The sequence below is a fragment of the Nocardioides sp. 31GB23 genome, assembly GCF_040012395.1.
Taxonomy (GTDB): domain Bacteria; phylum Actinomycetota; class Actinomycetes; order Propionibacteriales; family Nocardioidaceae; genus Nocardioides; species Nocardioides salarius.
Map to the genome: position 1 here is coordinate 1 of NZ_JBDYKJ010000043.1, position 41,030 is coordinate 41,030.

40 protein-coding genes are annotated in these 41,030 nt (G+C 74.4%); 26 read left to right on the forward strand and 14 right to left on the reverse strand.

All coding sequences use genetic code 11. The features are described from left to right. The first annotated feature begins 87 nt into the window (after positions 1-87). The 4 genes from ABKW28_RS14385 to ABKW28_RS14400 all read left to right on the forward strand — a co-directional run bounded on the left by ABKW28_RS14385 (position 88) and on the right by ABKW28_RS14400 (position 3,084). Complete coding sequence (locus ABKW28_RS14385) at positions 88-783, forward strand: signal peptidase I (protein WP_348610771.1); 696 nt, start codon at positions 88-90, stop codon at positions 781-783. A 390-nt stretch (positions 784-1,173) separates the two neighbouring features. After that, the gene (locus ABKW28_RS14390; RefSeq protein WP_348610774.1) at positions 1,174-1,818 is read left to right on the forward strand and encodes a hypothetical protein; all 645 of its coding nucleotides are present in this window, start codon (positions 1,174-1,176) and stop codon (positions 1,816-1,818) included. Between the two features lie 151 nt (positions 1,819-1,969). Beyond that, positions 1,970-2,311, forward strand: a complete 342-nt coding sequence (locus ABKW28_RS14395) for an Hpt domain-containing protein (protein WP_348610777.1) — start codon at positions 1,970-1,972, stop codon at positions 2,309-2,311. Between the two features lie 119 nt (positions 2,312-2,430). Next, the gene (locus ABKW28_RS14400; protein WP_348610780.1) at positions 2,431-3,084 is read left to right on the forward strand and encodes a TasA family protein; all 654 of its coding nucleotides are present in this window, start codon (positions 2,431-2,433) and stop codon (positions 3,082-3,084) included. Between the two features lie 24 nt (positions 3,085-3,108). On the opposite strand, the gene ABKW28_RS14405 is transcribed toward ABKW28_RS14400, so the two are convergent. Then, the gene (locus ABKW28_RS14405) at positions 3,109-3,900 is read right to left on the reverse strand and encodes a response regulator transcription factor (RefSeq protein WP_348610783.1); all 792 of its coding nucleotides are present in this window, start codon (positions 3,898-3,900) and stop codon (positions 3,109-3,111) included. Positions 3,901-4,048: 148 nt separating this feature from the next. Between ABKW28_RS14405 and ABKW28_RS14410 the strand changes: the two genes are divergently transcribed. The 5 genes from ABKW28_RS14410 to ABKW28_RS14430 all read left to right on the forward strand — a co-directional run bounded on the left by ABKW28_RS14410 (position 4,049) and on the right by ABKW28_RS14430 (position 8,860). Next, positions 4,049-4,492: a hypothetical protein gene (locus ABKW28_RS14410; RefSeq protein ID WP_348610786.1), complete on the forward strand. Its 444-nt coding sequence runs from the start codon at positions 4,049-4,051 to the stop codon at positions 4,490-4,492. A 117-nt stretch (positions 4,493-4,609) separates the two neighbouring features. After that, complete coding sequence (locus tag ABKW28_RS14415; protein WP_348610789.1) at positions 4,610-6,457, forward strand: GAF domain-containing protein; 1,848 nt, start codon at positions 4,610-4,612, stop codon at positions 6,455-6,457. A 100-nt stretch (positions 6,458-6,557) separates the two neighbouring features. Next, the gene (locus ABKW28_RS14420; protein ID WP_348610792.1) at positions 6,558-7,328 is read left to right on the forward strand and encodes a 3-hydroxybutyrate dehydrogenase; all 771 of its coding nucleotides are present in this window, start codon (positions 6,558-6,560) and stop codon (positions 7,326-7,328) included. A 60-nt stretch (positions 7,329-7,388) separates the two neighbouring features. Then, entirely contained in the window at positions 7,389-8,213 is an 825-nt protein-coding gene (locus ABKW28_RS14425) for a CoA transferase subunit A (RefSeq protein ID WP_348610795.1), read from the forward strand. Next, the gene (locus tag ABKW28_RS14430) at positions 8,213-8,860 is read left to right on the forward strand and encodes a 3-oxoacid CoA-transferase subunit B (RefSeq protein ID WP_341231617.1); all 648 of its coding nucleotides are present in this window, start codon (positions 8,213-8,215) and stop codon (positions 8,858-8,860) included. Before ABKW28_RS14425 ends, ABKW28_RS14430 begins: the two co-directional genes overlap by 1 nt. On the opposite strand, the gene ABKW28_RS14435 is transcribed toward ABKW28_RS14430, so the two are convergent. Further along, positions 8,838-9,275 (reverse strand): SRPBCC family protein, encoded by a 438-nt coding sequence (locus ABKW28_RS14435; protein ID WP_193669231.1) that lies wholly within the window; start codon positions 9,273-9,275, stop codon positions 8,838-8,840. The two genes, ABKW28_RS14430 and ABKW28_RS14435, sit on opposite strands and share 23 nt — an antisense overlap. Positions 9,276-9,372: 97 nt before the next feature. Here ABKW28_RS14435 and ABKW28_RS14440 point away from each other — a divergent pair, with 97 nt between their 5' ends. From ABKW28_RS14440 to ABKW28_RS14450, 3 genes are read left to right on the forward strand one after another with little or no spacing between them, the layout of a single operon-like run. Beyond that, the gene (locus ABKW28_RS14440) at positions 9,373-11,739 is read left to right on the forward strand and encodes an excinuclease ABC subunit UvrA (RefSeq protein WP_348610873.1); all 2,367 of its coding nucleotides are present in this window, start codon (positions 9,373-9,375) and stop codon (positions 11,737-11,739) included. Between the two features lie 24 nt (positions 11,740-11,763). Further along, entirely contained in the window at positions 11,764-12,489 is a 726-nt protein-coding gene (locus ABKW28_RS14445; RefSeq protein WP_348610798.1) for a sulfite exporter TauE/SafE family protein, read from the forward strand. 37 nt (positions 12,490-12,526) lie between these two features. Then, positions 12,527-13,555: an arginine deiminase-related protein gene (locus ABKW28_RS14450; RefSeq protein WP_193669234.1), complete on the forward strand. Its 1,029-nt coding sequence runs from the start codon at positions 12,527-12,529 to the stop codon at positions 13,553-13,555. Position 13,556: 1 nt separating this feature from the next. Here ABKW28_RS14450 and ABKW28_RS14455 read toward each other — a convergent pair whose 3' ends face one another. Next, the gene (locus tag ABKW28_RS14455) at positions 13,557-14,627 is read right to left on the reverse strand and encodes an FAD-dependent oxidoreductase (protein ID WP_348610801.1); all 1,071 of its coding nucleotides are present in this window, start codon (positions 14,625-14,627) and stop codon (positions 13,557-13,559) included. A gap of 119 nt (positions 14,628-14,746) precedes the next feature. Between ABKW28_RS14455 and ABKW28_RS14460 the strand changes: the two genes are divergently transcribed. Further along, positions 14,747-15,238 (forward strand): cupin domain-containing protein, encoded by a 492-nt coding sequence (locus ABKW28_RS14460; RefSeq protein WP_348610804.1) that lies wholly within the window; start codon positions 14,747-14,749, stop codon positions 15,236-15,238. Positions 15,239-15,299: 61 nt separating this feature from the next. Here the strand turns inward: ABKW28_RS14460 and ABKW28_RS14465 are convergent, their stop codons facing one another. Beyond that, positions 15,300-17,570, reverse strand: coding sequence for a catalase (locus ABKW28_RS14465; protein WP_348610807.1), 2,271 nt, complete (start codon positions 17,568-17,570; stop codon positions 15,300-15,302). Between the two features lie 215 nt (positions 17,571-17,785). Here ABKW28_RS14465 and ABKW28_RS14470 point away from each other — a divergent pair, with 215 nt between their 5' ends. The 6 genes from ABKW28_RS14470 (at position 17,786) to ABKW28_RS14495 (ending at position 26,218) form a co-directional block, all read left to right on the forward strand. Next, entirely contained in the window at positions 17,786-19,273 is a 1,488-nt protein-coding gene (locus tag ABKW28_RS14470) for a DUF3375 domain-containing protein (protein WP_348610810.1), read from the forward strand. After that, complete coding sequence (locus tag ABKW28_RS14475) at positions 19,270-20,040, forward strand: DUF4194 domain-containing protein (protein ID WP_348610813.1); 771 nt, start codon at positions 19,270-19,272, stop codon at positions 20,038-20,040. The genes ABKW28_RS14470 and ABKW28_RS14475 overlap by 4 nt, the downstream gene beginning before the upstream one ends. After that, complete coding sequence (locus ABKW28_RS14480) at positions 20,040-23,507, forward strand: SbcC/MukB-like Walker B domain-containing protein (RefSeq protein WP_348610816.1); 3,468 nt, start codon at positions 20,040-20,042, stop codon at positions 23,505-23,507. Before ABKW28_RS14475 ends, ABKW28_RS14480 begins: the two co-directional genes overlap by 1 nt. 15 nt (positions 23,508-23,522) lie before the next feature. Next, positions 23,523-24,152, forward strand: a complete 630-nt coding sequence (locus tag ABKW28_RS14485) for a TetR/AcrR family transcriptional regulator (protein WP_348610819.1) — start codon at positions 23,523-23,525, stop codon at positions 24,150-24,152. A gap of 46 nt (positions 24,153-24,198) precedes the next feature. Then, complete coding sequence (locus ABKW28_RS14490; protein WP_348610822.1) at positions 24,199-25,197, forward strand: oxygenase MpaB family protein; 999 nt, start codon at positions 24,199-24,201, stop codon at positions 25,195-25,197. 64 nt (positions 25,198-25,261) lie between these two features. Continuing rightward, positions 25,262-26,218, forward strand: a complete 957-nt coding sequence (locus ABKW28_RS14495) for a hypothetical protein (protein WP_348610825.1) — start codon at positions 25,262-25,264, stop codon at positions 26,216-26,218. A gap of 9 nt (positions 26,219-26,227) precedes the next feature. Here the strand turns inward: ABKW28_RS14495 and ABKW28_RS14500 are convergent, their stop codons facing one another. Both ABKW28_RS14500 and ABKW28_RS14505 read right to left on the reverse strand, forming a co-directional pair. Further along, positions 26,228-27,460, reverse strand: coding sequence for an MFS transporter (locus ABKW28_RS14500; RefSeq protein WP_348610828.1), 1,233 nt, complete (start codon positions 27,458-27,460; stop codon positions 26,228-26,230). A gap of 130 nt (positions 27,461-27,590) precedes the next feature. Then, complete coding sequence (locus ABKW28_RS14505) at positions 27,591-28,445, reverse strand: universal stress protein (protein WP_348610831.1); 855 nt, start codon at positions 28,443-28,445, stop codon at positions 27,591-27,593. A gap of 168 nt (positions 28,446-28,613) precedes the next feature. Here ABKW28_RS14505 and ABKW28_RS14510 point away from each other — a divergent pair, with 168 nt between their 5' ends. The 5 genes from ABKW28_RS14510 to ABKW28_RS14530 all read left to right on the forward strand — a co-directional run bounded on the left by ABKW28_RS14510 (position 28,614) and on the right by ABKW28_RS14530 (position 31,566). Beyond that, complete coding sequence (locus ABKW28_RS14510; RefSeq protein WP_193669246.1) at positions 28,614-28,853, forward strand: hypothetical protein; 240 nt, start codon at positions 28,614-28,616, stop codon at positions 28,851-28,853. An 82-nt stretch (positions 28,854-28,935) separates the two neighbouring features. Next, positions 28,936-29,289 (forward strand): hypothetical protein, encoded by a 354-nt coding sequence (locus ABKW28_RS14515; RefSeq protein ID WP_193669247.1) that lies wholly within the window; start codon positions 28,936-28,938, stop codon positions 29,287-29,289. 77 nt (positions 29,290-29,366) lie between these two features. After that, the gene (locus ABKW28_RS14520; protein WP_193669249.1) at positions 29,367-29,639 is read left to right on the forward strand and encodes a Rho termination factor N-terminal domain-containing protein; all 273 of its coding nucleotides are present in this window, start codon (positions 29,367-29,369) and stop codon (positions 29,637-29,639) included. A 9-nt stretch (positions 29,640-29,648) separates the two neighbouring features. Beyond that, the gene (locus tag ABKW28_RS14525; protein ID WP_348610834.1) at positions 29,649-30,611 is read left to right on the forward strand and encodes a TIGR03557 family F420-dependent LLM class oxidoreductase; all 963 of its coding nucleotides are present in this window, start codon (positions 29,649-29,651) and stop codon (positions 30,609-30,611) included. A 139-nt stretch (positions 30,612-30,750) separates the two neighbouring features. Then, entirely contained in the window at positions 30,751-31,566 is an 816-nt protein-coding gene (locus tag ABKW28_RS14530; RefSeq protein ID WP_348610837.1) for a universal stress protein, read from the forward strand. On the opposite strand, the gene ABKW28_RS14535 is transcribed toward ABKW28_RS14530, so the two are convergent. The 3 genes from ABKW28_RS14535 to ABKW28_RS14545 all read right to left on the reverse strand — a co-directional run bounded on the left by ABKW28_RS14535 (position 31,535) and on the right by ABKW28_RS14545 (position 35,135). Beyond that, complete coding sequence (locus ABKW28_RS14535; RefSeq protein WP_348610840.1) at positions 31,535-31,765, reverse strand: DUF1918 domain-containing protein; 231 nt, start codon at positions 31,763-31,765, stop codon at positions 31,535-31,537. The genes ABKW28_RS14530 and ABKW28_RS14535 overlap by 32 nt on opposite strands. Positions 31,766-31,914: 149 nt before the next feature. Beyond that, entirely contained in the window at positions 31,915-34,488 is a 2,574-nt protein-coding gene (locus ABKW28_RS14540; protein ID WP_348610843.1) for a cation-transporting P-type ATPase, read from the reverse strand. 62 nt (positions 34,489-34,550) lie between these two features. Next, positions 34,551-35,135 (reverse strand): flavodoxin domain-containing protein, encoded by a 585-nt coding sequence (locus ABKW28_RS14545; protein ID WP_348610850.1) that lies wholly within the window; start codon positions 35,133-35,135, stop codon positions 34,551-34,553. 287 nt (positions 35,136-35,422) lie between these two features. On the opposite strand from ABKW28_RS14545, the gene ABKW28_RS14550 reads away from it, so the two are divergent. Beyond that, positions 35,423-36,805, forward strand: a complete 1,383-nt coding sequence (locus ABKW28_RS14550) for an MBL fold metallo-hydrolase (RefSeq protein ID WP_348610853.1) — start codon at positions 35,423-35,425, stop codon at positions 36,803-36,805. 37 nt (positions 36,806-36,842) lie between these two features. Here the strand turns inward: ABKW28_RS14550 and ABKW28_RS14555 are convergent, their stop codons facing one another. Continuing rightward, complete coding sequence (locus ABKW28_RS14555; protein ID WP_348610856.1) at positions 36,843-37,268, reverse strand: Hsp20/alpha crystallin family protein; 426 nt, start codon at positions 37,266-37,268, stop codon at positions 36,843-36,845. A gap of 157 nt (positions 37,269-37,425) precedes the next feature. On the opposite strand from ABKW28_RS14555, the gene ABKW28_RS14560 reads away from it, so the two are divergent. After that, positions 37,426-37,623, forward strand: a complete 198-nt coding sequence (locus ABKW28_RS14560) for a hypothetical protein (protein WP_348610859.1) — start codon at positions 37,426-37,428, stop codon at positions 37,621-37,623. On the opposite strand, the gene ABKW28_RS14565 is transcribed toward ABKW28_RS14560, so the two are convergent. The 4 genes from ABKW28_RS14565 to ABKW28_RS14580 all read right to left on the reverse strand — a co-directional run. Next, positions 37,601-38,269 (reverse strand): DUF6629 family protein, encoded by a 669-nt coding sequence (locus ABKW28_RS14565; RefSeq protein WP_348610862.1) that lies wholly within the window; start codon positions 38,267-38,269, stop codon positions 37,601-37,603. The genes ABKW28_RS14560 and ABKW28_RS14565 overlap by 23 nt on opposite strands. 12 nt (positions 38,270-38,281) lie before the next feature. After that, entirely contained in the window at positions 38,282-38,713 is a 432-nt protein-coding gene (locus ABKW28_RS14570; protein ID WP_348610865.1) for a hypothetical protein, read from the reverse strand. Positions 38,714-38,895: 182 nt separating this feature from the next. Then, positions 38,896-39,783, reverse strand: a complete 888-nt coding sequence (locus ABKW28_RS14575; protein ID WP_348610867.1) for a sucrase ferredoxin — start codon at positions 39,781-39,783, stop codon at positions 38,896-38,898. Next, positions 39,780-41,030: cupin domain-containing protein (locus ABKW28_RS14580; protein WP_348610870.1), on the reverse strand; the 1,251-nt coding region annotated here is incomplete at its 5' end. The genes ABKW28_RS14580 and ABKW28_RS14575, both read right to left, overlap by 4 nt.

Sequence of the window (41,030 nt, forward strand, 5' to 3'; positions counted from 1 at the left end):
CCCCCCCCCCCCCCCCCCCCCCCCCCCCCCCCCCCCCCCCCCCCCCCCCCCCCCCCCCCCCCCCCACCACCTCGCAGGAGCCGGATCATGAGCAGCCCCGCCGTTCCCCTGGTCGTCGGCCGTCACCGCGCCACCACCGTGCGCACCATGGCTCCGCGTCGCAGCACGACCCCGGTCACCACCGGTGGCACGTCGCCGGCCCCCGCGCCGCGGCGACCCGTCCGGCGAACGGTCCGGGTCCTGCGCAGCCTCGGCCGGGTCGTCACCTCGCTGCTGGTCGTGGCCGCGCTGGCCTTCTTCCTGTTCTTCGCCATCGGCCCGCACGTGCTGGGCTACCGCACCGCCACCATGCTCACCGGCTCGATGGAGCCCGGCATCATGGTCGGCGACGTGGTGGTGACCGCCGAGCGGCCGAAGGCCGACGTGGCCGTCGGCGACGTGATCACCTACGCCATCCCGATCGAGGACCACCGCGTCGAGACCCACCGGGTCACCGAGGTCATCCGCGGCGAGGACGGCTCGGTCGCCGTGCGCACCAAGGGCGACAACAACCCGAACGTCGACCCGTGGGTCGCGACCCTCGAGGGCGACACGGTCTGGGAGGTCCAGGCCGTCGTCCCGAAGGTCGGCTCCGTGATCCGCGCCCTGCGCACCCCGGTCCTCAACGACGTGATCCTGTACGGCGCCCTGGGTGCGGTGCTCCTCCTCGGCCTGGGCCGCATCTGGGCCGGCGAGGACACCGACGACAGCGACGACGACGACGCCGACGACGCCGAGGCCTGAGCCGCCGCTTCCCGCTCCCAGCTCCACCGCACCGCCCGGGTCCGACCAGGACCCGGGCGGTTGCTGCGTCTCCGGCCCCGGCTCGGCGAGACGGCTCCGCGAGCCGGCGCGAGTTCCTGCCGGGCCGGCGTGAGCTCCTGGAGCTGGCGGCGTACGCCGTGAAGTAGCGCCGGCTCGTGGGGAAGTAGCGCCGGCTCGCGGGGAACTGGCGCCGGCTCGCGGGGAAGTGGTGCCGGGTCGCGGGGAACTGGCGCCGGCTCGCGGTGGTCTTGCGGGTTGCTTGTGGGAACGGGGGGTCTTTGCGGGGTGGTGGCTTGAGGTGGGGGCGTCAGAGTTCTGTTCATCGCCCCCGGACCGGCACTCGCCGGCCTCTAGACAAGGACTCCCCTCATGGCCTCGAACACCTCCTCCTCGAAGACCGCTTCTCGCAAGTCCGTCACTCGTGTTGCTGCCTCGGTGGCGCTGGTTGCTGGTGCGACGGCGGTGGCGGGTCTGGGCACGTTCGGTTCGTTCACGTCCTCGACCGACGCCACCGAGGCGGTGGCGTCGGGGGAGACGAGGATCGAGCTGGCCGGTCAGGGCACGCAGGGCCTGGACATGGCCGCGGTCGGTCTGGTCCCCGGGGACACCGTGGAGCGTGCGGTGCAGCTGAGCCGTGCTGGTGTGACCGAGGGGTTCGGGTCGGTGGCGTTGACCACGACGTCGGCGGCCGCGGTGCCCTCGATCCTGACCAGCAACGCCAAGGACGGGCTGCAGATGTCCATCGACCAGTGCGCCACGGCGTGGGTCAAGGCGGCGGAGTCGAAGAAGATGACCTGTGCCGGTGAGGTGACCTCGATCCTGTCCTCGGTGCCGGTCATCGCGGCGAACCGTGACCTGGCGGCGGTGACCAAGACCCTCAACGCCGACTCGAAGGTCTCGAACCTGCGGATCACCCTGGCCCTGCCCCAGAGCGCGGGCAACGACTTCCAGCTCAAGAGCGACAGCGTGAAGTTCGTCTTCGACGCCACCCAGCGCGCCGCCGAGGCCCGCTGAGGCTGATCGCTCCGGCCCTCGCGCCGGAGACACGTGTGGCCGCCGCGGAGGGAGCAGCGGCCACACGGCACGATCCGACTCCTCCACCACAGCACCACACCACCACCCCACCCACCCGCCGGCCCGGCAGGGCGTCGAAGGAGCCACACCGATGCGCGTCCTCGACACCGCTGTGATCACCCAGCTGGGCACGGACCTCGGTGACCGCGCGTTCGTCGGCCGCTTCGTCGGCACCTACCTCCGGATGCTCCCGGGCCGGGTGGGGCGTGTCCTGACCGCCCTCGAGACCGAGGACCACGACGACCTGATGGACGCGGTGCTGAGCCTGCGCACCTCCGCGAGCACCGTCGGGGCCGTCGCGCTGGCGAGCCTGGCCCAGGACGTCGAGCAGCACGTGCGGGCCGGTGACACCGTCGGCGCCCGGCGCGCCGTACGCCGCCTCTCGAGCACGGCCCAGCAGACCTGCCAGGCGCTGGCCGGCGTCGCCTCCTGACGCGCCTTGCGCGTTCCTTGAGCGAACCCACCGCCTGAGCGTGGGCTTCCCTGCGCCCGGCTTGCGTCCGCGACGGCAGAGTTCCTCCTGTCACCCCCCTTCCACCTTGGAGCGCTCCCATGACCAGCCCCGGATCGCACCGTCGCCCGAGCCCCCGTCGCCGTGCCTCGCGCCCGCGCAGCGGCGCCGGGAGCCGGCTCGCGGCGTCGCTGGCCCTCGTCGCCGGCGCGGCGGCCGTGGCGGGCCTGGGCACCTACGGCTCGTTCACGTCGTCGACCTCGGCCGCGGAGTCGGTCTCGGCCGGTCGCATCGAGCTGGGCCTGGCGAACCAGAACCAGGGCTTCAACGTGCCGGCGACCGGCATGGTCCCCGGCGACTCCGCCCAGCGCGCCGTCCAGCTGACCCGCGCCGCCGGCAGCGAGACCTTCGGGTCGGTGACCCTGAGCACCTCCGGCGGAGGGCTGCTCGCCAACGACGCGAACGGTCTGAAGATGACCGTCGAGCAGTGCTCGGTGCCGTGGGCCAAGGTCGGCTCCACGATGACGCTGGCCTGCAACGGCACCACCAGCACGGTGCTCACCCAGCGCGCCGTGCCCATGACCGGTCAGGTGCTGCCGGCCTCGACGCTCAACGCCGTGAACGGCACGAGCGCCGCCGCCAACCTCCGGGTCACCCTGGCCCTGCCGCTGGAGGCGGGCAACAACCTGCAGGGCGCCTCCGGCACGATCACCTTCACCTTCGACGCCACGCAGCGCACCGGCGAGAACCGCTGAGCCGGGCCCCGCGACCGGTCCGGGTCAGGCGGGCAGCGTCTCCATGCGGTAGCCGACGCCGCGGACCGTGCGGATCAGGCGCACGCCCTGCTGGCCGGCCTCGATCTTGCGGCGCAGGTTGCCCACGTGCACCTCGACGAGGTGGGTGTCGGTGGCCCAGTCGGTGCCCCACACCGAGCGCAGCAGCGCCTCACGGGTCCAGACCCGCGCGGGCGTGCGCATCAGCTCGGTGAGCAGGTCGAACTCGGTGCGCGTCAGGGTCAGCTCGGTGTCACCGTGGAACGCGCGGCGCCCGTCGACGTCGACGCGCAGCGGGCCGTGCTCGAGCAGCTCGTGGTCGGGCAGCGTCTGCACCGGGGCAGGCGCCGGCTCGGCGACAGCCGCGTCCGGCCCGCCCGGGACGCCGACCGGTGCGGCCAGCCCCCGGGGCTCCACGCGCCGGGGACGCCGGAACAGCGCGTTGACCCGCGCCTTGAGCTCGCGCACCGAGAACGGCTTGGTCAGGAAGTCGTCGGCGCCGGTCTCGAGCCCGAGCAGCCGGTCGATCTCGTCGTCGCGCCCGGTGATCATCACGACGTAGGCGTCGGTCAGCTCGCGCAGGCGCCGGCAGGTCTCGATGCCGTCGATGCCGGGCAGGCCCAGGTCGAGGGTGATCAGGTCGGGCTCCTCGGCGCGCACCGCCTCGATCGCCTTGGGGCCGGTGTCGACGGCGGTCACCGCGAAGCCCTGCGTGCCGAGCGTGAACTCGATCAGCGACCGGATGTCCTCGTCGTCCTCGACGACCAGTGCGCGGCGCTCGGGAGCGTCCTGGGTCATGGGTCGATCCTCCTCGACGCCGAGACGTGGGGGCGGCTCGACGGGCTTGCGGAAACCTTGCGGTCAGGCTCACGGGGCCTTGCAAAGCTGACGACAGACTAGGGCCTGCGGGGGAGGACCCCGAGCACTATCCCTGAGGAGACCATCCATGCACGCCATCGACCGCGTCCGACGCGCCGGGACGGTGCTGCTCGTTGCCGTGTTCCTCCTGGTCGCGCCGCAGATCGCGTACGCCGGGTTCTCGACGCCGAAGGCCTCGGGCCTCGCGGTCGGGGCCGCCTCGCTGGTGGCGCCGAGCTCGGTGCAGGGCTCGACGTCGTGCTCGACGTTCTTGTTCTGGGAGCGGTTCGACGTCTCGGTCTCGTCCTTCACCGACCCCGGCCCGGCCGGCAGGGCCTACACCTACACCTACGTCCTGTCGCGCAACGGCAACGAGGTCGACCGCGCCACCGGCACCGCGAAGCGAGCGTCGCTGTCGACGGGCACGGTGGGCCGTGGCGGCAGCTACACGGTGAGCATCGAGTCGAAGCTGGCCGGTTGGGAGGCTCCCACCTTCGAGGTGGGCAGCCGGTGCACGGAGGGCAACCTGTAGCAGCACCGCCGACGCAGCCCGCGCCCGAGAGGCGGGCTGCGTGTGGAGACGGTCCCGAGGTCCAGCCCTCCTCTACCCCTCGAGGCGGCAGGCCCAAACCTCCGGCATGATGCGACGGTGGCCCGCACCCTGCTCGACCTGCTGTACGACGAGGCGCCGCGCGCCGACTTCGACCGGCTCGTCGAGGAGGCGGGGGACGACCCCGAGGCCCGCCGCTCGTACGACGTCGCCTTGCGGCTGCGCGAGCTGATCGCGCGCCAGCGCTCCCGCGAGGCCGAGCTCTCGGCGCTCTACGACACCGCCAGCGACCTGACCGCGATCCGCGACGTCAACGCGATCCTCAGCGCGATCGTGCGCCGCGCCCGCCAGCTGCTCAAGGCCGACATGACCTACCTCTCCCTCAACGACGAGGGCGAGGGGGCGTCGTACATGAAGGTCACCGACGGGGCGCTGTCGGCGGAGTTCCGCACGCTGCGCCTGCCGCTGGGCACCGGGCTGCTGGGGCTGGTGGCCCAGGCGGGGGCGCCCTACTTCACCTCCGACTACCAGCACGACGAGCGCTTCGTGCACCGCCGCTTCGTCGACGACGCCGTGGCCGGCGAGGGGATCCGCGCGATCCTGGGGGTGCCGCTGGTCGTCGAGGGGCGGGTGATCGGCGCCCTGCTGGCCACCCACCGCACCGTGCGTCCCTTCCCGCCCGAGGAGGTCTCGCTGCTGACCTCCTTCGCCGCGCACGCGAGCGTGGCGCTCGAGAACGCCCGCCTCTTCGCCGACCTCGACGAGGCCAACGCCCAGCTGCGCGCCCAGGCCGAGGCCGTCGAGGAGGCGGCCCGCGCCCACGACCAGCTGACCGGTCTGCTGCTGCACCGCAGCACCCTCGCCGAGGTGGTCGCGGTGCTGGGCGAGGTGCTGGGCGGCAGCCGGGTCGCGGTCCTCGACGCCGACGGCCACGTGCTGGCCGGCGACGCCGCGCCCGGTCCCGGTCCCGGGCGCGCCGCGCTCGACCAGGCGGTCGCCTCGGGGTACTCGGTGGAGCTCGACGACGGTTACCTCGCCCCCGCCCTGGCGGGCCAGGAGCACCTCGCGACGGTGCTGGTGCACGGTGGACCGCGCCTGGACCGCGCGGGGCGGCGCACGCTGGAGCGCGGCGCCATCGTCGCCGGCCTGGTGCTGCTCTTCGCCCGCTCGGTCGACGAGGCGGAGGAGCGGCTGGGGGGTGCGCTGCTCACCGACCTGATCGAGGGCAGCGAGGCCGACCCGGCCCGGCTGCGCCAGCGCGCGCGGAGCCAGCGGCTGCGCCTCGACGCGGGCTGCGTGGTCGCGGTCGCGGAGGTGCCCGCGGGGGAGCGGCACCGCGCGGTGCGCGCCGCGGCCCGCCTGGCCCGTGCCGCCGAGGGCCTCGCCGTCGAGCACCGGGGCCGGCCGGTGCTGCTGGTGCCGGCCCACGACGACGCGCAGGCCGTGGGGCAGCGGCTGCGCGCTGCGCTGGCCGAGGCGTGCGGCGAGCCGGTCACGCTCGGGGTCGCCTCCGGGCCCCGGCACCCCGTCGACGGTGCGCTCCCGGCGGCGTACGACGAGGCGCGCCGCTGCCTCGAGGCGCTGCTGGCGCTGGGCCGCGTGGGCGAGTGCGCCGACCCGGCGGCCCTGGGGGTGACCCGGCTGCTGCTCGGCACGAGCGGGCCCGGTGAGCTCGACGACTTCGTGGCGCGGGCGCTCGGGCCGGTCCTCGACCACGACCGGCGGCGCGGCACCGACCTGGTGACCACGCTGGAGGCGTGGTTCGCGGAGGGCGGCCGGTCGCGGGCCGCGGCCGAGCGCCTGCACGTGCACCCCAACACGGTGGCGCAGCGGCTCGACCGGGTCACCGAGCTGCTGGGGGCCCGGTGGCGCGAGCCCGACGCGGCGCTCGACCTGCAGCTGGCGCTGCGGGTGGCCCGGCTGCGCTCGCAGCAGCCCGCGGACTGACCCAGCCGACCGGGGGTGTGCCGACGGCACACTTCCCGGTCGCGACGATGGTGGCCGGACACATGGACCGGTGTGCGGTCGGCCTCCTACCGTGAGCGCCATGAGCTCTGTGACCGCCGCCACGTCCGCCTCCCTGGAGGGCCGTCGTGCCCTCGTCACCGGCGGAGCCGGGGGCATCGGCGCCGCCGTCGTCGAGGCCCTGGCCGCCCAGGGCGCCCACGTCGTGGTCGTCGACCGCGACGAGGACGCCGCCGCCAAGGTCGCCGCCCGGGTGGGCGGCAGCGCCGTCGGGGTCGACCTGACCGACCCCGAGGCCATCGAGGCCCTCGACCTCGACGTCGACGTGCTGGTCAACAACGCCGGTGTGCAGCACGTCGCGCCGGTGCACGAGCTCGACCCCGCCAAGTTCCAGCAGGTCCACGACCTGATGCTGCGCGCGCCGTTCCTGCTCGCCCGCCGCGCCCTGCCCGGCATGTACGAGCGTGGCTGGGGCCGGCTCGTGCACGTCTCCAGCGTGCACGGCCTGCGCGCCTCGGCCTACAAGTCGGCCTACGTCTCGGCCAAGCACGGTCTCGAGGGCCTCTCGAAGGTCCTCGCGGTCGAGGGCGCCGGCAAGGGGGTCACCTCCAACACCGTGTGCCCCGGCTACGTGCGCACCCCGCTCGTCGAGGGCCAGATCGCCGACCAGGCGCGGGTCCACGGCCTGCCCGAGGACCGCGTCGTCGACGAGGTGCTGCTCGCCCGCACCCCCGTCAAGCGGCTGGTCGAGCCCGAGGAGGTCGCCGGCCTGGTCGCCTGGCTGTGCGGTCCGCACTCGGCCTCGATCACCGGCACCTCGCACGTCATGGACGGCGGGTGGACCGCCACGTGAGCCGCCCCGCGCCCGTACCCTGGCCCCGCCCCTCCAACCAGACAGGTCGGTGAACAGCTGATGATCGACAAGACGATCGGGTCGGCCGCCGAGGCCGTCGCCGACATCGCCTCGGGCTCCACCCTCGTCGTGGGCGGCTTCGGCCTCTGCGGCATCCCCTCCGTGCTCATCCAGGCCGTGCTCGACTCGGGCGCCGACGACCTCGAGCTGGTCTCCAACAACGCGGGCGTCGACGACTGGGGCCTGGGGCTCCTGCTCGGCGCCGGGCGCGTGCGCCGGATGGTCGCGTCGTACGTCGGCGAGAACAAGGAGTTCGCCCGGCAGTACCTCTCCGGCGAGCTCGAGGTCGAGCTGACCCCGCAGGGCACGCTCGCCGAGCGGATGCGGGCCGGGGGCGCGGGCATCGGTGCCTTCTTCACCCGCACCGGCGTGGGCACCCAGGTCGCCGAGGGCGGCCTGCCGTGGCGCTACGCCGCCGACGGCAGCATCGCGATCGCCTCGCCGGTCAAGCAGACGCAGGTGCTGCCCACCCCCGACGGGCCGCAGGAGCACGTGCTCGAGCACGCCATCCACGCCGACGTCGGCCTGGTGCGGGCCTGGAAGGGCGACCGGCACGGCAACCTCGTCTACAAGGACGCCGCCCGCAACTTCAACCCGCCCGCCGCGATGTGCGGTCGGGTCACCATCGCCGAGGTCGAGCACCTCGTCGAGCCGGGCGAGATCGACCCCGCCGAGGTGCACACCCCCGGGGTCTTCGTGCAGCGGGTGGTCGAGCTGACCCCCGACCAGGCCGCTGACAAGCGTATAGAGAAGCGCACCACAGGGGGGGCTCCGCCCCCCGTGGACCCCCCGAGGTCAACAGATTCCGTGAGGGAGGCCCGCTGATGGGGTGGAGCAGGGACGACATGGCCGCACGCGCGGCCGCCGAGCTCGAGGACGGGTCCTACGTCAACCTCGGGATCGGGCTGCCGACCAAGGTGCCCGACCACGTGCCCGACGGCGTCGAGCTGGTGCTGCAGTCGGAGAACGGGATCCTCGGCGTGGGGCCCTACCCGGTCGCCGGCACCGAGGACCCCGACCTGATCAACGCCGGCAAGGAGACCGTGACGCTGCGCCGCGGGGCGTCGTACTTCGACTCCGCGACCTCGTTCGCGATGATCCGCGGCGGCAAGGTCGACGCCGCGATCCTGGGCGGCATGCAGGTGGCCGGCAACGGCGACCTGGCCAACTGGATGGTGCCCGGCGCCATGGTCAAGGGCATGGGCGGCGCGATGGACCTGGTCCACGGCGCCCGGCGCGTCATCGTGCTGATGGAGCACACCGCCCGCGACGGCTCGGCCAAGCTGGTGCGCGACTGCACGCTGCCGCTGACCGGCAAGGCCGTCGTGCACCGGGTGATCACCGACCTCGGCGTCCTCGACGTCACCGGCAGCGGGTTCCGGCTCGTCGAGCTCGCCCCCGGCGTCACCGAGGACGAGGTGCGCGAGCGCACCGACGCCGACCTGGAGGTCAGTGCCGACGTTCGGCGATGAACGCCAGGCGGCGCAGCGTCTCGGTGTTGCGCCAGGCCAGCGGCAGGTCGCGCAGCGGCTTGGGCACCAGCCTGCCCGGGCCGCTGGTCGCGTCCTCCTCGATGGTGACCCGCGTGCGGTCGGTCCCGACCGGCTCGAGGCTGATCGTCACGCCGGCCTCGCCGCCGGGCCAGGCCTTGGCCTGCACCTGCAGCAGCTCCTCGGGCCGGCACTGCAGGACCTCGGTCTCGTCGTCGACGAGGAGCGGCCAGCTGCCCACCGAGTGGTACAGCCTGGAGCCCACCACCGGCCAATGGTCGTCGACCTCGCGCATCCGCGAGGCGCCGACCACCCACAGCGGGTAGAGCCAGCCGTCGGCCAGCACCTTCCACACGGCGGTCGGCGTCGCGGAGATCTCCCTGGTGTTCGTGCTCATGGGCCCTACTGTGTCCTGCGTGGCACCAGTCGAAACCGACCACGGGGGTGACCCGGCGGCGCGCGGTCCCGGCCGGCACCCCGCCGACGGGCACGACCTGATCCGGGTCCAGGGGGCTCGGGTCAACAACCTGCGCGACGTCAGCGTCGAGCTGCCCAAGCGACGGCTGAGCGTCTTCACCGGCGTCTCGGGCTCGGGCAAGAGCTCGCTCGTCTTCGCCACCATCGCGGCGGAGTCCCAGCGCCTGATCAACGAGACCTACAGCGCCTTCGTGCAGGGCTTCATGCCCTCGCTGGCCCGCCCCGAGGTCGACGTCCTCGAGGGACTGACCACGGCGATCGTGGTCGACCAGGAGCGGCTGGGGGCCGACCCGCGCTCGACGGTCGGCACCGTCACCGACGCCCACGCGATGCTGCGCATCCTCTTCAGCCGGGTCGGCCGGCCGCACGTCGGCGCCCCGAGCGCGTTCTCCTTCAACACCCCCTCGGTCTCGGCCAGCGGCGGGTTGACCGTCGAGCGCGGCGAGGGCCGCACCCGCACCGAGAAGGTCACCTTCGAGCGGCTCGGCGGGATGTGCCCGCGCTGCGAGGGCCGCGGCCAGGTCAGCGACATCGACCTGAGCGCGCTCTACGACGACTCGCTCTCGCTCAACCAGGGCGCGCTGACGATCCCCGGCTACTCGATGGAGGGCTGGTACGGCCGGATCTTCCGCGGCTGCGGCTACTTCGACCCCGACAAGCCGATCAGGGACTTCACCAAGCGCGAGCTGCACGACCTGCTGCACCGCGAGCCCACGAAGATCAAGGTCGAGGGCATCAACCTGACCTACGCCGGGCTGATCCCGCAGATCAAGAAGTCGTTCCTGGCCAAGGACATCGATGCCGTGCAGCCGCACGTGCGCGCGTTCGTGGAGCGGGCGGTGACCTTCGGCACCTGCCCCGACTGCGACGGCACGCGGCTCACGGCCCTGGCGCGCTCGGCGAAGGTCGGCGGGCACGACATCGCCGAGCTGTGCAGCTGGCAGATCAGCGACCTGGCCGCGTGGGCGCGGGGGATCGAGGAGCCCGGGGTCGCCCCGCTGGTCGCGGGGCTGCGCCACCTGCTCGACTCCTTCACCGCCATCGGGCTGGGCTACCTGTCCCTCGAGCGGCCCTCGGGGAGCCTCTCGGGCGGGGAGGCGCAGCGCACCAAGATGATCCGCCACCTCGGCTCCTCGCTCACCGACGTCACCTACGTCTTCGACGAGCCCACCATCGGGCTGCACCCCCACGACATCGAGAAGATGAACGAGCTGCTGCTGCAGCTGCGCGACAAGGGCAACACCGTGCTGGTCGTCGAGCACAAGCCCGAGACGATCCTGCGCGCCGACCACGTCGTCGACCTCGGCCCGGGCGCGGGGTCGGGCGGGGGAGCGGTGGTCTACGAGGGCAGCGTCGAGGGCCTGCGCGCCAGCGGCACCCTCACCGGCCGCCACCTCGACGACCGGGCCCGGCTCAAGGACGCGGTGCGCACGCCCACGGGTGTGCTCGAGATCCGCGGCGCCGACACCCACAACCTGCGCGACGTCGACGTCGACGTGCCGATGGGGGTCCTGGCCGTGCTCACCGGCGTCGCCGGGTCGGGCAAGAGCTCGCTGGTCGACGGGTCGCTGCTGGCACTCGCGGGCGCCGACGGCGGGCCGGGCGTGGTCGCGGTCGACCAGAGCGCCATCCGCGGCTCGCGACGCAGCAACCCGGCCACCTACACCGGCCTGCTCGACCCGGTGCGCAAGGCCTTCGCCAAGGCCAACGGGGTCAAGCCCGGCCTCTTCAGCCCCAACTCCGACGGCGCCTGCCCGGTCTGCAACGGCGCCGGCGTGGTCTTCACCGACCTCGCGATGATGGCCGGTGTCGCCGCCCCCTGCGAGGAGTGCGGGGGCCGCCGCTTCCTGGCCTCGGTGCTCGAGCACCGGCTCGGCGGGCGCGACATCAGCGAGGTGCTGGCCATGTCGGTCGAGGAGGCCGAGCGCTTCCTCGGCGCGGGCGAGGCGCGTGTCCCGGCGGCGCACTCGGTGCTGACCCGCCTGCTCGACGTCGGGCTCGGCTACCTCACCCTCGGCCAGCCGCTGCCGACCCTCTCGGGCGGCGAGCGGCAGCGGCTCAAGCTGGCCACACACATGAAGGAGAAGGCCGGGGTGCTGGTGCTCGACGAGCCCACCACCGGGCTGCACCTCGCCGACGTCGAGCAGCTGCTCGGCCTGCTCGACCGGCTCGTCGACGCCGGCCGCTCGGTGGTCGTCGTCGAGCACCACCAGGCCGTGATGGCGCACGCCGACTGGATCATCGACCTGGGCCCCGGGGCCGGTCACGACGGCGGTCGCGTCGTCTTCGAGGGCACCCCGGCCCAGCTGGTCGCCGACGCGAGCACGCTCACCGGCCAGCACCTGGCGGCGTACGTCGACGGCGGGCCCGCGCGCGAGGGCTGAGCCCACCAGGGCATGATCCGGTGCGTGAGCGCACTCGTCGTGGTGGCCGTGGCGGCGGTGGCGGTCTTCGTGCTGGCCGCGCTGGCCCAGGCCGCCAGCGGCTTCGGCTCCGCGCTGGTCGCGGTGCCCCTGCTGGGCTTCGTGGTCGGCCCGGGCGACGCCCTGGTGGCCGCGACCGTGGCCGGGCTGGTGCTCACCGGCGGGGCGTGGCGCCGCGAGCACGGCCACACCGACGCCCCCGTCGTACGCCGCCTGACCGTGGCCGGTGTCCTGGGGATGCCGGCCGGGCTGGCGGTGCTGCTGCTGGCCTCGGAGCGGGTGCTGACCTCGGTGATCGCGGTGGTGCTGCTGGGCACCGTGGCGCTGCTGGCGGCCGGCGTGCGGCTGCCCACCGGCCGCCGGGCCCAGTGGGGCGCGGGGGTGGCCAGCGGCGCGCTGCTGACCTCGACCGGCATGAACGGTCCGCCGCTGGTGCTGGTGCTGCGCGACGAGGCGCCGCACCGCTTCCGCGCCACCCTGCAGGCCACCTTCTGCCTGCAGGACGCCGTGGCGGTGGTCGCGTTCGTGGCGCTGGGCCAGGTCGGCGCACCGGTGCTGGTGGTGGCCGCCGCGGGTGTGCTGGGCATGCCGCTGGGCTGGCGCCTGGGCGACGCGGTCTTCCGACGGCTCTCGCCCGAGCGGTTCCGGGTGCTGGTGCTGGCCGGGCTGGCCGCGACCGGCACCGTGGCCCTCGTCGGCGCGCTGGCCTGACCGCTCGGCGGGGGCCGGTCTCGGCTAGGTTCCTCCCGTGAGCGCACAGGCCCCCTCCGCCGTCATCCTCGTCCGAGCCGAGAAGTTCGTGCCCAACCCCGCGACGGCCGCCGACAACGCCTTCCAGGCCGACGTGCCGGCCGGCCAGAGCAACGAGCAGACCGCGGCGGCGGCGCTGGCCGAGATGGACCTGGTCGCCGACGCCCTGCGCGGGGCCGGGGTGCGCGTGCACGTCTTCGCCGACAGCGACCACACCCGCCCCGACAGCGTCTTCCCCAACAACTGGCTCTCCACCCACGCCGGCGGCCAGGTGGCGGTCTACCCGATGTACGCCTCCAACCGGCGCCACGAGCGTCGCGCCGACGTGCTGGAGATGCTGAAGTCGTCCTACCGGGTGCAGACCATCATCGACTACTCCGGTCTCGAGCCCGACGGCATCTTCCTCGAGGGCACCGGTGCGATGGTGCTCGACCACGTCTCGCGGGTGGCCTACACGGCCGTCTCGCACCGCGCCGACACCCACGTCCTCGAGCGCTTCTGCACCGACTTCGGCTACGAGCCGATGGCCTTCGACGCCTTCGACGCGGCGGGCGTGCCGGTCTACCACACCAACGTGATGGCCTGCATCGGCACCGACGTCGCCCTCTTCGCGCTCGAGATGATCCACGACGAGGTGCGCCGCGAGGCGGTGCGCGAGCGGCTGACCGTCAACGGACGCCGCCTGGTGGAGCTGACCGAGGAGCAGGTCCGCGAGTTCGCCGGCAACGCCGTCGAGCTGTGCGGTCGCACCCCCGACGGCCGGCGCCGCTACATCATGGTGATGTCGGCGCGGGCGCGCCGCAGCCTGCGCGACGACCAGGTCGCGGCCATCGAGGAGTCCTGCGAGATCGTCGCGGTCGAGATCCCGACCATCGAGCTGGCCGGCGGCTCGGTGCGCTGCATGATCGCCGGGGTGCACCTCGACCGCCGGCGCCCGGGCCTCGAGCCCGAGCGCACCCCCGCGGTGGAGGCGATCGACGAGGACCCGCACACCCCCGACGGCCGCGACGTCGCCGGCGACGACTGAGCTACGACTGACCTACGAGGCCCCCGGCCACCGCGGCGGCGGCACGCTCGGCCGCCAGCAGCGCGCCCTCGACGTGGCCGGCGAAGGCCCCCGCGGTCTCGGTGGAGGCCCAGTGCAGGCGCCCGCCCAGGGCGGGGGCCCGCAGCAGCGGGTGCCCGTAGAGCGAGTGGTCGGCCGGGCGTGAGGCGGCGTCGGCCGGGCTGGTCCACGCCTCGCTGCTCCAGTCGACGACGGTGAGGCTGCGCGGCTCGGCGCCGCGGGGCCCGAGGAGCCGCCCGAGCTGGGCGCGCACCCGCTCCTCGGCGTCGGCGCCCACCAGCGCCGAGGGCGCGAACCCGAGGACCGCGGCGGGCACCCCACCAGGGCCCGACATGTCGTGGAGCTCCTGCACCGGCCCGAGCCGGCTGGCGCCGGCTCCCGCGAGGCCGGCCTCGCGCCAGAAGGGCGCGTCGTAGACCGCCACGACCTTCGCCACCCGGCCCATCCAGGTCGGCACGGCGCGCGCGAGGCGCACCAGCTCCTCGGGCAGCTCGGCCGGCAGCTCGACGGTGTCGACGGCGACCGAGGGCGGCAGCGCGAGCACCACGTGCCGGGCGTGCCAGCGCCGCCCGCGCGCCTCCACCTCGAGCCGGCCGCCGGGTGCGCCCGCCACCCGCCGTACCGGGTGCTCGAGCAGCAGGCAGCCGGGCGGCAGCCCGGCTGCCAGCTCGTCGGTGAGCGCGGCGGCGCCCCCGCTGTAGCGGTGCGCCGGCACGTCGATGAGGTTGCCGGGGTGGCGCTGCACCCCGTGGAGGTCCTCCACCACCGTGTCGCCGGCCAGGTGCTGGGCGTACGTCGTCACGCCCAGGCGGCGCGCCAGCGCGAGCACCCGCTGCTCACCGTCCCAGCACCACGTGGCGCCCAGGTCGAGCCCGTCGGGCGTGCTGAGCAGCCGGCCGCCGGTGCGCGACCGCGCCTCGAGCACCACCACGTCGTGCCCGGCGCCGACCAGCACGTCGGCGGCCGCGAGACCGCCGATGCCGGCACCCACGACCACGACGTCCACCCGCGCGGCCACGTCCACCTCGTCCATCCCCCGAGTCTGGTCCCACCCCCGAGGTGGGGGCGCACCCGGGGCGGGCCGCTCCGCCACCGCGACGATGCCCCGGATGGGGCATGTCGCCGGCCCGCCCACCGGCGTAGCGTGCGGACATGGACGGACCCGAGCCCGTCGTCCTGGGCCCTGAGGACGGCGACATCTCGCCCTCGGGTCGCGTGCGCGACCGGTTCATGCTCGAGGCGCACCAGACCGGTGGACGCTTCGCGTTGGTCGAGCACCGCTTCGAGCCGCACTCGCTGGCCGCGCCGATGCACCGCCACGCCCACGAGGACGAGTACACCTTCGTGCTCGAGGGCAGCATCGGAGCGGTCCTGGGCGGCCGCGAGGTGCTCGCCCGGGTCGGCGACCTGGTGCACAAGCCGCGCGGGCAGTGGCACACCTTCTGGAACCCCGGCGACGAGGAGGCGCGGGTGCTCGAGCTGATCTCGCCGGGAGGCTTCGAGCAGCTCTTCCGCGACCTGATGACCGCGCCCGTCGAGGACCCCGCCGACCTGGCGGTCGCCGGGGCGGCGTACGGCGTCGAGATCGACATGGACGCCACGGCGCGGCTCCTCGAGGAGCACGCAGGGCTCTTCGAGCCCTGACCACAGCGACCCGTCGGCCCCGGCCCGGGGGAGGACCGGGCCGGAGCCGACGGGTGGCGGTTCAGCCGGTGGTGGTGGCGAAGCGTTCCCAGACGCGGTGCGAGGCCATCAGCTCCTGCACCTCGGTGAGCACCTGCGTGGCGTCCTCACCGCTGACCACGCCCGCCGCGCCCGCGCAGCCGGCCAGGTCGAGCACCCGGCCGCCCGCACCCCAGGCGCCGATGGCCTTGGCGTGCCGGAAGGCCTCCTCGACCAGCAGCAGGACCCGCGGGTCGACGCTGCTGGCGTCCTCGGCGCCCGCCTTGGCGTCGCGCTGCGGAAGCGCGTCGGGGGCCGGCGCCGGGGCGCCGGCCAGCAGCACCACGTCGAGCTCGATGGAGCGCACGGTGGCGAAGGTGCGCTGCACCGGGACGCCGTCGACCGTGCCGCCGTGCGGGGCCACGACCAGCGGCACCATGCCGGCCTCGAAGACGGCCCGGCGCACCGCCTCGACGCCGTCGAGCCCGGCGTCGGGGTCGACGACGATGCCCACGAGCCGTCCGTCGGGCGGCCACGCGCCACCCACCTGCGAGAGTGCGGGGCTCGGCGTGGCCTCGGCCAGCGGCACCGTGGGCTCGGGGGCCTCCAGGCCCAGGCCGGTGGCGACCTCCGAGCAGAGCACCGGGTCGATGTTGGCCAGGCTCTGCAGCTGGCGCTGCTTGACCGCCTCCTCGTAGCACTTGCCCAGCTCGAAGGTGTAGGCGCGGATGATGTGCTCCTGCTCGACCGCGCTCATGCTGAGCCAGAACAGGCGCGCCTGGCTGTAGTGGTCGTCGTACGACGCCGCCGCGTCGCGCACCTTCGAGGCCTCCGGCACGCGCACCGGCAGGTCCTTGAAGGCCGAGGCGTCCGCGTCGCCCCCGGCCGTGAAGGGGCACCCGCCGTCGAGCGAGTTCGGCGAGTACGGCGCCACCCCGGTGTGCACGCCGTGCTGGTGCAACCCGTCGCGCAGCATGTCGTTGACCGGTGCGTGCGGCCGGTTGATGGGCAGCTGCGAGAAGTTGGGCCCGCCCAGCCGGGTCAGCTGGGTGTCGAGGTAGGAGAAGAGCCGCGCCTGCAGCAGCGGGTCGTCGGTGACGTCGATGCCCGGGGGCAGGTGACCGACGTGGAAGGCGACCTGCTCGGTCTCGGCGAAGTAGTTCGTCGGGTTGGCGGTGAGCACCATCAGCCCGACCGGCTGCACCGGCGCGATCTCCTCGGGCACGATCTTGGTCGGGTCGAGCAGGTCGATGCCCTCGTAGGTCTGCTCGGGGGTGTCGGGGAAGACCTGCACGCCCAGCTCCCAGGCGGGGTAGGCCCCGGCCTCGATGGCGTCGGCCAGGTCGCGGCGGTGGAAGTCGGGGTCGAAGCCGTTGGCCAGCTGCGCCTCCTCCCAGGTCAGCGAGTGCACGCCCAGGCGCGGCTTCCAGTGGAACTTCACCAGGGAGGTCTCGCCGTCCTCGTTCTCGCACCGGAACGTGTGGACGCCGAAGCCCTCCATCATCCGGTAGGAGCGCGGGATGCCGCGGTCGGACATGTTCCACATCGTGTGGTGCTGGGCCTCGGTGTGCAGCGAGACGAAGTCCCAGAAGGTGTCGTGGGCGCTCTGCGCCTGCGGGATCTCCCGGTCGGGGTGCGGCTTGCCGGCGTGGATGACGTCGGGGAACTTGATGCCGTCCTGGATGAAGAAGACCGGGATGTTGTTGCCGACCAGGTCGAAGGTGCCCTCGTCGGTGTAGAACTTCGTCGCGAAGCCCCGGGTGTCGCGCACGGTGTCGGCCGAGCCGCGCGAGCCCAGCACGGTGGAGAAGCGCACGAAGACCGGGGTCTCCTTGCCGTCGGCGAGGAAGCCGGCGCGGCTGATCGACGAGGCGGTGCCGTAGCCGACGAAGACGCCGTGCGCCGCGGCGCCGCGCGCGTGCACGACCCGCTCGGGGATGCGCTCGTGGTCGAAGTGGGTGATCTTCTCGCGCAGGTGGTGGTCCTGCAGCAGGGTCGGGCCGCGCTCGCCGGCCTTGAGCGAGTGGTCGGTCTCGCGCAGCCGGGCGCCCTGCGAGGTGGTCAGGTGGGCGCCCTGCTGGGCCCGGGCGTTGCGGGGGGCGCCGGTGTCGGTGCCGGTCGCGGTGCGCGGCTGCGGCTCGGCCTGGTCGGGCTTGGGCGGCAGCGGCTCGCGCGGCCGGGTCGGCTCGGCCAGCGACGGCGGCTCGCTGCCGGGGGTGCCGGGCACCGCCGGTTCGCTGGCCGCGCCGGCGGCGTCGGCGAGACCGGCGACGACGCGGTCGAAGGTGTCCTTGGCCAGCTTCTTGGGATCCACGAGATGGTTCTCCTTGCTCGGGAGCAGTTGGGACGGCTCCCAGCCCACCAGGACCGACCGGGTTCCTGCTTGCCCCTTGAGGGTGAAGTCGGCCGACGGCCGGCGGCAGCGGGCGAGCGGCCGGGGCCAGGCGCCGCGGGTCCGGGGCACTCTGGGATGCTGGCCCGTCGTACGACGACACCCGGGGCCGGCGCCGGGCGGGAGCAGGAGGGACGATGAGCGAGGTCGCGAGCGAGCTCGCCCGGGTCAAGGGCGCCTTCTCCCAGCCGACGCTGACGCTGCTGCACCAGCGCCAGGCGCCGGTGGTCATCACGATCTTCCGGGCGGTCTTCGGCCGCGACAACCGGCCGGTCCCGACCGCGCGGCTGCACGCGCAGGTCGAGGAGCACCTGGCCCAGGTCCGCCAGGCCGGCGAGCTCGAGGTGCCCAACGGCAGCGTGCGCGACCTGTGCCACCGCTGGATGCGCGGGCAGTGGCTGGTGCGCTCGCTCGACGAGCGCGGCCACGAGGTCTACACCCTGACCTCGCACGCCCAGCAGGCGCTGCAGCTGGTCAAGAACCTGACCCGGGACCGGGCCACCCTCAGCGAGCACCGCATCGCGACGCTGCTGGGCACCGTGCGCCGCTTCAACGCCGAGGCCAACCCCGACCGCACGGCGAGGGTCAGCATCCTGGGCGCCGAGATCGCCCGGCTGCAGGCCGAGCGCGACCGGCTCGTCGACGGCGCCGAGCTGCCCAGCCCCACCGAGGACTACATGCTCGAGGGCTTCACCGAGCTGCTCTCGCTGGTCTCGGCGCTGCCCAGCGACTTCGCGCGGGTGGAGGAGCGCTTCACCCAGATCCGCGGCGAGATCCTGGCCGCCTTCCGCGCCGAGGAGCGCCCGGCCGGCGAGGTGATCGACGACTACCTGGCCCGGGCCGACGCGCTGATGACCGCCACCCAGGAGGGGCGGGCCTTCGAGGGCGCCTTCGCGCTGCTGCGTGACGACGCGCTGGTCAGCCGGCTGCGTGACGACCTGGGTGCGCTGCTCGACCACCCGCTCTCCGACCGGCTGCTCGGCGAGGCCGAGCGCGCCGAGCTGCGGGGCACGGTGCGGCTGGTGCGCGAGGGCCTCGACCGGGTGCTCTCGCAGCGCTCGCGGGTCACCGCGACGCTCAAGGAGTACATCGTCTCCCACGACGCGGTGCGCGACCGCCAGCTGGAGCAGACGCTGCGGCAGGTCGAGTCCGAGCTGATGACCTGGATGGCCGGCACCGGGCCGCGCGCCACCCACGACGTGGCGCTGCTGCCGGGCCGGGTCGGCCTCGACCACCTGCGCGAGCGCTTCCACGACCCCGACGACGACGTGCTGCCCGACCGGATCAGCGCCGCGGACCCCGACGACGCGCCCCCCGTCTCCCTCGACGAGCTGCTCGCGCAGGGCGGCCCGCAGCTCTCGGCGCTGCGTGGGCGCATCGACGAGGCGCTCGCGGCCGCCGCGCCGGCCGGCTCGCTGGGGGAGGTCTTCGACTCGCTGGAGCCCGAGCTGCGCCGCCCCGTGGAGATCTTCGGCCTGCTGCACCTGGCCGCCGACCGCGGCTGGCTGAGCCAGGAGGGCCTCGAGGCGTACGCCGCCGTGCGCCCCGACGGCTCGACGCGCACCTTCACCGTGCCCCGCACCCCGCTGCCCGACCCCGACCTCGAGAGCGAGCGCCACCGATGAGCACCCACGTCGAGCACGACCCGACCGACCTCGACGAGCTGGTGGAGGGGTTCGACGAGGACCCCGAGGCGGGCTCGGTCTCGCTCTTCGAGGGCGACGAGGGCGGCCTCGAGCACGGCCAGCGCCACGCCCTGGTCACCCTGCTCAAGCAGCGCTTCATCAGCGCCCGCACGCACCCGCGCGACTGGGCGGTGCTGGTCGAGCACGAGCGGCTGCTGCGCTCGCGGCTCAACGACCTCTTCCTCGACCTGGCCATCGACCGCTCGCGCGAGGTGGCCTGGAAGCGCCAGGCGCTCTCCGAGACCGGCAGCCGCTTCCCGACCCTGCTGCACGACACGGCCTGGTCGCGCGAGGAGACGCTGGTGCTGGTGCACCTGCGCGACCGGCTGCGAAGCGGCCTGGCCGGCGGCGAGACCCGGGTGCTTGTCGACCGCGAGGACGTCGTCGACTACGTCGCCAGCTTCCGGCCCGCGCACGCCACCGACGAGTCCGGCGACGAGAAGCGGGCCCGCAACGCGGTCGCGAGCATCGTCAAGGCCGGCCTGCTGATCGGCGCGGTCGGCGACGACCGCTACGAGGTCAGCGAGGCCGTCGAGCCGCTGCTGCCCCTCGAGGTGCTCCAGCAGCTGCTCGAGTCGCTGCAGCGCGCCAACAGCCGCGAGCAGCCGGTCGCCGACGCCGACGACGACCTCTTCGAGCCCGCGGCGCCCACCGCGGCCCGCACCGACGCCACCGACGCCACCGACGCCACCAACGGAGGCCACTGATGTCCATCGACGAGACCGAGCAGGTCGACGAGCGCGGCGGCCTCTTCGAGCACCAGCTGGTCGCCGCCCCGGGCGACGACACCATGCAGTGGCGTGCCGCACTGCTCCAGATGGTCAACTGGGGCGGCTTCGCCGGCCTGACCACGGTGCCGCTGGGCGGCGACGCGACGATGATCTCGGGTGCCTCGGGCGTCGGCAAGAGCACCATCCTCGACGCCTACACGGCGCTGATGATGCCCTCGGACACCAAGTTCAACGGCGCCTCCAACGACGCGGTCAGCGGCCGCGCCCGCGGCGTGGGCCAGCGCAACCTGCTCTCCTACCTGCGCGGTGCGGTCGACGTGGTCGACGACCCGCGCACCGGGCGACCGGTCGAGAAGCTGCTGCGCGGGCGCGGGGTGGACACCTGGGGCGCGGTCGCGATGACCTTCGTCAACGACCGTGGCGGCTCGTTCACCGCGCTGCGCACCTACTACGTGCCGCGCCGGGCCACCCGCTCCAGCGAGGTCCAGATGCAGCTGGTCAGTCACGAGGGCCCCCTCGACCTGGCCTCGCTCGAGGTCGCGGTCGCGGAGCGCTTCCACGCCAACACCCTCAAGAAGCTCTACCCCGGGGTGCGGGTGCACCGCACCTACGCGGAGTACGCCGAGGTCCTGCACGCGCGGCTGGGCATCGGCGCCGGTGGCGACGGGGCCAAGGCGCTGCGGCTGCTGTCGCGCATCCAGGCCGGCAACCAGGTGCGCAGCGTCGACGAGCTCTACAAGGACATGGTGCTCGAGCGCCCGTCGACGTACGCCGCCGCGGACCGCGCGATCGAGCACTTCGACGACCTCGACGCCGCGCACGCGGCGATGCGCACCGAGGAGGAGAAGCTGGCGCTGCTCGAGCCGATCGCCGGGCTGCACGAGCGCCGCGCCGCCGCCGCGCGGCGCCTCGCCGAGCTCGACTCCTACGGGGTGACGGCCCCCGGCGACACCCCGCTGCGGCTGTGGCTGCTGCGCACCCACCGGCGCCTCATCGAGGCGGCCGTCGAGACCAACCGCGACGAGCGGGCCGCCACCTCGGAGGCGCTGGCCGGGGCCCGCTCGGCCGAGGCCGCGCTGGTCGCCGACCTCGAGGCCGCCAAGGACGCCCACCGCGACGCCGGCGGCGGCGACCTGCAGGCGCTGGCCGCCCAGGTCGACCACGAGCGCGCGATCCGCGAGGAGCGCGCGGCGCGGTTGGCCGAGCTCGAGGAGCGGGTCTACCCGCTCGTGGGGCTCGCCGACGACGCCGCCGAGACGGCCCCCGACCTGGACTCCGCGCTCGACTCGGCCGCGGGCTTCGCGGCCCTGCAGCTGCACGCGCGCAAGCAGCTGGCCGCCGGGGACGACGCGCGGGCGCGGCTGCGCGCCGAGCGCGACGAGGTCCGCGACGCGCTGGTGCCGCTCAAGGAGCAGCAGGCCGCGCTGCGCCGCGAGCGGGCCTCGCTCGAGAGCCGCGCCGGCCGCGTGCCCTCCCACCTGCACGAGCTGCGCTCCGAGGTGGCCCGCGCCGCGGGGATGTCGCCCGAGGAGCTGCCCTACGTCGCCGAGCTGCTCGACGTGGCTCCCGAGGAGGCGCGCTGGCGCACCGCGATCGAGACCGTGCTGGGCGGCACCGCCCGCACCATGCTGGTGCCGGTCGACCGGCTCGCGCACTTCTCGGCGGCCATCGACGGGCTGCGCCTGCGCACCCGGTTCACCTTCCAGGGCGTCGACCTCGACCTCCCCGACACCGGTCCCTCCGACCCCGAGCGGATCGCCGGCAAGCTGCTCTTCAAGGACTCGCCCTTCTCGGGCTGGGTCCAGCAGCACGTCGCCGAGGCGTCGCGCAACGCCTTCTGCGTCGAGACCGCCGCCGGGCTCGACGGGCCCGGCTTCCGGGTCACCGAGGCGGGCCAGACCCGCAACGGCCGCCGCGGCGCCCACGGCCGCGGCGAGCAGCGCAGCATCATCGGCTTCTCCAACGAGGAGGCCGTCGCCGAGGTCGACGCCCAGCTCGTGCGCCTCGAGCGCGAGCTGCTCGAGGTCGACGACCGCCTGGCCGCCATCGACCGGCGCGCCGGGGTGCTCGAGCAGCAGCGCTCGGCGTACGACGCCGTGGCGATGGTGCGCCACGACGACGTCGACGTGGCCGGCTGCGACCGGCGCATCGCCGAGCTGGAGCGACGCCGCGAGGCGATCCTCACCGCCGACGACCGGCTGCAGGTGCTGCAGGAGCAGATCGACGACCTGGGCGCCCGCCTCGACACCACGCGCCAGCAGCGCTTCGCCCTCGAGCAGCAGCAGAAGGCGCTGGCCGCGCGGCACGGCGAGCTGGTCGAGGACGAGGACCACGTCAACGACCGGCTCGAGGCCACCGAGGGGCCCGGGACCGCCGGCCCGAGCGACGAGCAGGACGCGGCGCTGCGCGTCGAGCTCGCCGCCGCGGCCGCGCCGGCCGACCCCGACGACCTCGACCGGTTCGCCGAGAACGCCAAGCGGCTCGAGGCCCGCCTGCACGAGGCGGTCGCCGACGCGACGACCGAGCTGGCGCGGGTCGAGGACGACCTGGTCGCGGTCTTCCGGCACTACAAGTCGCGATGGGACTCGCCCAACCTCGGCGCCACCGCCGACTCCTACCCCGACTACGAGCGCATCCTCGAGGACATCCGCGGCAAGGGCCTGGCAGACCGGCGCTCCGAGTGGCGCCGGCGGCTGACCGAGTGGAGCGGGCAGGACCTGGTGCCGCTGGTCGGGGCGATGGCCGCCTCGGTCGAGGAGATCGAGGACCGGCTGGTGCCGATCAACGCGATCCTCAAGCGCCTGGAGTTCGGCGGCGCCGGCGACCGGCTGCGGATCCGGTTGCGGCGGCTCTCGCCGGTGCACGTGCAGGCCTTCATGAAGGAGCTGCGGGCCCTCTCGGCCGGCAGCCCGGCGACGGCCCCGCTGGCGGAGGCCGACCTCGAGCGGCGCTTCAGCGACCTGAGCCGCTTCATGGAGCAGCTGCGCCCGCAGGCGCCCGGCGGCGCGCCCACCGAGCGCGACCGGCTGCTCGACGTGCGCCGCCACGTCGAGGTCAGTGCCGAGCGCTACGACCACCTCAGCGGCGAGCTGCGCGCGACGTACCGGACGCTGGGGGAGAAGAGCGGTGGAGAGAGCCAGGAGCTGGTCGCCTTCATCGTCGGCTCGGCCCTGCGCTTCCGCCTCGGCGACGAGATGCGCTCGCGCCCGCGCTTCGCGCCGGTCTTCCTCGACGAGGGGTTCGTCAAGGCCGACTCCGAGTTCGCCGGGCGGGCGGTGCGGGCCTGGAAGGGCCTGGGCTTCCAGCTGGTGATCGGGGTGCCGCTCGACAAGGTGACCGGTCTCGAGCCGCACATGGACGAGCTGCTGGCCATCACCAAGAACACCGCCACCCACCAGGCCTGGATCACCCCGATCACGCAGGCGGGGCCGGCCACGGGCTAGCACTAGGGTGGCGCCGTGGATCTGGGAGCGGTGCTGGGACGGGCCTTCGGGGGCGGGGCGAGCGGGGTGCCCGACGACGCGACGGCGACGAAGATCCTCGACGCGACGGTCGGGGCCTGCGCCGCGCAGGGCATCGGCGCGGTGACCATCGACGGCGTCGCCCGGCGCGCCGGCGTCAACCGGGTCACCGTCTACCGGCGCTTCGGTGACCGTGACGCGCTGCTGCAGGCGATGACGCTGCGCGAGGCCGAGCAGATGGCGCAGGGGATCATGGCGGTCCTCGAGGGAATCGACGACCCGGTCGAGCAGCTGGTCGAGGGCTTCGCGGCCGCGCTGCGGCTGGCCGAGGCGCACCCGGTGATCCGGCGCACCGCCGAGCACGAGCCGCAGGACCTGATCGCGGCCGGGCTGGCCGACGACGCCGCGCTGCTGAGGCTGGGCAGCGCCTTCGCCGCGGCCGGCGTACGCCGCCTGCAGGCCGACGGGCGGGCCACCCACCTCGACGCCGAGGCGGTGGGGGAGACGATGGCGCGCCTCTTCGCCTCCTTCGTGCTGCTGCCGGCCCAGCACGCCATCGACGTGCGCACCCAGGACGGGGCGCGGGCCTACGCGCGCCGGACGCTGGTGCCGCTGCTGCTGGGGTGAGCAGCGACCCTTGACCTGATGTAACACTTGCGTCATTGTTTGTTGCATGACGCACATCGAGCACCAGCCCCTCGACCACGGCATCTTCGGCCCCGGGTCGGTGACCTGGAAGGTCTACCGCTGCCCGACCTCGATGACGGTCGGCTTCGCCCGCACCGCGCTGACCGAGATGTTCGACCCCCTGGTGGTCGCCTCGGTGGCGGGCACCGGCTCGTTGCGCGAGCGGGCGTCCGACCGCTACGACCGCACGCTGGAGTACGCCGGTGCGCTGGTGCTGGGCGACAGCGCCACCGCGGCGCGGATGGCCGACACCTTGATGCGCATCCACTCCACGGTCGGCGGCACCGACCCCGTCACCGGGCAGCACTACGACCCCAACGACCCCGCCGGCCAGCTGTGGATCCACCTGACCCAGTGGCAGTCGGTCCTGCACGTCTACGAGCGCTTCGGGCCCGGGCGGTTGAGCGCGGAGGAGGAGCGCCAGTACTGGGCGGAGTGCGCGGTCGCGGCGCGGTTCCAGACGATCGACCCGGCCGACGTCCCGCGCGACCGCGCCGAGATGCGCGCCTACTACGAGCGGGTGCGCCCCGACCTGGTCGTCAGCGACGTGGCGGTCGAGCACGCGCTGCTGGTCCTCGAGGGCGGCAACCTGGCCAGCCGGCTGCCGGGCCGCCTGCGGGTGCTGAGCCCCCTGGTGCACCGGGTGCTGCGCCGGGCCACGATCGCCACGCTGCCGGCCTGGATGCGCGAGGCGATCGGCACCCGGCAGGGCCCGGTGACCGACGCCCTCGTCACCGCGCTGGTCCGCCCGGCGCTGCGCCTGGCCGCCCGTCGTCCACGGGCGCTGGCCCGGGTCCTCGCCGAGGCCTCGCCGCGGGCCTACGAGGTGCTGGCCCCCGCCGTCCTCGACATCGCCCCCGAGCGCGCCGAGACGGTGACCGTCGAGGAGGCGTTCCGACGTCTGGGCCGGCCGCTGCCGCGCGAGCAGCACCTGGCGGCCGTCGCGGGAGCCGCCGACGGCGGGCGGGCTAAGCAGGCCTCTTGACGCGGTCGGTGGCGGCGGACACACTCCGGGTGTCCGCCGTCGTCCGTCTCGAGGGTTCGTCCACGTGAGCACCGTCCACACCGCCACCGGCAGCATCGACTCCAGCGAGCTGGGTCGCACCCTGATCCACGAGCACGTCTTCGTGATGGGCACCGAGCACCAGCAGAACTACGGCGACTGGGACGAGCAGGCGCGGGTCGCCGACGCCGTCTCGCGCCTCGACGAGCTCAAGGCGCTGGGGATCGACTCGATCATGGACCCCACCGTGCTGGGCCTGGGGCGCTACGTGCCCCGCATCCAGGAGATCGCGACGCAGACCGACCTCACCATCGTGCTGGCGACCGGGCTGTACACCTACAACGAGATCCCCTTCCAGTTCCACTACACCGGTCCGGGCCTGCTCTTCGACGTGCCGGAGCCGCTGACCGAGCTGTTCGTCAAGGACCTCACCCAGGGCATCGCCGACACGGGCGTGCGGGCGGCGTTCCTCAAGTGCGCGATCGAGGAGCAGGGCCTGACGCCCGGGGTCGAGCGGGTGATGCGTGCGGTCGGGCAGGCGCACGTGCAGACCGGGGCCCCGATCACCGTGCACACGAACCCGCACACGCAGTCGGGGCTGGTGGTCCAGCGGGTGCTGCGCGAGGAGGGCGTCGACCTGGGCAAGGTCGTCCTGGGCCACTGCGGCGACTCCACCGACCTCGACTACCTGACGAGCCTGGCCGACGCCGGATCGATGCTGGGCATGGACCGCTTCGGTCTCGACATCCTGCTGCCGTTCGAGGAGCGGGTCTCGACGGTGGTCGAGCTGGTGCGTCGCGGGTACGCCGACAGGATCGGTCTGGCCCACGACGCCTCGTGCTTCATCGACTGGTTCGACGCCGAGGCCAAGGAGCAGGCGGTGCCCCGGTGGAACTACCGCCACATCAGCGAGGACGTCATCCCGGCGCTGCTCGAGCGCGGGGTCTCGGAGGTCGACCTCGAGACGATGCTGGTGACCAACCCCCGCCGCCAGTTCGAGTAGGCGGGCCGCTCAGGACTCCGTTGCCGGCTCCTCGGTGGGCAGCGTCTCGGTCGCGCCCAGCCACGGCAGCAGGGCCAGCAGGCTGACCAGCGCGGTGGTCGCCAGCGCCCAGGCGAAGCCCGCCTGGTCGGCGATGACTCCGACGAGGATCGGGCCCACGATGGCGCCGGAGTCCTGGGCCATCTGGAAGGCCGCCAGCACCTTGCCGCCGCTGCGGTCGTTGCCCACGACGTCGGCGACGGCGGCCTGCTGGCCCGGGTTCACCAGCCCGGCGCCCAGCCCGGAGACCGCGGAGAGCACGAGCAGCACCACCAGGTCGCCGGCCAGGCCGAGCAGCCCGAAGCCCAGGGCCGTCACCGCGAGGCCGGTGATCACCAGCGGACGGCGACCCACGGTGTCGGCGATCCGGCCGGCGACCTGCAGCGTGAGGGCCGTGCCCACGGCCGCGACGCCGAGGGCCGCGCCGGCGACCCAGGGCCGGTCGTAGACGGTGATGGCGAACTGGGGGAGCACCGCCACCCGGACCCCGAAGTTGCACCAGCCGTTGGCGAAGCCCGAGACCAGGGCCGCCCGGTAGGCGGGGTGGCCCAGCGCCTCGCCCACCAGCATCGGGGGCCGCTGGGGCTGGTCGGTCGACGGTCGCAGGCGTGCGCCGCTGAGCCGGGTGCCGACCACGACCACGGCGACGACCAGCGCGCCGGCGTACACGATGAAGGGCAGGCGCAGGCCGAACGAGGCGAGCAGCCCGCCGAGCACGGGCCCGAGCATCCCGCCGACCAGGAACGAGCTGGCGTACGCCGACGAGACGCGCCCGCGGATGCTGGGCGGAGCCAGGCGCACCAGCAGCGCCATCGCCGAGACCGTGAACATGGTCGAGCCCAGGCCGCCGAGGCCGCGGAAGACCAGGAGCTGCCAGTAGGACTGCGCGAAGGCGGTGGCCAGCGACGACGCGGCGACCACCAGCAGTCCGGTCAGGTAGACCGGGCGCTCCCCGAGCCGCGCCACCAGTGCACCGCCGGCGGGGGCGAAGACCAGCCGGAAGAACGCGAACGCCGAGACCACCACCGAGGCGGCCGCGACCCCGACGTCGAAGGTGCGCGCGTAGGCCGGTAGCACCGGGGAGATCAGCCCGAACCCGATCGCGATCACGAACGCGGCGCCGATGAGCACCGTGATCTCGCTCGGGATCGGGGTCCGGGGCTGCCCGCCCTGCCTGCTCCGGTCGCGCCTCGTCCACCTCATCCGCCGCGTGCCTGGTGACTCACGGCTCGACCCTAGCCACCCCTCGCCCGGTGCCAGCGACCAGTGCCGGGTGCGGGCGAGGACGTCATACGTCTGGCACGAGCGGACCTCCCGCCCGTATGACGTCCGGTCAGGGCGCCGCCCTCGTCACGGCCACGGGGCAACCGGCCAGGTGGAGCATCCGGTGGGTGGTCGAGCCGACGGCCAGGCCGTGGAAGCCGCCTCGGCCCCGCGAGCCCAGGACCAGCAGGTCGGCCCGGTGCGACGCCTCGCCCAGGGCGGTGAGCGGCTCCGCGTGGTGCACGTCCAGCGAGACCTCGGTGTCGGGGTGCTCCTCCAGCAGGGCTGTGAACTGGGCCTCGACCGACTCCCGGCGCCGCAGCACCTCCTGGTCGTCGGGCGGCAGCGGCCGCAGCAGGTGGCGGGGCCAGCCCTGCGGGAGACCCAGGGCGCTGACGACGGAGAGACGGGCGCCGCGCAGGCGGGCCTCCTCGAAGGCCAGGGCCAGGGCCGCCCCGGAGTCGGGGGAGCCGTCGGTGCCGACGGCGACGCGGTCGTGACCGGCGCTCGCGTGGCCCACGACCACCACGGGGCAGTCGGCGTGCCCCACGACCTGCAGCACGGTGGAGCCGAGCAGCAGGTTGCCGACGTCCTCGCCCTTGGCGCCGAGGGCGACGACCTGGGCGCGACCGGACCTCTCCAGCAGGGCCTGGGCAGGAGTCTGCATCGGCTGCTCGGTGACCACCGGGACGTCGGGGTGCGTCTCGCGCACCAGGGCCACGGCCTCGGCGACGATCTCCTGTCCACGGGCCTCCGCCTCCTCGAACCGGCCCGGCGGGAAGAACGGGAAGTCGGCCTCGTAGCGCGGCAGCGCGTGCACCACGACCAGGTCGGCGCCGCGCAGCCGGGCCTCGTGGGCGCCCCAGGTGAGCGCTCGCAGGCTGCGGCCGGTGCCGTCCACGCCGACCACGACGGGATCGCTCATGCCGGTGCTCCTTCTCGCGTCGATCGTGTGCAGGTCACAGCGCCAGCCAACGCGGCGGCTGTGTCGACCGGTAGGGCCGAACGTCACTGGCCGACGGGGGTGCGGCAGGTGTGGCACGAGCGCCGACCGGGTACCTGGGACGAGAGGACGACAGCCGAGGAGGACACCGTGTTCGAGCTCGTCTTGACCATCGTGGTGCTGCTGGCCGTGGCCGCCGCCATCCTGCTGTTCGAGCGGCCGCGCGCCGAGCGGATCGAGCGCGACCTGCACGAGCAGGCCGCCGACCGCCGCGACGCCGCGACGGCAGCGCCCGACCCCGAGCAGAGCCCCGAGCAGACCACCGAGCACCCCGAGCAGAGCCCCGAGCCGGGAGCGCGGCCCGACGACCCGCCCGACGACCCGAGGTGATCTCACCCCAACGGGCGGAGTGGCCGGGCGGCTCGGTGGCTACTCCTGGAGGTGGCGGAAGCCGATCCACGAGGAGGCGATGATGACGAGCTCGAAGGACCTGCCCATCCCTGACTACGACCACCTGCTGCTCAGCGACATCGAGCACCGGCTGAAGGGGCTCGACGCCGGGTCCGTGGACCGTCTGCTCGAGCACGAGCGGGCCTACGCCGCCCGCCCGGCGGCGATCGTGCTGCTCGAGCAGCGCCGCGCCCAGCTGCGCGAGGACCCCGGCGCCGAGCCGTCGCCGGGCGAGGGGCCCGACCCCGCCGCGCCGCGCGTCGACCAGGTCGGCCAGCACCCCTCGCCGCACCAGGCGTCCCCGCAGACGCAGGGGCCACCGCAGAACCCGCCCTCGCAGGGCGTCCCGACCAACCCGGCGCAGCCGCGCCGGTGAGATGACCACCGGCCGCAGCAGCCGGCGCAACCCGTCCCGGTCCGACCGGACCGACCCGATCAGCAGAGGAGAGAACCATGCCCGGAGGCCAGGAACCCGGACCCAGCGTCAAGGACGACGAGCTCTACGAGAAGCTGCGCGACGAGGGCAACAGCAAGGAGAAGTCGGCGCGCATCGCCAACGCCTCGGCCAACCAGTCGAGGTCCACGACCGGCCGCAAGGGCGGTGAGTCGGGCTCCTACGAGGACTGGACCGTCGACGACCTGCGCGAGCGGGCCCGCGAGCTCGACATCGAGGGCCGGTCGTCGATGACCAAGGACGAGCTCGTCGACGCCCTGCGCAACCACTGAGGGGCCCGCGTGCGCATCGGCTACTTCCTCTCCACCGAGGAGTACGGGCCCGCCGAGCTGGTCGAGCAGGCGGTGCTCGCCGAGCAGGCCGGCTTCGAGGCGCTGTGGATCAGCGACCACTTCCACCCCTGGAACGACCAGCAGGGCCAGTCCCCGCTGGTGTGGGGCATCATCGGGGCGCTGTCGCAGGCCTGCTCGCTGCCGGTCACCACGGCGGTGACCTGTCCGACGGTGCGGATGCACCCGGCGGTGGTCGCCCAGGCCGCTGCCACCGCCGCCGTGCAGCTCGGCGGGCGGTTCACGCTGGGCGTCGGCACCGGTGAGGCCCTCAACGAGCACGTCCTCGGCGACGCCTGGCCCTCCTGGGACGTGCGCGCCGAGATGCTCGAGGAGGCGGTCGCGCTGATCCGCCGCCTGTGGGAGGGCGACTTCGTGACCACGCGGGGGCGCCACTACGCGGTCGAGAACGCTCGCATCTACACCCTGCCCGAGGAGCCGCCGTCGATCTACGTCAGCGGGTTCGGCCCCAAGTCGACCGACCTCGCGGCCCGCATCGGCGACGGCTTCGTGGGGACCTCCCCCTCGCCCGACCTGGTCCAGCGCTTCAAGGAGGCCAGCGGCGGGCTGCCCGCCCAGGGCGGCTGCAAGGCGGCCTGGGCGCCGACCAGGGAGGAGGGCGTCGACCTGGCCTGGCGGCTGTGGCCGCACGCCGGGCTGCCCGGTGAGCTGGCCCAGGTGCTGCCCTCGGTGCGCCACTTCGAGCAGGCCACCGAGCTGGTGACCCGCGAGTCGACCTCCGAGAGCACCGTCGCCGGCCCCGACGTCGGGCCGCACGTGCAGCAGCTGCTCGACTACGTCGCGGCTGGCTACGACGAGGTGTACGTCGCCAACATGGGCCCGCACTACGCCGACATGATCCGGGCCTACGGCGCCGAGGTGCTGCCGAAGGTGCGCTCCGAGGTCGGGGGCTGAGGGGCGCGCCCGGCGCCGGCCCCCGGCAGCACGGGACCAAGGACCCTGCTCCGCCGCGCCCGCAGGCAGGCATCGTGGACGGCGAGGAAGCCTGAGGCGGCGACCCGGGCGCGAGGGAGGCACGGTGGACCCCGAGGACGTGACACGCACGCAGGACGTCGCGGGCAGGACCGGGCCGAGGCTCGGGGTCGTGGCTGCCGTGGGCAGCTGGCCCCGTGACGTGGCCGTGGTCGAGCGGGCGGCGCAGGAGGCCGAGCGGCGCGGCGGGAGCATCACCCTGCTGCACGTCGACCAGGAGCGCTACGCGATGAGTGGGGCCGACGAGGAGTACGTCGGCCGGCACGTCGCCGCCGAGCACGAGGTGCTCGCCGCGGCGGCTGAGCACGCCCGCTCCCTGGGGCGGCGCGCGACCGTGCAGACCGCGCTGTACGTCGGCGCGGTCACCGACGGCATCCTGCGCACGGCGCACGCCGCGGCGGTGGTCGTGCTGGGCGCCGAGGGAGCCTCCCCGGCCGTGCGTGCCGTGCGGGGCGGGGTCACCGCAGCGGTGGTCGCCCGGGCCACGTGCCTGGTCGAGGTGGTGCCGGCCGGTGAGCGGCTGCCGGGGCCCGATGCTCCGGCGGTGGGACGCGTGGTGGCGGCGAGCACCGCTGAGGGCCAGCGTCGCGTGCTGGCGGGTGTGGCCGCTGCCCAGGCCGCGCTGTGGGACGTCGCCACCGAGGAGGTGACGCTGCCCGGCCGCCCCGGGGCCGACCTCCCGGGCCTGGACGAGCACGACCTGGTGGTCGTGCTGCGCGGCGCGCACGCCCCCCTGTGGGGCCGACCCGACGCGCGGATCCGGGGACTGCTCGACCACGCTCCCTGCACCGTGCTCGTGGTACCGCCGGAGCTGGCCGACGACGAGGCCCAGCGAGACGCTGCGGTCACCGCGACACGTCCGGATCGCCGTAGCTGATGTGGCTGACGGTGCCGGCGTGGTGGATCTCGGCGTCGGGGCCGGGGTAGAACAACGTCTCGTGACCGGAGTCGGACCACCGCACGACGTAGGGCGGAGTGCCGTCGCCGTGCCTGACCTCCACGATCTCGCCGTCTCGGACCGGCCCGCCCACGTGGTCGCTCTGCACCACGATCCGGTCTCCAGGGCTGGCGCGCATGGCGTCGTCCTCTCCGATCGGGGAGCCGGGTGCCCCCTCCGCGCTGCCAACGTCGCATCCGCGGCCGGCCCTGCCCCAGGGCCGTAGGTCCTGGGGCAGGGGTGACCAGGTGCCCCGGTCCCGGGGTGTGCTCGGACTGCGCGGCGCCCTCAACGTCGACGCTGATCGGCCGGGACGCTCGGACGGCGACGCGCGCGGGTGAGCTTCACCAGGCCGTCGACCAGGAGGAGACCCGGGACCGCGAGGAAGGCCGATGCCCAGCCCAGGGGAGTGGGCCACCCGCCCCCGAGCAGGTCGGGCAGTGGCGGGAGCGACAGGAAGGCCACCAGGAGCAGCACCTCGGCCGCCACCGCGGCGAGCACCAGCCGGTTCTGGCGCGGGTCCAAGCGCCAGATCGGTCGCGACGTGCTGCGGCAGGCGAAGGCGTTGGCCATCTGGGCGAACGCGATGGTGGCGAAGGTGGCACCGGAGGATGTCGCCAGCAGTGCCGCCGAGGGTTCCTGGCCCCAACGCCAGCCGCCGGCGAGCAGGACGCTGGCGAAGACACCCAGCGCCATCGCCGCCTCCGTCGCACCGAGCACCAGGAAGGCGCGCATGAGCACGGCCCGGTCGACGAGGGTGCGCCGGTGTGGACCGTGCATCACGTCCGGCCGCGGGGGCTCGGCGCCCAGCCCCAGCGCCGGCAGCATGTCGGTCCCGATGTCGAGGGCCAGCACCTGCAGGACGCCGATCGCCAGGGGCAGGTTGCCGCCCGTCAGCGCCCAGGCGGCGAAGGGCGCCAGCTCGGCGACGTTGTCGGTGAGGTGGTAGGTCAGGAAGCGCCGCACGTTCTGGAACGTCGCGCGGCCGAGCTCGACCGCCGTCACGACGGTGGCGAAGTGGTCGTCGAGCAGGACCAGGTCGGCGGCCTCGCGGGCCACGTCGCTGCCGCTGGCGCCCATCGCCACGCCCACGTCGGCCTCGCGGAGGGCAGGGGCGTCGTTGACCCCGTCCCCGGTCATCGCGACGACGTGGCCCCGGCCCTGGAGGGCCCGGGTGATCCGCAGCTTGTCGGAGGGACTGGCGCGAGCCACGACCACTCCATGGGGCCGGTCGACCGCCTCGCCCAGGGCGGTGTCGTCGGCCGGGAGGCCCGGCCCGTCCAGCACGGTCCCCGCCGGTCCGAGCAGTCCGACCTGGCGCGCGATCGCGGCGCCGGTGCGGGGGTGGTCCCCGGTGATCATCGCCACCCGGATGCCCGCTGCCCGGCAGGTGGCCAGGGCGTCGGCCACGTCGGTGCGCGGCGGGTCCTGCAGTGCCAGCACGGCCACGAGGTCGAGGTCGTGCTCCATCTCGGGTGCCGGGCCGCCGGACCACGTCCGGGTGGCCACGGCCACGAGACGGTGCCCGGTGTCCGCGAGCTCGGCGATGTCGCCCAGGAGCGGCTCCGGGACGGTGCGGCAGCGGGACAGCACCGCCTCGGGCGCACCGAGCACCGAGACCGTGTCGTGGTCCAGCGCCGAGCTCAGCAGGCGGTCCGAGGTGAACGCGCGCCGCTGCTGGGCGGCGGTGGTGTCGGCATGGGTGCGCAGGGCCAGGCAGTGCAGGGCCGCCTCCATCGGGTCCCCGACAGCGCTCCAACCGCCCTCGTGCTCGACCACCCGTCCGGTGACGCAGCGCAGGGCGTGCACCGCCGCCACGACCGCGTGGCGACGAGCCGACGCCGCCCCCACAAGCTCGGCCGTCGGCTCGTATCCGGAGCCGACGACCTCCACGTCGCCGTCCGGGGTGAGCACCCGCACCACGTTCATCCGGTTCTGGGTCAGCGTGCCGGTCTTGTCCGTGCAGATGAACGTCGTCGCGCCCAGGGTCTCCACGGCGTCCAGGCGCCGTACGAGCGCGTTCCTGGTCGCCATCAGCTGTGCCCCGCGTGCCAACGACAGCGTCACCGTCGGGAGCAGCCCCTCCGGGACCAGCGCCACCGAGACCCCGACGCCGAAGAGGAACGCGTCGGTGAACCCCAGCCCCATGCCCAGCGCAGCGGCACCGAGCCCCACACCGGTCCCGGCCGCGACCACGGCGACCATCCGGACCACGCGGTCCAGCTGGAGGGTCAGCGGGCTCGGGGGACGGGTGGCGCTCTCGGCCAGCTGGGAGATCCCGGCCATGGTCGTGGCCGCGCCGATGGCCGAGACCACCGCGCTCGCCTCCCCGCCGAGGACGAAGGTGCCTGCCATCAACCGATCCCCTGCTCCACGGGGGACCGCGGCGCTCTCCCCGGTGAGCATCGACTCGTCGAGGCTCAGGCCCCGGCCCTCGAGGACGTGGGCGTCGGCGCCGATCCGGTCGCCGGCCGCCAGCAGCAGCAGGTCGCCGGGGACGAGCCGGTCGACGTCGACCAGGCCGGTCCTGCCGTCGCGCACCACCAGGGTGCGGGTCGGCAGCAGCGCCCGTAGCCGCTGCGCGGACCGGTCGGCGCGGTGCTCCTGCACGAAGGCGAAGAGTGCGTTGAGCACCACGATGACCGTGATCGCGACCGCGAGCTCGGGCATGCCGGCCACCAGTGCGAGGGCGGAGGCGATCCAGAGCAGCACCGCCAGCAGGTGGGTGAGCTGTCGGGCGAACATCCGCCAGGCCGGCTCCGGGCCACGCACCGGGAGCGTGTTGGGCCCCCACCGTGCGCGCAGTGCGCTGACCTCGGCCGCACCCAGCCCCGTCGGTGCTGGTGCGAGGGGTGGCCTCACGACACCCCCCTGCCCTGTCCGGTGCGGGTCGCGTCCGGCGCCGTCGGCGGCCGTGGTGCCGCTCAGCCCCGGCCCGCCGACGGGCTGGCTGGTCCCGGGGGGAGCAGCCGCGAGCCCAGGCTCGCCCCCCAGTCCTCCGCGCGGGCGAGCTCGCCGTCCACCAGCGGGCCCTCGGTGCCTGAGACGTAGAAGGAGCGAGGGCGCTCCTGGAGGTGGTGCCCGTGGCGGCGCAGCAGTCGAGCGGCCTTGACCGCGGCCGAGCCCGGTAGGTGGCGCATGGTCGCCACCCGGGTGTCGAAGGTGGCTGCGCTCTGCTGCGTGCCGCTGCGGGGCAGGGAGGCGAGCCACTCCCGCAGGCCGTGCGCCGCTCGGTCGGCGGGCGCCCCCTGCTCCACGGCCTGCCTCCGCGACGACGTCCTGCTCAGGGAGAAGGCGTGCGTGGGCGCACCGACCACCAGCAGGTCGTAGCCGGCCGGCGGGGAAGGGGGATCCGTGGTCTCGGCGAGGTCGATCACGTCCTGGTCGACGCCCGACCTAGCGAGGCCGCGTGCCACGGCGGCGGCCACGAGCATGGTGTTGCCGAACATGGACTCGTAGACCACCAGCGCCCGCGTGCGGTTGGCGGTGACGACGTCGTCGTCGCTCATCGGGTTCTCCTCGGGATGGACGGGTCTGCCCCTCACGGTGGCCGGTCCTCGGGGCGCGGGCACCGGTCGCGGGCCCCTTGAAGGGAGGCCGAAGGTCCCGGGCCCGGCGCGGCCCCGGGCCGCGTCCCGACGCCGGGACCAAGGACCCTGCCTCGGACGCGCGCGGGCGGGCACGGTTGCTCCCGTCGGCGACGGTGAGTAGCGACGGGCGGGGCACGATGAGCGGTGAGCGTGGTCGCGCAGTGGGCGGTGCGCCGAGCCGCCGAGCCGGACGGAGCGGGGGACGCATGGGCAGCCCGGTCCTGACCTTCCTGGGCGCAGCCGGTTGCGTGACCGGGAGCAAGTTCCTCGTGGACGCGGACCGGTCGCGGGTGCTGGTCGATGCGGGGCTCTACCAGGGGCTGCGCGAGCTGCGTCGCCGGAACTGGGAGCCCTTCGCGATCCCGCCCGCGGACCTCGACGCCGTCCTCGTCACCCACGCGCACCTCGATCACTGCGGGTACCTGCCCCGGTTGGTGCGTGAGGGGTTCTCCGGTCCCGTCTACTGCACCCGGGAGTCGGCCGAGCTCATCGAGATCGTGCTGCGCGACAGCGCCCACCTCCAGGAGGAGGACGCCCGGCTCGCCAACAGCGGCGGCTGGTCCAAGCATCGCCCGGCCCTGCCGCTGTACGACGGTGCCGACGTGGAGGCCACGCTGCCGCTGCTGTGCCCGGTCGACTTCGACCGGGACGTCGAGGTGGGGCCGGGGCTGTGCGCATCGTGGCGCCCGGCCGGCCACATTCTTGGCTCGGCCACGGTGCTGGTGGAGACCGGGGAGCGACGCACCCTGTTCAGCGGCGACCTCGGCCGACCGGGCCACCCGGTCCTGGTCGACCCGGTGGCGCCGCCGTCGGCGCACTCGGTGGTGGTCGAGTCGACGTACGGCGACCGCGCGCACCCGGTGGCCGACCCGGACGCGCTCGCCGGAGCGATCCGTCGCGCCGCGGCCAGGGGCGGGTCGGTGCTCATCCCGGCCTTCGCCGTGGACCGCACCGAGCTGGTCCTGCTGGCCCTGCACCGCTTGGTCCGGGACGGCAGGATCCCTCGACTGCCGGTCTACCTCGACAGCCCCATGGCGCTGGCCGCGCTCGGCGTCTACCGGCGGGCGATCAGCGCGGACTCACCCCAGCTCCGCCCGGGCCTGGAGGAGGTCCGGGCCGCCCTGGACCACCTGGAGGTCCGCGGTGTCGCCCACGCGGCGGAGTCGATGAGGCTCAACCGGCCCGCCACCCCCTGCATCGTGGTCTCCGCCTCGGGCATGGCCACCGGTGGCCGGGTCGTGCACCACCTCGCCCACCAGCTGCCCGACCCGCGCAACTGCGTGGTGCTCACCGGCTACCAGGCCGTGGGGACCCGCGGCCGCCAGCTGGTCGACGGCGCGCGGCAGGTCAAGATCCACGGACGCTACGTCCCGGTGCGGGCCGAGATCGTCGACGTGCCCGACTTCTCGGTGCACGCCGATGCCACCGAGCTCCTCGCCTGGCTCGCCGCCGCCCCCCACCCCCCGGAGGTCGTCTACGTCGTGCACGGCGAGCCGGCGTCGTCCGCGGCCCTCGCGGTCAGGATCACCGAGGAGCTGGGGTGGTGTGCCGTCGTGCCACGCGCTGGCGAACGGGTCCGTCTCGATTGACGAGAGCCGTCCGCCGCTCGGTGCCGGGTGCGGGGACTCAGTCCTCGGTCTTGCGGACGGCGATCTTCTGCGGCTGCTCCGTCGGGCCGTCGATCGGCACCCGGACCTCGAGCACCCCCGCCGTGTACGTCGCTGCGATGTCCTCGGCACGTGCGTGCCGGGGCAGGCGCACGCTGCGGGAGAACGAGCCGTAGTGCATCTCGTGGCGGTTGCGGTCCCGCTGCTCCTCGTGGCGCTCCCCGCTGAGGGTCAGCACGTCGCCGTCGACGCTGATGTCGAGATCGTCGTCGGGGTCGATGCCCGGCAGCTCGGCCCTGAGCACGTACGTGCCGTCCTCGACGTAGTCCTCCATCCTGACGAGGGCGAGCAGGCCCAGCCCGGGCAGGCCGACCGGGGCCTCGGTGTCCAGCCAGGTCAGCATCTCGCTGAGGGGGTTGGAGCTTCGTCGCGTCATGGTCGTCATCTCGTGAGCCTCTCGTGGTGCGGGAGCCGGGTGCTCCCTGTCCGCCTCAGCCTGGCCCGGCCCGGTGGCTGCACCCAGGGACCTACGGCCCCGCGCAGGAGGGCACCACGCCCCCGAGCCCGACAGACCCTGGAGAGGGAGGGGACGGGCGCCGGTCATGACCAACCTCGTCGAGGACCTGGCCGGTCTGCCCACTCCGCTCGTGCTGCTCGTGGCCGGAGTCCTGGCCTCCAGCGGGACCGGCATCGGATCGGGGGTCGTCCTGCCGGGGGAGACCGGGTACCTGACGGGCGGCGCCACGGTTCGCGCCTGTCGCTCGACCGGCACGCTGGTCAGCGAGGTCGCGTGGAGGTGAGTGGCGCGGGCGCGGACTCCCGCGACGCGTGGCGCAGGTGCAGCGCGACCGCGATGCTCGTGACCGCCGCCCAGAGGCACCACAGGGAGATGAACCCGGTCGTGCTCACCCGGGCCAGGACGGCCACGGCCACGAGGTTGACCGCGCCCCAGGCGCGGACGTGACGGCGACCAGATGCCAGCAGTGCCCCGCACGTGGCGAGCACGTAGAGCACCACCAGGGTCCCGCCGTGCCAGAGCTCGACACGGTAGGCGAGGTGGCGGCCCTCGATCGTGGTGTCGATCGGTCCGCGCACCACGGCGTACATCAGAGCGACCGCGACGACGACCCCCACGCCCACGAACAGCCCTGTCCGGCGTCGGTGCGCGCCCGGGTCGAGGGCTCCGACGGCCACCGGGACCAGGACCGGCAGGACGCCGAACGCGATCGCGAGGTAGAGCCACTCCGCCGCGTGCCCGAGCGCGGGGGCGATCTCGCCCTGCAGGCCCCACCACGCGACGGCCTCGATGAGCTGGTGCGCAGCGAGCACGAGGGGGAGGGCAGCCAGGACTCGCTCGGGCCGGGTGCGGACGTGCCGGAGCGCGTCGAGCCCGACCGCGCCGATCAGCAGGCCCGCGGCGAGGTCGACCTCTGGTGAGAAGCACATGGTCAGCGTCCTCTACTGCCGCCTCCCTCGCTTCCTCGGACGGGTCAGGTCGGGTCGGGCCCGCCGTCCTCGCGGAGCAGCGGGCGTGCCGGGGTCGCTCGTCTCCGCCGTCAGCAGTGCCCAGTGCGGGCGCAGTCCCTCACCGGGGCCGGGGGCCAGGACCAGCCGTACGTCGCCCGGAGGGACAGCAGGCCGGTCTGCCTCGCGCGGCAGGTGGGCAGAACCGCGCAGGCACGCCGGCGAGCACGCGGGGTCGGACAGCCACACGCTCAGCACGGGGCCCAGCCGGGCCAGGGACATCGTCGCCGGCTCGCCCTCGTGCTCGTCAGTGTGCTGCAGCAGTGCGCGGGCCATGGCGGCCAGGGCGGCCGCAGCGTCGGTGGGGACGTCGTCCAGCTCGTCATCGAACCGGAAGTGCACCCGCGCCCGCGTGGATACCGCCATTGCGACCCCCTTTGCGCTCCGACGTGAGAAGGCCGCTGCGGCGGCCCGCGGTCTCGCGTCCGGACCCGGTCATCCTCGGCGGCGCGCGGGTCGGGCCCCAGGGTCCTTCGACCCGATCCGGGGTGACCTGGCCCGGGACGACGAGAGCACCCGACCGACCCGGCCGCGTGCCAGCCGGTCGGTCAGGCCTGGGACGGGCAGGGTTCGACGGACACGACGTCCCACTGCAGGGCACGCGTGGGTCTGGTCGCCCGGCAGGTGAGCCGGGCCTCGGCGCGCCGGCTGCTGTCGATCACGACGCGCACGCGCGCGGGCAGGGGAGTGACACCGATGACGTCGATCGTCCACCGGCCGGCGTCGAAGGTGCCGGTCTGCTCGACCAGGCGCGGGGCGGCGGCGGTGACCGGCGCGGGGCCCCACCGCTCGAGCACGGCGCCGAGCGCGACCTGCTCGGCGGGGTGCAGCCCCGCGACGCCGCGCAGCCGGCTCGGGTCCACGTGGCCGGCCAGGTGGGACTCGACGGTGCTGACGGCCTCGCTGGGCGACATGCCGGCGTAGCAGGTGAGGTCGGGGAGCAGCAGCAGGTTGGGGGCGAACCGGTCGCCGCCGACGTGGCTGCACTCGTACGTCGCCTCGGGCCACCGCTGGGCGAGGGCCCGGGCCACGGGGCGTCCCTTGACGGCGCAGCACAGGTCGTGGACGCCGTGGGCGCAGACGAGGAGCAGCGGGCCGGTGTGCTCCTCGCCGCTGTCGGGGACGAGGCTGGCCAGCAGCTCGTCGGGCTGCTGCCACAGACCGGTGCGCAACCGGCCGTCGTGGCTGCGGTACCAGCGACGCGGCCCGGTCAGCCGGTCGGCCGCGCCCTCGCGACCGTGGCGGCGGATGAACAGCGTCCGCAGCTCGGGGTGGCCGAGCTCGCGCAGCAGCGCGGTGGACAGGTCGGCGCCGAACGGTGCGGTCACCGGCCACGGCCCCGGGTGCTCGACCAGCAGCCAGTCGCGCTGCGGGGGAGCGGTGCCGATCAGCGGGTCGTCGCGCAGCTCGGCCTCGTCCGAGCACCGGAGGCTCATCCGGCGACGACCAGTCCCGCCTCGACCAGCTCGCGGGCGGGCTCGCGACCCAGGTCGGCGACCGTGACGGGGTGCCCCTCGAGCAGCCGGCGCAGCACGGGCGCGGGCACCTGGTCGACCGGCAGGCTGCCGGCCCGGGTGGTGAGCGTGGCGTCGGTGAGCGTGGCGTCGAGGTGCTCGCGCAGCCGCAGGGCGGTCGCGTCGGTCAGCGCGGCGGCCAGCGCGTGCTGGGCGAGCGGCCCCAGGGGCGCAGCGCGCTGCGAGCCGCGGCGCTTCGCGTGCAGGCGCTGCGCGACGTCGTCGACGTCGATCGACCCCAGCGCTTCGCGCAGCCGCTTGCCGACCAGGTCGAGGTCGAGGTCGTCGGCCGCCAGGGAGGTGCCCAGCGGCAGCGAGCCGCGGGCCTCCTCGTCGTCGGCGAGCCGCTCGAGGGCCAGGGCGACCAGCTCTTCGGCGACGGCGTACCGGGTCCAGCTGTGCACGCCGAGCGTGAGGTGCACGGTGACCCCGCCCAGGGCGGTCGCGGAGTGCAGGTAGCCGCGGGGCAGGTAGAGCGCGTCGCCGGGCTCGAGCACGGTCTCGATCACCGGTTCCTGCTCGGCGGCGAGCCGGACCGCCTCGCGGCGGTCGGTCCACGGCTGGTCGCGCAGCGGCGCCTCGTGCACGGGCGCGTGGATCGACCACTTCTTGCGCCCGGCGACCTGCAGCACGAAGACGTCGTGCACGTCGTAGTGGTCGTCGAAGCCCTGGTTCTGCGGCGGGGTGACGTAGGCGTTGGCCTGCACCGGGTGGCCCAGGTCGGCGGCCAGCTGCTGGCAGAAGTCGAGGATGGGCGGCCACACCCGGTGCAGCCCCTGCAGCACGATGGTGGAGCCGGCCGAGAAGAGCGCGCTGAGCTTGTCGTCGCTGACCTGGTCGGCGATGCCCGCGCCGAGGCCGCCGGGCGCGGTGAAGGCGCTGTGGGCGAGCGTCGAGCCGGCCCTGGCCACCCGTACGAACGGCGTGCGGAGCCCCCGCTGGGCCACCAGCTCGTCGACCGCGGGCTCACTGAGCAGGTCGGCGAAGGCGCCCGCGTCGGCGCCCGGGCGCAGCAGCGGGGACCTGCCCCAGGAGGTCTGCGCGAAGTCGGTGACATCCCCGACCAGCCGGGCCAGTGCGGGTCTGCTCGAGGCGGGTCGTCCTGGGGCGGGGCGGGTGGTGTCGGCGCGGGGGGGGGGGGGGGGGGGGGGGGGGGGGGGGGGGGGGGG

What these genes read in the sequence shown, in the direction of transcription:
- ABKW28_RS14515 (WP_193669247.1), top strand. Translation starts at nt 28,936, where the DNA reads ATGACGAGCTCGAAGGACCTGCCCATCCCTGACTACGACCACCTGCTG.
- ABKW28_RS14560 (WP_348610859.1), top strand. Translation starts at nt 37,426, where the DNA reads ATGACCAACCTCGTCGAGGACCTGGCCGGTCTGCCCACTCCGCTCGTG.
- ABKW28_RS14425 (WP_348610795.1), top strand. Translation starts at nt 7,389, where the DNA reads ATGATCGACAAGACGATCGGGTCGGCCGCCGAGGCCGTCGCCGACATC.
- ABKW28_RS14390 (WP_348610774.1), top strand. Translation starts at nt 1,174, where the DNA reads ATGGCCTCGAACACCTCCTCCTCGAAGACCGCTTCTCGCAAGTCCGTC.
- ABKW28_RS14490 (WP_348610822.1), top strand. Translation starts at nt 24,199, where the DNA reads ATGACGCACATCGAGCACCAGCCCCTCGACCACGGCATCTTCGGCCCC.
- ABKW28_RS14420 (WP_348610792.1), top strand. Translation starts at nt 6,558, where the DNA reads ATGAGCTCTGTGACCGCCGCCACGTCCGCCTCCCTGGAGGGCCGTCGT.
- ABKW28_RS14430 (WP_341231617.1), top strand. Translation starts at nt 8,213, where the DNA reads ATGGGGTGGAGCAGGGACGACATGGCCGCACGCGCGGCCGCCGAGCTC.
- ABKW28_RS14520 (WP_193669249.1), top strand. Translation starts at nt 29,367, where the DNA reads ATGCCCGGAGGCCAGGAACCCGGACCCAGCGTCAAGGACGACGAGCTC.
- ABKW28_RS14410 (WP_348610786.1), top strand. Translation starts at nt 4,049, where the DNA reads ATGCACGCCATCGACCGCGTCCGACGCGCCGGGACGGTGCTGCTCGTT.
- ABKW28_RS14535 (WP_348610840.1), bottom strand. Translation starts at nt 31,765, where the DNA reads ATGCGCGCCAGCCCTGGAGACCGGATCGTGGTGCAGAGCGACCACGTG.
- ABKW28_RS14565 (WP_348610862.1), bottom strand. Translation starts at nt 38,269, where the DNA reads ATGTGCTTCTCACCAGAGGTCGACCTCGCCGCGGGCCTGCTGATCGGC.
- ABKW28_RS14405 (WP_348610783.1), bottom strand. Translation starts at nt 3,900, where the DNA reads ATGACCCAGGACGCTCCCGAGCGCCGCGCACTGGTCGTCGAGGACGAC.
- ABKW28_RS14570 (WP_348610865.1), bottom strand. Translation starts at nt 38,713, where the DNA reads ATGGCGGTATCCACGCGGGCGCGGGTGCACTTCCGGTTCGATGACGAG.
- ABKW28_RS14395 (WP_348610777.1), top strand. Translation starts at nt 1,970, where the DNA reads ATGCGCGTCCTCGACACCGCTGTGATCACCCAGCTGGGCACGGACCTC.
- ABKW28_RS14575 (WP_348610867.1), bottom strand. Translation starts at nt 39,783, where the DNA reads ATGAGCCTCCGGTGCTCGGACGAGGCCGAGCTGCGCGACGACCCGCTG.
- ABKW28_RS14470 (WP_348610810.1), top strand. Translation starts at nt 17,786, where the DNA reads ATGAGCGAGGTCGCGAGCGAGCTCGCCCGGGTCAAGGGCGCCTTCTCC.
- ABKW28_RS14475 (WP_348610813.1), top strand. Translation starts at nt 19,270, where the DNA reads ATGAGCACCCACGTCGAGCACGACCCGACCGACCTCGACGAGCTGGTG.
- ABKW28_RS14480 (WP_348610816.1), top strand. Translation starts at nt 20,040, where the DNA reads ATGTCCATCGACGAGACCGAGCAGGTCGACGAGCGCGGCGGCCTCTTC.
- ABKW28_RS14460 (WP_348610804.1), top strand. Translation starts at nt 14,747, where the DNA reads ATGGACGGACCCGAGCCCGTCGTCCTGGGCCCTGAGGACGGCGACATC.
- ABKW28_RS14385 (WP_348610771.1), top strand. Translation starts at nt 88, where the DNA reads ATGAGCAGCCCCGCCGTTCCCCTGGTCGTCGGCCGTCACCGCGCCACC.
- ABKW28_RS14545 (WP_348610850.1), bottom strand. Translation starts at nt 35,135, where the DNA reads ATGAGCGACGACGACGTCGTCACCGCCAACCGCACGCGGGCGCTGGTG.
- ABKW28_RS14400 (WP_348610780.1), top strand. Translation starts at nt 2,431, where the DNA reads ATGACCAGCCCCGGATCGCACCGTCGCCCGAGCCCCCGTCGCCGTGCC.
- ABKW28_RS14505 (WP_348610831.1), bottom strand. Translation starts at nt 28,445, where the DNA reads ATGAGCGATCCCGTCGTGGTCGGCGTGGACGGCACCGGCCGCAGCCTG.
- ABKW28_RS14435 (WP_193669231.1), bottom strand. Translation starts at nt 9,275, where the DNA reads ATGAGCACGAACACCAGGGAGATCTCCGCGACGCCGACCGCCGTGTGG.
- ABKW28_RS14550 (WP_348610853.1), top strand. Translation starts at nt 35,423, where the DNA reads ATGGGCAGCCCGGTCCTGACCTTCCTGGGCGCAGCCGGTTGCGTGACC.
- ABKW28_RS14500 (WP_348610828.1), bottom strand. Translation starts at nt 27,460, where the DNA reads ATGAGGTGGACGAGGCGCGACCGGAGCAGGCAGGGCGGGCAGCCCCGG.
- ABKW28_RS14555 (WP_348610856.1), bottom strand. Translation starts at nt 37,268, where the DNA reads ATGACGACCATGACGCGACGAAGCTCCAACCCCCTCAGCGAGATGCTG.
- ABKW28_RS14455 (WP_348610801.1), bottom strand. Translation starts at nt 14,627, where the DNA reads ATGGACGAGGTGGACGTGGCCGCGCGGGTGGACGTCGTGGTCGTGGGT.